General features: G+C 71.6%; 50 protein-coding genes (2 of these 50 running past the window's edge). 30 read left to right on the top strand and 20 right to left on the bottom strand.

All coding sequences use genetic code 11. The annotated features are described in order from the left end of the window. The 3 genes in view from KF837_21460 to KF837_21450 are tightly spaced (at most 10 nt apart) and all read right to left on the bottom strand, a layout consistent with a single transcriptional unit that may run on beyond the window. Positions 1–728, bottom strand: partial view of a transglycosylase SLT domain-containing protein gene (locus KF837_21460; protein MBX3229902.1) — the 5' end (the start) only. 1,453 nt of this gene lie to the left of the window's left edge; only the first 728 of its 2,181 coding nucleotides appear in the window; it begins with the start codon at positions 726–728; its stop codon lies beyond the left edge, outside the window. A 10-nt stretch (positions 729–738) separates the two neighbouring features. Then, positions 739–1,905, bottom strand: a complete 1,167-nt coding sequence (locus tag KF837_21455) for a site-specific DNA-methyltransferase (protein ID MBX3229901.1) — start codon at positions 1,903–1,905, stop codon at positions 739–741. 8 nt (positions 1,906–1,913) lie between these two features. Beyond that, complete coding sequence (locus KF837_21450; protein MBX3229900.1) at positions 1,914–3,314, bottom strand: AarF/ABC1/UbiB kinase family protein; 1,401 nt, start codon at positions 3,312–3,314, stop codon at positions 1,914–1,916. Between the two features lie 134 nt (positions 3,315–3,448). On the opposite strand from KF837_21450, the gene KF837_21445 reads away from it, so the two are divergent. Genes KF837_21445 through KF837_21435 form a run of 3 tightly spaced genes read left to right on the top strand, consistent with a single transcriptional unit; the run spans position 3,449 to position 5,214 of the window. Next, positions 3,449–3,985 (top strand): hypothetical protein, encoded by a 537-nt coding sequence (locus KF837_21445; protein ID MBX3229899.1) that lies wholly within the window; start codon positions 3,449–3,451, stop codon positions 3,983–3,985. A gap of 2 nt (positions 3,986–3,987) precedes the next feature. After that, entirely contained in the window at positions 3,988–4,779 is a 792-nt protein-coding gene (locus KF837_21440) for a ferritin-like domain-containing protein (protein MBX3229898.1), read from the top strand. Positions 4,780–4,800: 21 nt separating this feature from the next. Further along, the gene (locus tag KF837_21435; GenBank protein ID MBX3229897.1) at positions 4,801–5,214 is read left to right on the top strand and encodes a hypothetical protein; all 414 of its coding nucleotides are present in this window, start codon (positions 4,801–4,803) and stop codon (positions 5,212–5,214) included. Between the two features lie 9 nt (positions 5,215–5,223). Here KF837_21435 and KF837_21430 read toward each other — a convergent pair whose 3' ends face one another. The 3 genes from KF837_21430 to KF837_21420 all read right to left on the bottom strand — a co-directional run bounded on the left by KF837_21430 (position 5,224) and on the right by KF837_21420 (position 7,761). After that, on the bottom strand, positions 5,224–6,858 hold the full coding sequence (locus tag KF837_21430) for a hypothetical protein (GenBank protein ID MBX3229896.1): 1,635 nt from the start codon (positions 6,856–6,858) through the stop codon (positions 5,224–5,226). A gap of 3 nt (positions 6,859–6,861) precedes the next feature. Continuing rightward, complete coding sequence (locus KF837_21425; GenBank protein ID MBX3229895.1) at positions 6,862–7,131, bottom strand: hypothetical protein; 270 nt, start codon at positions 7,129–7,131, stop codon at positions 6,862–6,864. Between the two features lie 138 nt (positions 7,132–7,269). Continuing rightward, complete coding sequence (locus KF837_21420) at positions 7,270–7,761, bottom strand: hypothetical protein (protein MBX3229894.1); 492 nt, start codon at positions 7,759–7,761, stop codon at positions 7,270–7,272. 173 nt (positions 7,762–7,934) lie between these two features. Here KF837_21420 and KF837_21415 point away from each other — a divergent pair, with 173 nt between their 5' ends. The 9 genes from KF837_21415 to KF837_21375 are packed head-to-tail and all read left to right on the top strand — an operon-like array spanning position 7,935 to position 17,738. Continuing rightward, positions 7,935–9,080, top strand: coding sequence for a serine/threonine protein kinase (locus tag KF837_21415; protein MBX3229893.1), 1,146 nt, complete (start codon positions 7,935–7,937; stop codon positions 9,078–9,080). Then, positions 9,061–9,204, top strand: a complete 144-nt coding sequence (locus KF837_21410; protein ID MBX3229892.1) for a hypothetical protein — start codon at positions 9,061–9,063, stop codon at positions 9,202–9,204. Before KF837_21415 ends, KF837_21410 begins: the two co-directional genes overlap by 20 nt. Next, positions 9,204–11,447, top strand: coding sequence for a primosomal protein N' (gene priA / locus KF837_21405; protein MBX3229891.1), 2,244 nt, complete (start codon positions 9,204–9,206; stop codon positions 11,445–11,447). Before KF837_21410 ends, priA begins: the two co-directional genes overlap by 1 nt. A 23-nt stretch (positions 11,448–11,470) precedes the next feature. Continuing rightward, complete coding sequence (locus KF837_21400; GenBank protein ID MBX3229890.1) at positions 11,471–12,226, top strand: hypothetical protein; 756 nt, start codon at positions 11,471–11,473, stop codon at positions 12,224–12,226. Continuing rightward, the gene (locus KF837_21395) at positions 12,223–13,668 is read left to right on the top strand and encodes a serine/threonine protein kinase (GenBank protein MBX3229889.1); all 1,446 of its coding nucleotides are present in this window, start codon (positions 12,223–12,225) and stop codon (positions 13,666–13,668) included. The genes KF837_21400 and KF837_21395 overlap by 4 nt, the downstream gene beginning before the upstream one ends. Before the next feature lie 20 nt (positions 13,669–13,688). After that, on the top strand, positions 13,689–14,267 hold the full coding sequence (locus tag KF837_21390; protein MBX3229888.1) for a GNAT family N-acetyltransferase: 579 nt from the start codon (positions 13,689–13,691) through the stop codon (positions 14,265–14,267). Between the two features lie 49 nt (positions 14,268–14,316). After that, the gene (locus KF837_21385) at positions 14,317–14,919 is read left to right on the top strand and encodes a ComF family protein (protein MBX3229887.1); all 603 of its coding nucleotides are present in this window, start codon (positions 14,317–14,319) and stop codon (positions 14,917–14,919) included. 15 nt (positions 14,920–14,934) lie between these two features. Beyond that, complete coding sequence (locus KF837_21380) at positions 14,935–16,959, top strand: DUF4339 domain-containing protein (protein MBX3229886.1); 2,025 nt, start codon at positions 14,935–14,937, stop codon at positions 16,957–16,959. Further along, positions 16,956–17,738, top strand: a complete 783-nt coding sequence (locus KF837_21375) for a hypothetical protein (protein MBX3229885.1) — start codon at positions 16,956–16,958, stop codon at positions 17,736–17,738. The genes KF837_21380 and KF837_21375 overlap by 4 nt, the downstream gene beginning before the upstream one ends. A gap of 107 nt (positions 17,739–17,845) precedes the next feature. Here the strand turns inward: KF837_21375 and KF837_21370 are convergent, their stop codons facing one another. From KF837_21370 to KF837_21340, 7 genes are all read right to left on the bottom strand, one after another. Continuing rightward, the gene (locus KF837_21370; GenBank protein MBX3229884.1) at positions 17,846–18,826 is read right to left on the bottom strand and encodes a helix-turn-helix transcriptional regulator; all 981 of its coding nucleotides are present in this window, start codon (positions 18,824–18,826) and stop codon (positions 17,846–17,848) included. A gap of 85 nt (positions 18,827–18,911) precedes the next feature. Next, complete coding sequence (locus KF837_21365) at positions 18,912–21,692, bottom strand: tetratricopeptide repeat protein (GenBank protein MBX3229883.1); 2,781 nt, start codon at positions 21,690–21,692, stop codon at positions 18,912–18,914. A gap of 6 nt (positions 21,693–21,698) precedes the next feature. Continuing rightward, positions 21,699–22,118 carry a ribosomal protein S18-alanine N-acetyltransferase gene (rimI, locus tag KF837_21360; GenBank protein MBX3229882.1) on the bottom strand — a complete coding sequence of 140 codons (420 nt, stop codon included), beginning with the start codon at positions 22,116–22,118 and terminating at the stop codon, positions 21,699–21,701. Between the two features lie 220 nt (positions 22,119–22,338). Beyond that, a complete protein-coding gene (locus KF837_21355; protein ID MBX3229881.1) occupies positions 22,339–24,336 on the bottom strand; it encodes an Hpt domain-containing protein in 1,998 nt (665 codons plus the stop codon). A 2-nt stretch (positions 24,337–24,338) separates the two neighbouring features. Then, entirely contained in the window at positions 24,339–25,121 is a 783-nt protein-coding gene (locus KF837_21350; protein MBX3229880.1) for a hypothetical protein, read from the bottom strand. Then, the gene (locus KF837_21345) at positions 25,118–25,495 is read right to left on the bottom strand and encodes a chemotaxis protein CheW (GenBank protein MBX3229879.1); all 378 of its coding nucleotides are present in this window, start codon (positions 25,493–25,495) and stop codon (positions 25,118–25,120) included. Before KF837_21345 ends, KF837_21350 begins: the two co-directional genes overlap by 4 nt. Before the next feature lie 4 nt (positions 25,496–25,499). Further along, on the bottom strand, positions 25,500–26,960 hold the full coding sequence (locus tag KF837_21340) for a response regulator (protein ID MBX3229878.1): 1,461 nt from the start codon (positions 26,958–26,960) through the stop codon (positions 25,500–25,502). A 63-nt stretch (positions 26,961–27,023) separates the two neighbouring features. Between KF837_21340 and KF837_21335 the strand changes: the two genes are divergently transcribed. Together KF837_21335 and KF837_21330 are read left to right on the top strand one after the other, a co-directional pair. Further along, positions 27,024–28,373: an amidohydrolase family protein gene (locus KF837_21335; protein ID MBX3229877.1), complete on the top strand. Its 1,350-nt coding sequence runs from the start codon at positions 27,024–27,026 to the stop codon at positions 28,371–28,373. A gap of 73 nt (positions 28,374–28,446) precedes the next feature. Next, positions 28,447–31,194, top strand: a complete 2,748-nt coding sequence (locus KF837_21330; protein ID MBX3229876.1) for a hypothetical protein — start codon at positions 28,447–28,449, stop codon at positions 31,192–31,194. 280 nt (positions 31,195–31,474) lie between these two features. Here the strand turns inward: KF837_21330 and KF837_21325 are convergent, their stop codons facing one another. After that, positions 31,475–33,985, bottom strand: coding sequence for a response regulator (locus KF837_21325; GenBank protein MBX3229875.1), 2,511 nt, complete (start codon positions 33,983–33,985; stop codon positions 31,475–31,477). A 16-nt stretch (positions 33,986–34,001) separates the two neighbouring features. Then, positions 34,002–34,706, bottom strand: a complete 705-nt coding sequence (locus KF837_21320; protein ID MBX3229874.1) for a bifunctional phosphoribosyl-AMP cyclohydrolase/phosphoribosyl-ATP diphosphatase HisIE — start codon at positions 34,704–34,706, stop codon at positions 34,002–34,004. A gap of 22 nt (positions 34,707–34,728) precedes the next feature. Here KF837_21320 and KF837_21315 point away from each other — a divergent pair, with 22 nt between their 5' ends. Together KF837_21315 and KF837_21310 are read left to right on the top strand one after the other, a co-directional pair. Continuing rightward, entirely contained in the window at positions 34,729–35,667 is a 939-nt protein-coding gene (locus tag KF837_21315; GenBank protein MBX3229873.1) for a hypothetical protein, read from the top strand. Positions 35,668–35,853: 186 nt separating this feature from the next. Next, the gene (locus tag KF837_21310; GenBank protein MBX3229872.1) at positions 35,854–36,834 is read left to right on the top strand and encodes a hypothetical protein; all 981 of its coding nucleotides are present in this window, start codon (positions 35,854–35,856) and stop codon (positions 36,832–36,834) included. Between the two features lie 121 nt (positions 36,835–36,955). Here the strand turns inward: KF837_21310 and pdxH are convergent, their stop codons facing one another. Beyond that, positions 36,956–37,594, bottom strand: coding sequence for a pyridoxamine 5'-phosphate oxidase (pdxH, locus tag KF837_21305; GenBank protein MBX3229871.1), 639 nt, complete (start codon positions 37,592–37,594; stop codon positions 36,956–36,958). Positions 37,595–37,642: 48 nt separating this feature from the next. Here pdxH and KF837_21300 point away from each other — a divergent pair, with 48 nt between their 5' ends. Both KF837_21300 and KF837_21295 read left to right on the top strand, forming a co-directional pair. Beyond that, positions 37,643–39,664: a GAF domain-containing protein gene (locus KF837_21300; protein ID MBX3229870.1), complete on the top strand. Its 2,022-nt coding sequence runs from the start codon at positions 37,643–37,645 to the stop codon at positions 39,662–39,664. A gap of 17 nt (positions 39,665–39,681) precedes the next feature. After that, positions 39,682–39,906 carry a hypothetical protein gene (locus KF837_21295; GenBank protein MBX3229869.1) on the top strand — a complete coding sequence of 75 codons (225 nt, stop codon included), beginning with the start codon at positions 39,682–39,684 and terminating at the stop codon, positions 39,904–39,906. Here the strand turns inward: KF837_21295 and KF837_21290 are convergent. Both KF837_21290 and KF837_21285 read right to left on the bottom strand, forming a co-directional pair. Next, the gene (locus KF837_21290) at positions 39,887–40,717 is read right to left on the bottom strand and encodes a hypothetical protein (GenBank protein MBX3229868.1); all 831 of its coding nucleotides are present in this window, start codon (positions 40,715–40,717) and stop codon (positions 39,887–39,889) included. The two genes, KF837_21295 and KF837_21290, sit on opposite strands and share 20 nt — an antisense overlap. Next, positions 40,714–41,844: a hypothetical protein gene (locus KF837_21285; protein ID MBX3229867.1), complete on the bottom strand. Its 1,131-nt coding sequence runs from the start codon at positions 41,842–41,844 to the stop codon at positions 40,714–40,716. The genes KF837_21290 and KF837_21285 overlap by 4 nt, the downstream gene beginning before the upstream one ends. Before the next feature lie 45 nt (positions 41,845–41,889). On the opposite strand from KF837_21285, the gene KF837_21280 reads away from it, so the two are divergent. From KF837_21280 to KF837_21245, 8 genes are all read left to right on the top strand, one after another. Continuing rightward, positions 41,890–43,248, top strand: a complete 1,359-nt coding sequence (locus KF837_21280) for a M20/M25/M40 family metallo-hydrolase (protein MBX3229866.1) — start codon at positions 41,890–41,892, stop codon at positions 43,246–43,248. A gap of 116 nt (positions 43,249–43,364) precedes the next feature. Then, complete coding sequence (locus KF837_21275; protein ID MBX3229865.1) at positions 43,365–43,847, top strand: roadblock/LC7 domain-containing protein; 483 nt, start codon at positions 43,365–43,367, stop codon at positions 43,845–43,847. A gap of 73 nt (positions 43,848–43,920) precedes the next feature. Then, a complete protein-coding gene (locus KF837_21270) occupies positions 43,921–44,508 on the top strand; it encodes a gliding-motility protein MglA (protein ID MBX3229864.1) in 588 nt (195 codons plus the stop codon). A 17-nt stretch (positions 44,509–44,525) separates the two neighbouring features. Further along, on the top strand, positions 44,526–45,875 hold the full coding sequence (locus KF837_21265) for a sigma-54-dependent Fis family transcriptional regulator (protein ID MBX3229863.1): 1,350 nt from the start codon (positions 44,526–44,528) through the stop codon (positions 45,873–45,875). Further along, a complete protein-coding gene (locus tag KF837_21260; protein ID MBX3229862.1) occupies positions 45,859–47,208 on the top strand; it encodes a hypothetical protein in 1,350 nt (449 codons plus the stop codon). The genes KF837_21265 and KF837_21260 overlap by 17 nt, the downstream gene beginning before the upstream one ends. A 120-nt stretch (positions 47,209–47,328) precedes the next feature. Next, entirely contained in the window at positions 47,329–48,741 is a 1,413-nt protein-coding gene (locus KF837_21255; protein MBX3229861.1) for a TolC family protein, read from the top strand. An 11-nt stretch (positions 48,742–48,752) separates the two neighbouring features. Next, on the top strand, positions 48,753–49,886 hold the full coding sequence (locus KF837_21250) for an efflux RND transporter periplasmic adaptor subunit (GenBank protein ID MBX3229860.1): 1,134 nt from the start codon (positions 48,753–48,755) through the stop codon (positions 49,884–49,886). Beyond that, complete coding sequence (locus KF837_21245; protein MBX3229859.1) at positions 49,883–53,017, top strand: efflux RND transporter permease subunit; 3,135 nt, start codon at positions 49,883–49,885, stop codon at positions 53,015–53,017. Before KF837_21250 ends, KF837_21245 begins: the two co-directional genes overlap by 4 nt. A 303-nt stretch (positions 53,018–53,320) precedes the next feature. Here the strand turns inward: KF837_21245 and KF837_21240 are convergent, their stop codons facing one another. Continuing rightward, positions 53,321–54,295 carry a sigma-70 family RNA polymerase sigma factor gene (locus KF837_21240; GenBank protein ID MBX3229858.1) on the bottom strand — a complete coding sequence of 325 codons (975 nt, stop codon included), beginning with the start codon at positions 54,293–54,295 and terminating at the stop codon, positions 53,321–53,323. Between the two features lie 171 nt (positions 54,296–54,466). Between KF837_21240 and KF837_21235 the strand changes: the two genes are divergently transcribed. Genes KF837_21235 through KF837_21220 form a run of 4 tightly spaced genes read left to right on the top strand, consistent with a single transcriptional unit; the run spans position 54,467 to position 56,293 of the window. Beyond that, positions 54,467–54,787, top strand: a complete 321-nt coding sequence (locus tag KF837_21235) for a hypothetical protein (GenBank protein ID MBX3229857.1) — start codon at positions 54,467–54,469, stop codon at positions 54,785–54,787. A gap of 12 nt (positions 54,788–54,799) precedes the next feature. Beyond that, positions 54,800–55,165, top strand: coding sequence for a 6-carboxytetrahydropterin synthase QueD (queD, locus tag KF837_21230; GenBank protein ID MBX3229856.1), 366 nt, complete (start codon positions 54,800–54,802; stop codon positions 55,163–55,165). A 9-nt stretch (positions 55,166–55,174) separates the two neighbouring features. Next, positions 55,175–55,471, top strand: coding sequence for a (2Fe-2S)-binding protein (locus KF837_21225; protein MBX3229855.1), 297 nt, complete (start codon positions 55,175–55,177; stop codon positions 55,469–55,471). A 24-nt stretch (positions 55,472–55,495) separates the two neighbouring features. Next, a complete protein-coding gene (locus KF837_21220) occupies positions 55,496–56,293 on the top strand; it encodes an SDR family oxidoreductase (GenBank protein MBX3229854.1) in 798 nt (265 codons plus the stop codon). 242 nt (positions 56,294–56,535) lie between these two features. Here the strand turns inward: KF837_21220 and KF837_21215 are convergent, their stop codons facing one another. Further along, positions 56,536–57,186: the 3' portion of a COX15/CtaA family protein gene (locus tag KF837_21215; GenBank protein MBX3229853.1), read on the bottom strand. The gene runs 369 nt beyond the window's last position; the window shows 651 of its 1,020 coding nt (coding positions 370–1,020); its start codon lies beyond the right edge, outside the window; the stop codon is at positions 56,536–56,538.

Genomic DNA, 57,186 nt, shown 5'->3' with positions numbered 1-57,186 from the left:
CGCATCGCGTCCGCGAGCGCCTTCGCGCGCGCGAGCAGCTCCGCTGCCTTCAGCGGCTGCGTCGCCTTGTCGAGGACCTCCACCGCCTCCGCGTGCGCCGCCTCGTCGAGCGCGTTCACGGCGAGCCAGCGCGCGTCGGCGACCGCGGCGGGCTCGCCGTCCTTCAAGCGCGTGAGCTGCATGCGGCGGAGGCGCGCCTGCTCTTCTTGCGCGCGCGTGCGCCCCGACGCGCTCGCGACGCGGTCCCAGGCGGCGCGCGCCTTCGTCCCGTCGCTCGCCTTGTCCCACGCCTGCGCGGCGAGGACCCACATCGAGACCTCGCGCCGCTGGGAGAGGAGATCGGCCGCCTTGTCGAACGGCCCCGCCTCGAACATCGCGAGCGCGCGCGTCTTGCCGATCAGATCGCGCAGGAGCGGGAGCTCGTCCTCGAGCTTCGTGAGCGCGGCGACGGCGTCGGCGGCCTTGCCGGTCATGAGCGCGACCCGCGCGCGCGCGAGCCGCACCTCGGGCTTCGCCTGCTCCTCGGGCGAGAGCTTCGCGAGCCCGTCCGCCGCCTCGCGAAAGCGCCCCACGCGGATCGCGTCCGGCCACGCGAGCGGTCCGCCGGCGTCGAGCTCGTCCTTCGCTTCCGGCGCCGCGGCCTCCGGCGCTGCGTCCTCCGCCGCCGCGTCGACCGCGCTCGTCACCGGCTTCGCCGGCGTGTCGCGGTTGCACGCGAAGAGCGCCACGAGAGCGACGCTACGCCACAGTCTCGACACGGAAGCCGCCTCCACCCGCGAAGCTGTACACCGAAGTGACGCCGGTGGGATCCGTTCCTTCGATCACGCGACGGAGCCGCGGCTCCGCGAGCGTGCGGAGGTGATCGCCCGACTCGATCCCGATCCAGCGCCGCCCCATCTTGTGCGCCACCGCCGCGGTGGTGCCGCTGCCGAGGAACGGGTCGAGGACCCAGTCGCCGGGATCGGTGCTCATCGCGAGCACGCGCGCGACGAGCCGCTCCGGCTTCTTGTTCCGCGAGAACACGACGCCGCCTTCGCGCGCGATGCCCTGGAACGGCACGTCGTCCCACACGTTCGTGAGCGGCTCGACGATCCGTGGCTCACCTTCGATCTCGCGCACCTTGTCGTGGAGGAACAGGATGCGGTTGCCGCCGCGCACGATGAACGGGGGCCGCCCCGGGCGCTCGTGGACGAACACGCGGTCCGGCTGCGCGCGCGAGCGATCGACGATCGCCTGCGCCGCCTGCGCGATCGCCTCGTAGCGCGGCTGCGCGAAGCGGACGACGTGACGCGATCGACGGAGCGCGATCGACTCGACCCGCGCGCGGAACGCGTCGGCGCCGAGCGCCTTCGTCGCCGCCCGCGTCGAGTCGTGGCCCAAGAGCGCGGCGACGGCGACGCGGAGCGGGCGGAAGGACCAGCGCTTCGGCGGCGCCTCCGGATCGTCGAGCCACGTCGAGTACGCGTGGTCGAAGCCGGCGCGGACCTTCACCTGCGGGCGGTAGCGCCACGCCTTTTTGTCCTTCGCGTAGACGAGGAGGAAGTCGCTCACGTGGACGGGGCCGCGGTTCTGCGCCTTGTGCCCCGTCGGCGCGCTCCGCACGACCGTGATCGTGCTCACGCGGTTCTTCGCCCCGAACACGTCGTCGAGGATCGTCGTGAGCGACGCGAGCGACGTGTCGTCGATCTCCACGAAGACGGCGCCGTCGGCGGCGAGGAGTGGACGCAGCGCCTCGATCCGGGGGCGCATGAACGCGGACCACTCGTCCGCGGACTTCGCGTCCTTGTATTCTACAAACGATCGGCCGGAGTTGAACGGCGGATCGAGGTACGCGCACCGGACCTTCCCCTCGAACCGGCGCGCGAGCCTCCGCATCGCGGGGAGGTTGTCCCCGTGAACGAGCAAGTTTTCTCTCAAGCTTGCTCGTGCGGTCCGCGGATCCAAGGCTCGACGATCCTGCGCCAGTTGCCCTCGGCGTTGAGGCCGGCCATCACGCTCGCGAGGCCCCACTGGAGGCGGTTCATGAAGGTGTGGTCCTGCGGCATGTGCACCGGCTTCGGGAGGTTCGGCAAGACCTCGCCCTCCTTCGGCTTCCAGATCTTCTTTCCGCCGCGGACGAGGTACGCGATCGCCTCGCGCGCGACCTCGTGCGTGTGCTGGAAGTCGCCGTCGCGGACGAACGGCTCGAGGATCATCTTCGAGTAGTCGACGAAGAGCCGGAACGACGCCTCGTCGGTCGGGTCGTAGCCGAGCTCCTCGATGCAGGCGCGCTCGAACTCCTCCCAGTCGTGATCCATCGCGGCGGTGATGTAGCGCTTCGTCCCCGCGAGCAGCTTCGGCGGGAGCCACTTCACGCAGCCGTAGTCGAGGAAGGCGACGTCGCCGCCGCCGAGGAAGCGGTAGTTGCCGGGGTGCGGATCGGCGTAGAGCGCGCCGTACTTGAAGAGCGACCGGAACATGAAGCGCCAGATCGTCTTGCTCGCGGCGGTGCGGTCCTCCACCGAGGCCTCCGCGCAGAACGTCGCGTAGTCGACGCCGCCGATCATCTCGAGCGTGAGCACGCGCTTGGTCGAGAGCGCGCTCCACACCTTCGGGATGACGATCTCCGGATCGTCATCGTGCATGCGCCGGAACTTGGCCGCGTTGTCGGCCTCGAGCTGGTAGTCGAGCTCCGCGAGGAAGACGGCGCGGATCTCGTCGAGCGCCTCCTTCGAGTGGTACTTGCGGCCGACCGGCGCGATCATCGACTCGAGCATCGAGATGCTCTTCAGGTCGTTGACGATCGCCTTGTCGATGTCCGGGTACTGGACCTTCACCGCGACCTTCGCGCCCGTCCGCGTCGTCGCGCGATGGACCTGGCCGATGCTCGCGGCGGCGAAGGGATCGGGATCGAACTCGGCGTAGACCTCCTCCGGCGGGCCGAGCTCCTTCGTGATCACGGTCACCGCCGCTTCGCGCGAGAGCGGCGGCGCCTTCGCCTGGAGCTTCTTCAGGACCTCCTGGAACTTCTCCTCGTAGCCGGGCGGCGCGAGGCCGTCGATGTACGAGGCCATCTGCCCGAGCTTCAGCGGCAGGCCCTTCATCTCGCCGAGCGTCTTCAGCATCGCCTCGGCGGTCTTCTTCGCGTTCTGGAGCACGCGCTTCTGCGCCTCGCGCTCGGCCTCCTCGTCCCTCCGCTTCCCGAACGCGGCGCGGCGCATGGCTTCGGTCGCGAGGGGGATCGCGCGCGTCGACAACGCGCCGAGACGCGCGAGCCGGCCGATCCGCGAGGCGGGCGGGGCATCCGGCCGTTTTTCTTCGTCGTCCTGAGACATTGCGGAACGCGGGGTCATCCTACGCCGTTCCCGATTGTATCGCTGCACGTTACGCCGCGCTTTGGATCATACGAATGGTCTCTACGCCGGGACGAGCTACACCGAGGCCTGTCCAAGGAAGGAACACGAAACCGATGAGCCCCGAAGTCCACGCCGCCGCCCTCCGCTCCGCCGCCAAGCTCGTGCTCGGCATGGCGTCGATCGCCACCTTCACCGCCGGCTGCTCGAGCGAGACCGAAGAGACGACCGCGTCGAGCGACTCGGCGGTGATCACCGGCGACACGAAGAAGGCCGACTGCGACGAAGGCGAGCCCGCGAAGCCGGAGCCCGCTCCCGCGTGCGGCGCGGTCCTCCACGCCGCCTTCCCGAGCCCGGACGGCTTCACGTTCGCGCCGCACGCCGAGTCGGCGGAGGTCGTCGCGTGCTGCCGCCAGGAGCTCCTCGCGAGCGACGGCATGACCGCGTTCCGCTGGGACTGCTGCTCCGCGTTCGACGTGGCGGAGCAGGAAGACCCCGACACGACGTGGCCGTCGACCGTCGCGCACACGCCGGGCATCGGCTTCGCGTGCACGCCGTGGGGGCCGCCGGTCCCGCCGTCGATGAACCGCAAGGCCCGCCGCTCGCCGGCGCGCCGCGACATGGCCATGTTCCTCGCCGCGGCGGTGGCTTAGTCATGGCCCTCCTCGATCTCCGCGCAGAGGCGCAGGCGCACAAGCCGGTCCTTCGCGAGATGCCCCACCTCAAGGAGGCCGCGATCGGCACCTGGCGCGGCCGCATGATCAACGAGTTCTCGTCCGCGCGCGTCTTCGACGGCCTCGCGCGTCAGTTCGCGGCCGCGGGCGTGCACGACGTGGTCGACGAGGTGAAGGGCTTCGCGGCGGAGGAGCGCCGGCACGGCGTCCTCTGCGGCGCGGTGGTCGAGGCGCTCGGCGGCGAGGCGCTCGCCGCGGTCCCCGACGGCGACGAATACCCCGAGCACGACGACGCGACGCCGCTCGAGGCCGCGCTCCGCAACATGCTCAGCATCTGCTGCCTCTCCGAGACGGTCGCGGTCTCGCTCATCGGCGCGGAGCGGATCGAGATGCCGGAGGGCGAGCTCCGCGAGCTCCTCACGAAGATCTTCTCCGACGAGGTCGGTCACTCGCGGTTCGGATGGCGCACGCTCGGCCGCCTCGCGCCGGCGCTCGATCCCGCGCTCAAGGATCGCCTCGGCGACTACCTCGAGGTCGCGTTCGACCACCTCGTCGAGCACGAGCTCGCGCACCTCCCCGCGTCGTCGCGGCCACCGGCCGACGGCGTCGTGCTCGGCCTCTGCAGCGGCTCGGACGCGCGGAAGCTCTTCTTCGACACGGTCGAGAGCGTGATCGTGCCGGGCCTCGAGGCGCACGGGATCCCCGCGTCGCGCGCGTGGTCCCGCGTCGTCGCCGCAGCTGCCTCCGAGGCTTGGGCCGAGCGCTCGAACTGACTTACTCTCGGCGCACTCCCCATGCGCCGTTACCTCCCCGCTCTCCTCGTCACGCTTGCTTCGCTTACGCCCGTCCTCGGGTGCGATCTCTTCAAAGAGAAAGGTGTGGACGCCGGTGACGACGGCGCCGTCGTCGAGTCGACCCCCGCCGCGACGACGGCCGCCGTCGCCGATCCGGCGGCCACGCCCACCGACACGCCGCCGGCGGCTCCGCTCGGAGCGACCACGACTGCACCGGTCGCGCCGAACGGACAGCCCGCGGTGAAGCCGGCCGACGGCGGCGCCGCGCCGAAGACCGACGGCGGGACCACGGACGGTGGGGCCGCGCCGACGCCGCCGCCGCTGTTTCCGGCCTTCGACGCGAGCGCGTTCAAGGGCTTCGACTCCGGCGGCCTCTTCCAGGGCTTCGACGGCGGGTTCAAGCCTCCGTTCTGATTCGACGCTTCAGGGCGGCGGCGGCGGACCGATGCGCGCGCAGATCGACGCGTCGGGGACGCCGGGGCTCTGGTCTTCCGGCGCGAGCTTCTCGAACAGGATGAACGCGCCGCTCCGCCCGACCTCACGAAACGCGGGGCCGGGCGCTCCTTCGTGGAACGGATCACGGCGGCCCTGGACGAGCACGTAGTCGTAGTAGCTGCCGTCGCGGCGAAGCTCGAACTGACACGGCCAGTAGTGCCAGAAGCCTCGGTGCTTCGGCGGCGTCTCGACGCCGGGCGCGTACGCGAGCGACCAGTGCTCGATCTCGGTGAACGAGTAGGACGCGATCGTGCCGGGCGCGAGCCGGTGGTAGCTGCCGGCGAAGACGTAGGGCCAGAAGTACATCCGCGGTGAGCGCTGCTCGAAGTTCAGCATCGCGAGCCGCGTCCGCGGACGCATCTTCGTGAGGAGCGCGTCGAAGTCGCCGAGCACCTCGTGCTCGACGCGGCGCATCTCGTGGAGCGCGGTGACGGCGGTGCCGAGCGCGGCGACGGCGGCGAGCGCGATCGGGCCCTGCGTCTGCCAGCGCGGCGCACGCTCGTCGAGCGCGAGCGCGGGGAGGAGGAGGAGCGCGAGCATCGGCGCGAGCCGCACGTCGAGGTAGCCCGCGGGCCCGACGTGGAACGGCGTCAGCAGGTAGACCGCGAGCGCGCAGAACAGCGGCGCGAGCGCGAGGGCCGTCCCGCGCAGGTCGGGCCGCCGCTTCAAGCCCGCGATCGCGAAGAGGCCGAACGTGATCCACCAGAGCGCGGCCCAGACCTCGTCGAGGTGCGAGCGCCACACGTCGAAGGCCCAGAGCGGTACCGCGTCGAGCGCGCCGTGCCCGGGCAGTCGTCCCGCCTCCACGCGCGCGCCGAGGCTGCCGCCCAGCCCCCACACGAACGCCGCGAGCACACTCGGGACGAGTGGAACGAGCGCAAAGACGCGACGCCGCAAGAGCGCGAGGACGAGCGCGGTCGCGGCAAAGACGACGAAGGAGCTGACATGCGTGTAAAATACACAAATCGCGAGGACGCCAGCGAGGACCTGACGGCGCCGCTGCGCAGGGCCGCCGGCGTCGGCCTGACCGCGCTGCGCAGGGCCGCCGGTGTGGGCACGACCGGGCTGCGTCGGAGCGGGGAGCTGGGGGCGACGGGTCGGGGCGTCGAGGGTGCGTACGAAGGTGGCGAGCGCGAAGAGGGCGAGGGGTACGGATGCGACGAAGGGGAGGAAGCCGATGACGAGGGCGCGGTTCCAGAAGGTCGCGGGGGCGAGGATCGCGACGCGCTCGTCGCGGCCTACCGCGCGGAGGAGCGCGCGCAGCGCGAACGGCCATGCGATCGCGATCGCGGCGAGCAGGACGCGGTTCGCGAGGACGGCGTCGCCGAGCAGGCGCGCGAGCAAGGCGCCGGCGAAGTGATAGAGGAGGTACTGGCTCGAGCCGAACGCGACGGTGTACTCGGGCGCGCCGCCGCCGCCGGGGAGGAGCCGCGCCATCGTCGCGATCGCCGCGACGTGCTCGGGGAGATCCGTGAACGGCAAATAGCGGACGAAGAGGAGCGGCGCGGCGGTCGCGGCCGCGACGACGGTGAAGAGGCTCGGGGCTCTTGGCCCTCGTCGCACGATCTACTCGTTCGCTCCGTACCAGCCGCCGCCGTATCCGCCGCCGCCGCCACCACCGTATCCGCCGTACCAGCCGCCGCCGTATCCGCCATAACCGCCATATCCGTCGTATTCTTCGTCATCCAGATCGGGGCGGCCGCGGTTCACCTCGCTCGCGCTCTCGCCCGGATCGTCCGTGGCGATCTGCGCGCAGCCGACGGCGAGAGCGAGCGAGAGACCGAGGAGGGCGAGGACGACGAGGAGGTAGCGACCCGAGCGGAGCCAGGAGGTCATGATGAAGGTCCGTTCTTCACTACGCGTGCCAGCGGGTTCGACCCGACGAGCAGCGGGATCTACGTACGTTTCGGCTGGATCGCCGGCGCTCCTGGTCTGACCGGAATGCCATGGCGGCGAAGCGCCAGTGGCACATGATCAATAACCGGAGGACGACGAGGTCGAGCCCCACGACCCGCTCGAAGAGCCACCGCTCGTCCCGCCGCTGCTCGACGACCACCCCGACGACCCGCCGCTGCTCGACCCACCACTGCTCGTCGACGACCACCCCGACGACCCGCCGCCGCTCGACCCACCACTGCTCGTCGACGACCACCCCGACGACCCGCCGCTCGTCCCACCGCTGCTCGTCGACGACCAACCCGACGAGCCGCCGCTCGTCCCACCGCTGCTCGTCGACGACCAACCCGACGTCGACGACGTGCTGCCGCTCGTTCCGCCGCTGCTCGTCGACGACGTGCTGCCGACCGAGCCGCTCGAAGATGCGCCCGGGCGGCCGCGCGAGAGCTCGCTCTCGGTCGTGCCCTGCTCCTCGCCGTCGTCCTCGTCCTGCGGCGCGCAGGCCTGGAGGGCGGCGAGGAGGCCGAGGGCGGGGAGGAAAGCGGCGAAGCGGTTCGAGAGGAGGTTCATGATGATTCGGGCTAATGCAGCGCTTGGGCCAGCGCACAAGTACTCAGAATTACTCAGCTCTGCCCCTCCGAATGCTGCTTCGACTCCATAGGGTGTGGGGTCGAAGCAACAAGGAAGTTGGCCGTTCCTCGCGCTCCTTGGAAAAGCTGCTAGTCGAACCTCTCCGCTTCGCGATGACCTGCCTCGCCCTCGTGCCCGATGAGATGCCGAAGCTCGGGAGCTACACGCTCTTCGAGAAGATCGGCCGCGGTGGAATGGCCGAGCTGTTCCTCGCGCGACAGGAGACGGAGCTCGGCGCGACGCGGCTCGTCGTCGTGAAGGTCATCCTCCCCGCGTTCGCGAGCGACAAGCGCTTCGCCGAGATGCTCATCCACGAGGCGAAGCTCGCCGCGCGCCTCGGCCACCGCCACATCGCGCAGGTCATCGACCTCGGTCGCGCGGACGGCCGCCTCTTCATCGCGATGGAGTACGTGGAGGGCGTCGACCTCACCGCGCTCCTCCGCCATTGCAGCGAGCGCGGCGAAGGGCTCCCGCCGGAGCACGCCGTCGGCATCGCGTGCGACGTGCTCGCGGGCCTCGACTACGCCCATCGCCGCACGACCGACGCCGGCGTCCCGCTCGGCATCGTCCATCGCGACGTCTCCCCCTCGAACGTCCTCGTATCGTTCGACGGCGACGTGAAGCTCTGCGACTTCGGCATCGCGCACGCCAACGACCTCGTCGCGGAGGACGCGGCCGACGCGCTGAAGGGCAAGGCCGGCTACATGAGCCCGGAGCACGCGCGCGGCCACGTCGTCGACGCGCGCTCCGACGTGTTCGCCGCCGGCGTCGTCCTCTGGGAGCTCCTCGCCGGCCAGCGCCTCTATCGCCCGCGCGGACCGATCCCGCTGATCGAGCAGGCGCGCATGGCGGAGATCCCGCCGCTGCCGGAGCGTGGCTTCCCCCAGCACGATCTCCTCTCCCGCATCGTGAGCCGCGCGCTGAAGGTCGATCGCGCGGAGCGGTACTCGTCGGCCGCGATCTTCCAGCTCGAGCTCGAGGAGTACCTCGTCCGCACCGGCCTCCTCGCGCGCCGCCTCCACCTCGGCGATTGGATCGCGCAGACGCTGGGCACGCAAATCGTCGAGCAGCGCCGCGCGAGCGAGCGCCGCCTCCCGCCCAGCACCACGCCTCCCGCGCTCCGCTCGGGCGTCGTGAAAGCAGGGACGTCGACCGCGCGCGTGTCGATCCCGGCCGCGCCCAAGGTCCCGCTCGAGCTCGTCCTCGACGAAGAGAGCTCGCCGTTCCTCCCGCCCGCCGATGTCGCCGCCCGAAGGTGACGAAAAGAAAGAGCTCAGCGACGCGGAGCTGCTCGCTTGGGCGCGCAAGCGGGGCGTCGTCACGTTCTTCTTCTTCTTCTCCATCGCGGCGGCGGTCGCGGCCTGGTGGTATCTGACTCGCTGATGCGCGAGCTCGCCGATGTCGCCGTACCGGCGCCGCTGCCGCGGGCTCTGACCTACCTCGTGCCGGAGAAGCTCGCCTCGCGGGTCGTCGTCGGAACGCGTGTACTCTGCACGCTCGGCGGCCGCCGCGTCGTCGGCGTCGTCGTCGAGCGCCGGAGCGGCGAGCCGCCCGAGAAATGCAAGCCGCTCCTCGACGTGCTCGACAGCGTCTCCCTCCCCGACGACCTCGTGCGGTTCCTCGTGCGGCTCTCCCACTACTACCTCGCGCCGATCGGCGAGGTCGTGCGGCTCGCGCTGCCGCCGATGGACAAGGAGGCGAGCGCCGCGATCGAGGAGCCCACGCTCTTCTCGACCGCGAAGGGCGTCTCGACGCGCAAGGTCCCGTGGGCGGTCGCGACCGACGCGACGGAGCGCGAGCTGAACGAAGAGCCCGCGCCGGACCGAACGCGCCCGGAGCACCGGGCGCTCCTCCTCGCCCAGATCCGGGCGCACGGCGCGCTCCCGGTCTCGCGCATCGGCGCGAAGAAGGCGCTCGAGAAGCTCGTCGCGGCCGGGGTCGTCCGGATCGAGGAGCGAGAGCCGCTCCGCGATCCGTTCTTCAGCGACTCGCTCGAGCGCGACAGCGCGCCGGTGCTGACCGGACCGCAACGCGAGGCGGTCGACGCGATCAACGGCGCGATCGACGCCCGCGCGCCGGTCACCTTCCTCCTCCACGGGGTCACCGGCTCGGGCAAGACCGAGGTCTACCTCCACGCGATCGCGCGCGCGAAGGAGCAGCGGCGCTGCTCGATCATGCTCGTCCCCGAGATCGCGCTCACGCCGCAGCTCGTCGGGCGGTTCCGCGCCCGCTTCGGCGACGACGTCGCGGTGCTGCACTCCGCGCTCACGCAGCGCGAGCGCTTCGACATGTGGAACCGCCTCCGCCGCGGCGACGTCGACGTCGCGATCGGCGCCCGGAGCGCGCTCTTCGCGCCGGTCGCCGACCTCGGGCTCGTCATCGTCGACGAGGAGCACGATCCGTCGTTCAAGCAAGAGGAGGGCGTCCGCTACAACGCGCGCGACATGGCGATCCTGCGCGCGCATCAGGCGAACGCGGCGTGCGTCCTCGGCAGCGCGACGCCGTCGCTCGAGACGGAGCACCTCGCGCGGACGGGGAAGGCGAAGAAGATCGTCCTCCCCGATCGCGCCCGCGCGCAAGAGATGCCGAGCGTCGAGGTCGTCGACCTGCGCCGCATCGGCGCGGGCCCGACCGGCGATCGTCGCATCTCGATCGTCCTCCACCGCGCGATCGAGCAGACGCTCGCGGCGAAGGAGCAGACGATCCTCTTCTTGAACCGCCGCGGCTTCGCGCCGAGCGTGCGCTGCGAGTCCTGCGGCGAGCTCGCGTCGTGCCCGCACTGCACCGTCGCCCTCACCTTCCACCGCCGCGGCGGGATGCGCTGTCACTGGTGCGACCACGCCGCGACGATGCCGGAGCGCTGCAAGAAGTGCGGCTCCGATCGGATCGCGCTCGAGGGCCTCGGCACGGAGAAGCTCGAGGAGACGCTCGCGCAGGCGTTCCCGGAGGCGCGCGTCGCGCGGCTCGACCGCGACGTCGCGAGCGGCAAGGACGTCGAGAAGATCCTCGCGCGCGTGCGGAGCCGCGAGGTCGACATCCTCGTCGGCACGCAGATGGTGACGAAGGGCCACGACCTCCCCCACGTCACGCTCGTCGGCGTCATCAACGCCGACGCCGCCCTCTCGATCCCCGATTTTCGCGCGCCGGAGCGCTCGTTCCAGCTCTTCGTCCAGGTCGCGGGCCGCGCCGGCCGCGGCGACTCGCCGGGCCGCGTGCTGATCCAGACCTACGATCCGGAGCACCACGCCATCCGCCACGCCGTGCAGCACGACGTCGGCAGGTTCTTCGAGGAGGAGCTGAAGAACCGGCGCGAGCTCGACTACCCGCCGTTCTCGCGCATGGTCCTCGTCCGCATCGACTCCCTCGACGAAGCCGAGGCGCAGCGCGCGGGCGCCGTCCTCGCGCGCGCGGCGCGCAGCGTGGTCGCGGAGAACGAGGTCATGGTGCTCGGGCCGGCGGTCGCGCCGATCGCGAAGGTCAAGAACCGCTTCCGCTTCCGCGTCACGTTGCGGAGCGCGTCGCGCGAGCACCTCCGCAAGGGCGCGCTCGCGGTCCACGCCGCGATCCAGACGCTGCCGCGCAGCGTGCGCGCGGGCATCGACGTCGATCCGGTCGGCGCGCTGTAGGGCGACGCGATAAGCTCGACGCGATGGACGAGCGCGCGATCGACGCCGGAAACGACGCGTTCCACGCCGCGTTCGACGCGCGTCGCGACGACGCGGAGGGCCGCGGTCCGATCCTCGTCGCGCTCGCCGACGACCTCGTCCTCGCCCGCGACGAGGAGCGGACGCGCTTCCCGTTCACGCCGCGCGCGTTCCACCTCGCGAAGGGCATCGCCCACGTCCCGGTCGCGCTCTGGCTCCTCCGCCGCCGGCCCGAGCCCGATCGCATCGCCTCGCTCCGCGAGGCGGCGGTCGCGGCCGGAGCGGACCTCTCGCCCGACCTCGGCGCGCTCCGCCCGCTCCTCGACGCGACGATCGCGGCGATCGACGCGCCGAGCCCGGACTTCGCCGCCGCCCTCGGCGCGCCGCTCGAGCGCGCGATCGCGCTCGCGACGAAGCTGCAGCTCGCCGCGCTGCACGCGCGCACGGAGGAGGTCTGCGCGCTCCTGTCGCGAGACGAGCGGCGCCTCCTCCGCGTCGCGGTGACGGGCGATCACCAGGCGCGCGTGCGCTCGCTCGGGATGCAGTACTTCACGCGCCGGCTCGGCGCCGATCGCGTCCTCTACGCGGAGGGCATCGACGACGCGGAGCGCGCGATCGCGCTCGTCGCCGCCGATCGGCTCGATCGCGACCTCGCGCGCGCGTTCTTCGGCGACGAGACACGGCTCCAGCGCGATCTCCTCGGCGACGCGGCGAAGGCCGTGCTCGCGACGTTCGACCTCGCACCGATCGACGCGCCATGACCGATCTCCGCGACGGCCGCTACACGCTCGTGCGCCGCCTCGGCGAAGGCTCGCAAGGCGAGACGTGGGAGGCGATCGACCGCGGCGCCGCGCGAGGCCGCACCGGTACGCTCACCGATCAGTGGAGGCGCTACGTCGAGAGGGCGGGCGAGAAGCCGGCGAAGCCGAGCGCCGGCGAGCGCGTCGTCGCGATCAAGGCCTTCCGCCTCGGCAAGGCCAAGGCCTGGAAGGACGTCGAGCTCGCCGAGCGCGAGGCGCGCACGCTCGCGTCGCTCGATCACGAGAAGCTCCCGCACTACGTCGAGCACTTCGAAGAGGACGGCACGCTCTACCTCGTGATGGAGAAGATCGAGGGCGAGAGCCTCGCCTCGCTCCGCAAGGCCGGGCGCACGCTCGGCCCCGGCGACGTCCGCCGCTTGCTCGAGGACGCCGCGGACGCGCTCGGCTACCTCCACGCGCGCGCCCCCGCGATCGTCCATCGCGACATCAAGCCGGGGAACGTCATCCGCCGATCGGACGGCTCGTTCGCGATCGTCGATTTCGGCGCGGTGCGCGATCGGCTCAAGCCGGAGGGCGGGAGCACGGTGGTGGGGACGTTCGGGTACATGGCGCCGGAGCAGTTCCAGGGCCGCGCGTCGCCGAAGTCGGACGTCTACGGCCTCGGCGCGACCGCGCTCTCGATGCTGACCGGCTGCGAGCCGGAGGAGCTGCCGCACGAGGGCCTCGCGATCGTCGTCGCGAAGTCGGTGCCGCCCCATACGCCGGCCGGCCTCGTCGCCGCGCTCGAGGCGATGCTCGAGCCCGATCCCGATCGCCGCGCGAGCTCGGTCGCGGAGGCGCTCGCGCTCTTCGACGAAGAGAAGCCGCGGAAGAAGAAGCGCGCGCGGCCGAGCCGGAAGAACCGCGAGCGGCGCCGGCGCGAGGCGAAGCTCGAGCGGCTCGCGAAGAAGAGCGCCGCGTCGGAGCGACCTGGTCCGCCGCGAGAGCCGCTCCCGCTGTTCCCGCGCATCGTCGCGCGCCTCGGCCTGTTCGTGGCGCTCACGGCGGTGTGGATGTTCGTCGGCGTCCTCGTGCCGCTCGTCCTCACCGTGCTCTCGCTCCTCTTCGGCGAGCCGCTCCGCGCCGCCGCCCGTCGCGCGATCGCGTCGGCGAAGCGCGCCGGCGCCGCGATCGGCCGCACCTCCGCGCGCGTCTCGGGCCGCACCGCGCCTCCGCCGCGCCTCCGCATCCGCACCGACCTCGATCGCGCGCGGGCGGTGACCGAGGAGCAGGCCCAGCGCATCGCGATCGACGAGGCCGAGTCGCACGGCGAAGACGCGGACGAGTGGCTCGAGGAGAAGATCGCGACCGAGACGCGGCGCTGGGAGGAAGAAGAGCGGAAGCGCGCCCGCATGCGCGACCACGCGCGCCCGCCGCCGAAGGGAAAACACTGGGGCCGCTGACCGGATGGTAGGCTGGCGCCGTGATCCCGCCGCTCTCGATCCGGCTCCTCACCGAGCGGCTGATCTTGCGGCCGCCGCGCACCGGCGACGTCGGCGAGCTCCGGCGCGTGCTCCGCTACAACCAGGCGCACTTGAAGCCGTGGAACCCCGCGCCGCGACCGGGCGAGGACCCCACCTCGATCACGGAGGTCTCGAACACGGTGCTCCGCCAGCGGCGCGAGTGGAAGACGGGACGCTCGTTCGCGTTCATGCTCGCGCGGCGCGAGGATCCGTCGCGCTTCGTCGGCAAGATCGCGCTGAGCGGCGTCATGCGCGGGGCGATGCACGGCGCGTACCTCGGCTACTGGATGGACGTCGACAACCAGGGCGGCGGCCTCTGCACCGAGGGGATCCGCGCCGTGCTCGACTTCGCCTTCGGCGCCGCGGCGCTCCACCGCGTGCAAGCGGCGATCATGCCGCGCAACGCGGCGAGCCTCCGCGTCATCGAGAAGCTCGGCTTCCGGCGGGAGGGGTACGCCGAGCGTTACTTGCAGATCGCGGGCCGCTGGGAGGACCACCTCTTGTTCGCGCGCACGGTCGAAGAGCACGCAACCGTCTGAGCAGCCGGTCGATGCGCGGGCGGTGCTCTCGCTCCGCGCGCTCGTCGGCATGTTGGCAGAGGTGGTCGCGCCGAGCGGATGCGCGGCGTGCGACGCGCCGGTCGGGGCGGCGGTCCTCTTCTGCCCGGCCTGCGCGGTCTCCGCCCTGCCCGCCACGTCGCGTGACGGCCCGCTCGCGTACGGCGGCGCGGTGGCGGAGGCGATCGTGCGGATGAAGTTCCAAGGCCGCGCCGATCTCGCCCCGCGGCTCGCGCGCGTGATGATCCCGCTCGCGCGCGCGCTCCCCGTCGACGTGGTGGTGCCGGTGCCGATCCACCGGCAGCGGTTGCTCGAGCGCGGGTACAACCAGGCCGCGCTCCTCGCTCGACCGATCGCGGGCGCGATCGGACGGCCTCTCGCGGCGCGGTCGCTCGAACGTGTGCGTGATACACCGATGCAGTCGTCGCTCGATCGGGCGGCGCGCCTCACCAACCTCGCCGGCGCGTTCCGCGCGCGATCGCCGAAAGACGTGCGCGACCGCGCGGTTCTCCTCGTGGACGACGTACGTACCACCGGGTCGACGTTGACCGCGTGCGCGCGGTCACTTCATGAAGTGGGCGCGCGGCGCGTGTTCTCCCTCGTTCTCGCATGCCGTGATGGACTCGCGTTATGATCCGAGACGGGCGCTATGAGCAACGACGTCTGGCGGTGGGCGGACCCCGATGGTCAGCAGCGCCGAGTGCGGCTGGACGAGCTCCGCGCCGCGCTCGCGGGCGGGCACATCGCGCCGAACACGCCGGTCTGGAAGCCGGGGTGGGCGAGCTGGCAGTCGGCGCACGAGGTGCCGGAGCTCACGTCGGCGTCGCTCGGCGGCGCGCACGGCGTCGTCCTCAACATCCCGCCGCCGCCGCTCGCGATGGTCGCGGTGCAGCAGGACTACGAGAAGCGCTCCGAGTCGATGGCGCCGGTGCCGGCGAGCGTCGCGCCCGCGTCGCCCGAGCCGGAGCCCCCGCCGCCGCCGCGCTACGTGCCGGTGCCGGCGAAGATGCCGTCGATCCATCCGCCGTCGTCGCAGAACATCCCGACGCAGATCGGCGGCTCGCCCGCGTTCGCGGCCGCGCCGGCGCCGATGGCTCCGATGCCCGCGCCGGCGCCGCCGGTGCAGAGCATCCCGACGACGATCGGAATGCCGGCGCCGGCCTTCCCTGCGCCGCACTCCGGGATCGAGGAGCTGAGCGGCTCGCTCCTCGAGTCGGGCTCGTCGCCCGATCTCTCGCACCTCGCCGCGCCGCCGGGCGCGCCGCCGTCGAGCGCGAGGCTGCCGTTCGGGCGCCGCAACGCGCCGACGGAGCGCCGAGCGAGCCCCCCGCTCGACGGACCGCTCTTCCTCCACGATCCTCCGCCGAACGTCGTCGATCGGCTCGTCGCGGACATCAAGGCGCTCCGCGCGGGCGAGGCGCCGAAGAACAAACCGCTCCTCATCGGCGCGGGCGTGCTCTCGCTCCTCGTCGTGCTCGGCCTGTTCGGCACGATCATCGGCCTCGCGAGCGGCGGCTCCGCCTCGGCGAAGACGACGCCGAGCGCGTCGGCGTCCGCTCGTGCGTCGGCGGCCCCGCCGCCCGAGGTCTCGTCGTCGCCGGTCGTGACGACGACGGTGAGCGCGCCGCCGCCGCCTGCCCCACCCCCCTCGTCGCCCGTGCTCGGCGACTGCACCGTCGCCGGCGATCCGAAGCTGATCGCGCCGCGCGCGGTGAGCGGCGCCGCGATCGAGGGACAGGCGCTCGGCAGCGCGCTCGGGATCGGGTTCGCGGCGTCGAGCCACGACGCGGTCGCGACGATGCTCGACGCGGCGTCGCTCGCGCCGATGTCGACCGTCCGCACGAAGCCGCCGGGCGGCGACGTGCGTCGCGTCACGCCGTTCCTCAACGGCACGAAGCTCGCGGCGTTCGCCGACGTCGATCGCAAAGGTGACCGCCTCGCGATGCGCCGGAGCGTGGCGACGAGCCCGCCGGTCGACGTCGGCATCGCCGATGGTCAGGTCGTCTGGGCGCCGCGCGGCAAGGACAGCTCGGCGAGGCTCTTCGCCCTCGACGGCGAGGCGACGCCCGAGGCGCTCCGCGCGATCCCGCTCGCCGATCGCCGCGGCGTCGCGCTGACGTTCCGGCACGGGAGCAACATCCGCGTCGGCGTCGCGCGCGGCGAAGGGGTGCTCGAGCCGGACGGCGATCTCTCCAAGATCGAGGGGCTCGGTCAGGAGAGGGGGACCCTCGGCTCACCGTCGCTCACGTCGACGGGCGATCGCGTCGTCGTCGCGTGGGCCGATCGCGCGAGCACCGGCGAACAATGGTCGATCCGCTGGACGAGCGTGAAGCCGCACGGCGCCGCCGACGAAGCGACGCCGTTCACGGTGCCCGACGGCGGCCAGGGCGACAACGCGATGTCCCCGAGCGTCGCGTCGCTCGGCGGCGGCCGCTTCCTCCTCGCGTGGACGGAGGGCTCCGCGACGAGCCATCAAGTGCGCGCCCTCACCTTCGGGGCCGACGGCTCACCGTCCGGCGCGCCGCTCACGATCTCCGGCGCGAACGACAACGCCGGCCAGCCGGCGATCGCGCTCAACGCCGACGGGCGCGGCGTCGTCGCGTTCCTCTCCGCGAAGGGGAGGAACAGCTTCGAGGTCCACGTCACGCCGATCACCTGTCCGCGCCAGCCATGATGAAGACACCTCTCGCGCTCCTCCTCTCCGCCGCCCTCGCGCTCCCGATCGCAGGCTGCTCGCTCTTCTTCGGCGAGACGAAGACGTCGCAAGGCCAGCTCTATCAATCGGGCGACACGCGGTACGATCCGTACTTCGACACCGTGCACCGCGAGCAGGTCGCGGCCGCGGGCTGGGCCGATCAGGCGAAGGAGTCGCGGAAGCCCATCGTCATGGCGCTCAACCTCCGCCCCGGCGCCTCGAACGCGACGATCCTAACCGCCACGCGCGAGAGCAAGAGCGGCGGCGTCGCGCTCGGGGGTCCGGTCGAGCAGACGAGCGCGGGCGAGGCGGAGCGGGCGCGCAAGCTCACCGCCGAGCTGAAGCGGCTCGAGGAGCTGAAGGAGCAGGGCGAGCAGCTCCGCAAGCAAGCCGCGACGGACAAGGAGAACATGGGCGCGCAGCGCGCTGACGAGAAGGCGGTCGCGAAGAAGGACGACATCAAGCGCGAGCTCGGCGCCTGCGTCGACGTGCTCGACAAGCTGATCACGGACGCGCGCCGCGGCGCGAAGGAAGCGGAGGAGCTCTCGACGAAGCTCACCGCCGCCTGGACGGGCCGCTCCGAAGACGAGAAGACCGCCACGAAGAAGGACGACGACAAGAAGAAGCCGGAGCCGACCGCCGCGAAGAAGCCCGACGCCGCGGCGAAGCCGAAGCCGGCGACGCCGGCGAAGACGGATCCGCCCCCGGCAAAGCCCCCCGCACAGCCGAAGCCGCCCGACGAAGTGTTCAACCCGTAGTTCTCGGGTATTGCCCTCTCGGGGGCCCGGGGCGGCGAGCGCGTCTTCGCGCGAGAGGCCCCGGCGGGAGAGCTCGAGAGGGCAGAGCCCTCTCGAACAAGAAAGCCTCAGCCTGCGCGGAACTTCTCGATCAGGTCGGCGCGGTCGCGGGCGCCCAGCTTCGCGGTGGCGCGGGCGAGGAGGACGCGGACGGTCGAGTGCGAGAGGCCGAGCTCGTAGGCGATGACCTTCGGGCTGTGGCCGAGCGCGAGGCAGCCGACGACCTGACGCTCGCGCGCGCTCAGCACCTGCGGGCCGGTCGCGCTCGCCGCGTTCGCGCGCGCGACGATGTAGCGATCGCCGCCGGCTTCGAAGTCGTGCACGAGCGTCCAGCGCGCGCGGACGAGCGCGCGCCACGAAGCGAGGGCGCGATCGGGTTTGCGCCGGAAGCGGCGCGCGCGGTCCATCGCGAGGACCGCGTCGCGGAGCGCGGCGCCCGCACGCTCCGCTGGCGGCTCGAGGTGCTCGACCTTCCCGCCGCGCGCGAGGACGGCCTCGACGCCGCCCGAGGCGCCCTCCTCCGCCGGCCCCGCGCTCGCCTTGAGCCGGAGCCTCAGGCGCAGCGCGGCCTGCACGTGCGCGCCGACCCGCTCCCAGCGTTCGCGCTCGGCGTCGCGGAGGCGGCGGAGCCGGCGCAGCGGCGCGCCGATGAGGCAGCCCACGCCGAGCGGATCGAGGGCGTTGACGACGAGGACGTCGTGGATGCCGACGGGATGGAAGATCTCGCGCACGCCCGGATGCTCCGCGAAGCCCGGCGTCTCGCTCGCCGTCGCCGCGACCTTCGCGAGCCACGCTCCGCGCACGTACGACTCGTCGGAGCGACCGACGACGGCGGAGAGGCCGGCGCCGTCGAGCGGGCAGTCGAGGATCGGCTCGCGGATCGCGAGCGGCCGCACCGAGGCGTCGTAGATGTACGCCGCCATCCCGAGCCCGTCCTCGAGGCCGGGGCGGAGCGCGTCGACCACGCCCCGCAGCCACGGACCTTCGGGCCGATCGAGCGCGTACACCGCCTCGAGCGCACGGACCAGATCGAACGTCGACGACGCCATCCGCGGGCGTGAAGGTACGTCGCGACGCCGCGCCTCCGCCATGGGAGGTTTCCTTGCGGGGAGCGTACGGAGCGGCGCCGCGGCGTCAGAGCTTCAGCGCCTTCGCTTCCTCGTTCGCCGGATCGAGCTTCAGCGCCTCGTCGCGATGTTTGATCGCCTCCGGCTTCTTGCCCGTCGCGGCGAGCGACGCGGCGAGGAGCGCGTGCGTCGTCGCCTCCTCCGCCTTGTCCTTCGCCTTCGCGAGGAGCGCGGTCTCGAGCTCGTAGATCGCCGCGCCGTGGGCGTTCTGCGCCGCGAGCGCGCGCGCGTAGAGCACGTGGGTGGGGCCGCCGGTGACGTCGACGAACACCGCGCTGTCGCCGACGCGGCGCGCCTCGTCCCACTGCTTCGCGGCGACGAGCTTCTCGAGGAGCAGGCGCCACACCTTCTTGTCGTGCTGCTCGAGCTGCGCGAGCTCGCGGAGGAGCGCGAGCTCGTCGCCGGCGTTCTTCGCCTCGTGCGCGAGGTCGTAGAGGCCCTTGAGCGGCTCCGACTGCGACGGATCGAGGCGGTGCGCGGCCTCGAGGTGGAAGCGCATCTGCGTTTTGTCCTCCTTCGACTCCGCGATGTCGGCGAGGAGCATGTGCACGACGTAGCCGTCGTGGCCCTGGCTCCGCATCGTGTCGAGGTGCTTCTGCGCCGTCGCCGCGTCCTTCTTGCCGAGCGCGAGCCGCGCGGAGACGAAGTGCGCGTCGGCGTTCTTCGGATCGATCGCGAGCGCCGCGTCGAGTTCCTTCTTCGCGTCGTCGGCCTTGCGCGCGCGGAGGAGGGCGAGCGCGAGGTCGACGTGCGCGGATGCGTCGTTCGGCGTGTTCTTCAACGCGCGCTTCGCGTCGTCGACGTCCTGCGGCCTCCGCGCGAAGATGTACTGGTCCTTGTAGCGCGAGAGGCGCGCGAGCTGCCACGCGCGGTAGCCCTTGTCGTAGTCGGCCGGGCTCACGCCGAACGCGCCCTGCAAGACGTCCGGCGTCTTCTTGCCCTGCCCCCACAGCTCGAGCGCCTTCGCCACGCCCTTCATCCCGAAGCGCTCGACCGTCCAGATGAGCATCTGGCTCGCGGCGTAATACGCGGTCGTGACGTCGCTCGCGTCGTTCGCGTGGGTGAAGGCGCGGTTCATGTCGACCGCGCCGGGGAGCTTGTTCTGCGTGATCGCCTGGTAGAGCTCGGGATCGAGCTCGCGCGCCCACTCCGGCCGCCGCGCGATCGTCTCGTACTCGGAGAGGCCCTCCGTGAACCAGCGCGGGACGTGGTTCTTCGAGAGCTGGATCGCGAAGACGTGACCGAGCTCGTGCCAGACGACGTTGCCCCAGTTGAACGGCTCCGCCTTCGGCGAGATCGCGGCGATCATGCCGCCGAAGCAGACGCCCTGGATGCCGATGTTCGGGAGCCCGCTCGTGCGCACGCTGAACTGCTCGCGGTTCGCGTACATCTCGACCTGCACCGGCACCTTCGGGACGAAGCCGTAGCGCGACTTCATCGACGCCCACGCCTCGCCGAGCATGCGCGGGACGTAGCGCTCGAGGATCGGCCGCTCCTCCTTGTGGTAGCGGACCTTGAAGACGCCGTCGTCGACGAGGTCGTACTCGGTCGGGATCTGCTTTTCGTACATGTTCAGCGTGTTGAAGACGCGGACGTTGAAGCGGTCCTTCGACCACGCCTTCTGGATCGCCTGAAGGCCTCCCGTCTCGTCGCCGGAGCGCATCTGGGTGAGCCCGAGCTCCGCCCACGCCTTGCCGTCGTCGGGATCGATCTTCGTCGCCTCCTTCATCATCACGATGATGTCGTCGTAGCGGTGCTCCCACTCCGCGTACTCCCCGACGATGCCGTAGAAGCGCGCGAACTCGCCGTTGCGCGCGAAGACGTCCTTCCGCGCGGTCTCGTAGCCGCTCTTGTCGTCGTCGAGGAAGCGCGACGCCGCCTTCAGGCTGAGGAGCTCGAGGTCGGAGGGATCGCTCGCGAGCCCCTTCGCGATCGCGGCGTCGGTGCTCTTGATGTCCATGTCGCGGAGCGAGAGGCCCGCCTTCACCGCGTAGGCGCCGGCGTGCCGAGGGTTCACCGCGAGCGCCTCGTCGACGAGCTTGTGCGCGTCGTCGAAGTCCATCGTCTGATCGAGCTTCACGCGCGCCATCATCACGAGCGCGTCGGCGCGCTTCGGCGCGATCTCGAGCGCCTCCTTCGTCACCTCCGCGGCGTGGCCCGGATCGTATTTGTCGAGGAAGAGCTCCGCCTCCCAGAGCAGCGTCTCGACGCGCTTCTTGTCCGCCTTCTCGCTCTCCTTGAAGGCAGTGTTCGCGTCCTTCGGCGAGCGGAGGAGGAACGCGGCGCGGCCGACCTGGGCGAGGCCCTCCGCGTCGGTCTGCGTGATCGTGTTGTCGTTGTAGTCCTCGATCACCTTCTTGAGCGGCTCGTCGGCGTCGCCGCGCTTGCCCATCGCGATGAGCGTCTCGCCGAGGAGGAGCTTCGCGCGCCGCGCCTCCACCGTCTTGCCGTTCTTGAGCGTCTCGAGGAGCGCCACCGCCTCCTTCTGCTTGCCGCGCGCGAGGAGGATCTCCGCGCGGAGGACCTTCGCGCGCGCGGTGCCGGAGGCGGTCGCGTGTTTGTCGGCGTCGTCGAACTTGCCTTGCTCGAAGGCCGCGCGGGCGAGGCCGAACGCGGCCTCGGGCTGGCCCTTCACCTTCGCGAGCTCCGCCTCCGCCTTCGCGTATTCGCTCGCGTTCAGCGCGGCGAGGCCCTCCGCGAGCGGGCCGCTCGGCTTGGGCTGCGCCGAGAGCGTGCTCCCGGCGAGGACGACGGCGGAGACGACGAGACCGAGGACCGTGCGGCGCATGCGTCCTCAGCGTATCAGCGCGAGCATCATCTCGATCGCGTCTTCGCCGTCGTCGTAATAGCGCCGCCGCACGTTGATCTCCTCGAAGCCGAGGCTCCGATAGAGCGCGAGCGCGGGCTCGTTCGAGCGCCGCACCTCGAGGAGCACCTTCGCCGCGGCGTTCGCCCGCGCGTAGCCGACGACCTCCTCGACCAGCGCGCGGCCGCGTCCCTGCCGCCGCGCGCGCGGATCGACCGCGACGTTGAGGAGGTGGATCTCGTCGGTGACGTGCCAGAAGAGCACGTAGCCGAGGACGTCGCCGCCGGCGCGATCGACGCGAAGCCGCGCCCACGCGCGGGTCAGCTCTTCGCGGAGCTGACCTTCGCGGACGTCGGGATCGATCGCGAGGACCGCCGCGACGTCCGCCTCGCTCATCGGCAGGATCACCGTGCCGGAGCGTATCAGTATCAGTAGATGCTGACCGTGCCGCCCGACGCCTTGCAGACGCCGCGCTGTCGAGCTTCGTCACGAAGTAACACGGCGTGGTCGGCTCTTTGTGCGCGCCGCCGACGCCGGAGTCGTCGGTGAGGAACAGGTAGCGGCCGCCGGTGAGCTGCGCGGCGACGAGAATTTCGTCTGTGGCCGACAGATGGCACATCGTTGTGGCTCAATCCGGCGCAGCGATGATGCCGACCGCGTCGCTTGGTGGCCCAACGCGACCCAGGGCGCGCGCGCGAGGGGCGAGGGCGTGCACGTCGAGCGCGAGGTGGACGGAGCCGTCGCCGCGGACGAGCGCTCCGGCGTACGGGCCGACGCCGGACAGGAGCGGCGAGAGCGGGCGCACGAGCACCTCCTCCGTGAGCCCCACCGCGTCGACGCCGATCGCGAACGGCTCGCCGCCGGCGTCGAGATCGACCGCGAGGGGCGCGCGCGTGAGGACCCCCGCCTCGAGGCACGCCGCGAGGTGCGGGATCGCCGGATCGTCGTTCGGGCGCACGCGGCGCGCGTTGGCGGCGGGCAGCGCGAGGTGGACGTCGGCGACCACGACCCAGAGGACGGTGACGAGGCCGCTCTCGATCGGGACCTCGACCCGCGCCTCGAAGCCGTGACCGCGCTCGCTCGAGAGGCGGATCGCGCCGCCGAGCCGCTCCACGCTCGCGAGCGTGATGTCGAGGCCGATGCCGCGCCCCGCGAGGAGGTCCGGGCTCTGGCTCCGCGTCGAGAAGCCAGGGAGAAAGAGGATCTCGAGGAGCGTCTGATCGTCCGCCCGCGAGGCGAACGTGTCGGTGACCGCGCCGGCCTCGACCGCGCGCGCGCGCACCGCGGCCACGTCCACCCCCGCGCCGTCGTCGGCGATCGAGATCGCGAGGCGGTTGCCGGTCCGCGTCGCGGAGAGCGTGAGCGTCGCCGCGGGCGGCTTGCCCAGCGCGGCGCGCGCGGCCGGCTCCTCGATGCCGTGCGCGATCGCGTTACGTGCAAGCTGCAAGCATGGCTCGGCCAGCGCCTCGACGAGGCGGCGATCGACGAGCTCGTCGCCGCCCACCGTGCGGACGAGGACGACGCGCCCCGTCCGCCGCGCCTCGGCGCTCACTGCCGCGGCGACGCGCGTGAAGAGGCCGCGGATCGGGGTCTGCCTCATCGCCGAGAGGAGCTTCCGCGACGCGCCCACGTCGTCACGCAGCGCCTGCCCCGTCTCCTGGAGACGCTCCGCGACGACCTCGAGCTCGTCGCTCATCCGCGTGAGCGCGTCGGCCGCTCGTTCGACGCGGCGGAGCGCGGCCGCGGGCGCGCCCCACGGCCGCGGGGGCCCGATGAGCCGCAGCGCCTCCACGAGATCGCCGCGGAGCCGCCGGAGCGTGCGCGCGTGGTCCATCGCGCCGGACGAGCGCGCGGCGACACGCTCGCGCGCGACCGCGATGCCGGCGGCGTGATCGAGGAGCGAGTCGACCGCCTGCGCCGCGACGCGGATCGTCCCGTCGCCCTCCGCCTCCGCGCGCGGTCGCTGCGTCGCGCGCCGCGGCCGGAGCGGGACGCCGCGCAGCGTCGCGAGCGCGGCCTCGGGATCGTCGGCGAGCGCGCCGAGGACCGCGCGCCAGCCGGCGACCTCCTCGATCGCGGCCTCCGGCGCGGCGCCGCGGAGCCGCCCTTCGAGGCCGTGGCAGAACCAGGACATCGGCTCGTCGCCCGCCGCGCTCGCGGCGCCCTTCAGCGTGTGCACGTGGCGGAAGAGCTCCGCCGCCGACTCCTCGGGGTGCGCGCCTTCGCCGGTGAGGACCGCGTCGATCCGCGCGAGGCGATCGGTCACCTCCACCGCGTAGCGAGGCCGGATCTCGGGATCGATCGCGGAGGGCGCGAGCTCCGGCGGCGGCTCCGGCCACTCCGCCGCCGCCCCCGACTCGCCCGCGCGGATGCGCTCGATCGCGCGCGCCACCGTCGCGATGACCTCGCCGAGCGCCGCCGACTCGCCGGCGCGCAGCCGCCGCTCGTGGCTCGCCATCGTGCTCGCGAGCTCCGGCTCGCCGGCGAGGCCGGCGGATCCCTTCAACGCGTGGACGGTGCGGCGCGCGGCGTCGAGGTCGCCGTCGGTCATCCCGCGGAGCGCGACGAGGTGGCGCTCGAGCTCCTGGACGAGGATCTGCGTGAGCTCGGGATCGCGCGCGGACACGGTCAGCGCCGGTCCTCGTCGTCCCCGTCGAGCAAGCGCATGACCGGCTCGAGGACGGGCGCGAGCGCAGACGCGACGAGCGCGCGCGGCGCCTTCGCGGTGACGACCCCGAGCGCGGCGACGAGCGCGCGCGCGTGCTCGAGCGTCTCCGCGATCGCGCGCGCGGTCTCGGGATCGGTGCCGGTGTTGCTCTTCAGCCGATCGCCCATGTCGACGAGCGCGCGCTCCGCGTCGGCCGCGTCGCTCCCGAGCCGCGCCGCGACCTGCGCCGCCTCCGCTGATCCCTCGCGCACGCGCTCGAGGTTCGTGTGCACGTGACCGAGCTCGCCGCCGATCTCGCCGAGCGCGGTGGCGAGCTCGCGGCACGCCTGCGAGCCGCGCGTCGATTGGGCGCGCACCTCCTCCGCGACGAGGCCGAGCGCGTGCCCCGGCCCCTCGCCGAAGCGCGCGCCCTCGAGCCCCGCGTTCAGCGCGACGAGCTCGAGCCGCGCGAACCCCTCCTGCAAGCGCGCGAAGCTCTGCGCGAGATCGCCGGTGCGCGCCGACGCGCCGCGCGCGCGCTCCGCCAGCGCGTCCACGATCGATCGCTGCTTCGCGACGTGCGCCGAGAGCCGCTGCGCCCCTTCGCCCGCCTCGCGCACCGACTGCGACGCGCGCTGATGGGTGGTCCACAGCGCGCTCTCGAGGCCGACCTCGGACGCGCCGCGCTCGGACGGCGCGCGGCGGAACAGCCGGAAGACGCGCCGCTTCGCCTTGTCGCGCGACTTGTCGTCGGGCCCCGTCATTCGGAGAGCGTAGCCCCCCAACGAACGCGTTGCACCTTCGCGATCAGGTTCGCGATGTCGAACGTCCGCGCCGTCTCCGCGCCGTGCCGGACGTCGCCGCCCTCGGTCGCGGCGAACCTCCCCGTCGCGACGACCTCGACGCCGACGAGGCCGACCGCCTCGCCCATCACCGTGCAGACGAGCATCGCGTCGCCCTCGCGCTCGCTCGCGGCGACGATCGGGATCATGTCGCCGTCGACGAACGCGACCCCGCGGAGCTCGGGCGGCCCGCCGGGGACCTTCGCGATCGCGGGCGCGGGCATGACCTTCACCGCGATCGTCGCGGGGAGGAACGCGAGCCTCTCTCCCGCGCGGAAGACGACGCCGCCCGTCATCGGCTCACGCGCGCCGCCGAAGGACGCGCGCCTCGAGGAACTGCACCACGATCCGGCACACGTCGAAGGTCGACATGAAGCCCGCGGCCGCGATCGCGCGCACGGTGCGCTCGCCGTCCACCGCGTCGAGGACCTGCCGCTCGCGCGGCGGGAGCGACGCCTTGTCGAGCCGCCCGAACGCGGCGTCATCGCGGAGGAGCACGGTGTCGAAGCTGCCGAGCGATCGCTCGATCGCGCGCCACTCGTCGACGCGGCGGAAGCCCTCCATCACGACCGACGCGACCGGCATGCCGAGGCGCGCGTTCTGGGCGAGCTCGCTCGGCGCCTCGCGGCGAAGCTCGAAGCGCCCGTACGACCACCGCAGCACCTCGTAGAGCAGCTCGCTCGACTGCCGCGTGAGCGCGCGCTCGAGCTGCTCGGCGTCGACCTTGCCCGCCTTCATCAGCGCCATGCCGAGCGGCACCGGCTTCTGGCTCTCCTTCGGCTGCACCGTCGAGCGCGGCGCCTCGACCTCCTCCGTCGACGTCGGCAAGAGCGGCTCCGCCGGCACGACCGTGCGCGCCGTCATCTCCTCGATCTCGCGCGGCTCGAGGATGCCCTCCTCGACGAAGAAGCGGCCGAGCCGGAACTCGTCCCCCGCGCCGCTCGACTGGACGAGGTCGATCTCGCCCTCGCGGAAGGTCGCCCGCACCTCGAAGGCGTCGCGCTTGCAGACGAGGACGCCGGTCTGGCTCTCGGCCTGGAGGAGCTGCAGCACCGCGCCGATCGGGACGATGCCGAGGTCGCCCGCGAGGAGCGCGCCGCCCGCCTCGTCGCGATCGAGGTCGCCGATCGTCTCGATCATCTCGACGATCGCCTCGTTCGAGAGGCGCTCCACGATCGCGTCGGTGAAGGCGGGCCGACCGACGATCTCCGGCCGATCCATCGCCGCGCGCGCGGCGATCGCGGCGAGCTTCTGGGCGATGACCTGCGCGACGTGCGTCCGCCGCGTCGTCAGCTCCGGCTCGCGTCGAAGCGGACGCTCGTCCGTGCTCGCGAGGTCGTCCGCCTCGAAGTCGGGGAGGCGCTCGACGCTCGATCGCTGGTTGGCGAGCTTACGGAGCGCGTTCTCCACCACCGCGACGAGGGCCTGCGCGTCGAACGGCTTGGTGATCGCGTCGAGCGCGCCGGTCTGCTCGACGAACTGATCGCGGATCTTGTCGCCCTTCGCGCTCATGAGGACGACGGGGGTCTTCGCGAGGCGCTCGTTGGCGCGGAGGGCGCGGCAGAACTGGAAGCCGTTCATCCGCGGCATCACGAAATCGAGGAGGACGAGGTCGGCCTCGACCTCGCCGCTCGCGAGCGCCTCGTAGGCGTCCTCGCCGTCGGACGCGACCTGCGGCTCGTAGCCGTTGCGCTCGAGGAGCGTCGACACGATGTGCCGGATCGTGGGGCTATCGTCGACGACGAGGATCCGCGTGGCCATCCGAAGGCGCGAAAAGTAGAGCACGGCCGAGGCACCGCGTAGAGTGGCGAGGAGGTCTCACGTTTGGCGCTGCTCATCCGCGGGGGAACGCTGGTTCGTTGCGATGCGGCGGGGACGGTCGGCACCGGCGACCTCCTCGTCCTCGGCTCGCGCATCGCCGCGCTGGGCGCGGTCGGCGACGCCGCGCTCGCGGCGGCCCGGAAAAAAGGGCCGATCCGCGTCATCGACGCGCGCGGCTGCGCGGTGGTGCCCGGCTTCGTCCAGGCGCACGTGCACCTCTGTCAGGTCCTCTTCCGCGGGATGGCCGACGATCTCCCGCTCCTCGAGTGGCTCGAGAAGCGGATCTGGCCGTTCGAGGCGGCGCACGACGACGCGTCGCTCGCGGCGAGCGCGGAGCTCGGGCTCCTCGAGATGATGCTCGCGGGGACGACGACGATCCTCGATATGGGCACGGTCCACGGCTACGACGTGGTCTTCGACGCGTGCGCGCGGTCCGGCATCCGCGTGTTCGGCGGAAAGACGATGATGGACGCCGGCGACCGCGTCCCGAAGGGCCTCCGCGAGACGACGAAGGCGAGCTTGAAGGAGGCCGACCGCCTGCGCGACGCGTGGAGCGGCAAGGCGGACGGCCGTCTCCGTTACGCGTACGCCCCGCGCTTCATCCTCTCCTGCACCGAGAAGCTGTTCCGCGCGACGGCGGAGCGCGCCTACGCGAAGGGCAGCGACGCGCTGCTCCACAGCCACGTCGCGGAGCACCCGGCCGAGCGCAAGGCGGTGAAGAAGGTCCTCGGCGACGAGGACATCGCGATGCTCAGGAAATGGGGCTTCAAGGGCGCGCGCACCGTCCTCGCGCACGGCGTCCAGCTCACGAACGCGGAGATGGACGCGGTCGCGGCCGACGACACGCGGATCACGCACTGCCCGAGCGCGAACCTGAAGCTCGGCTCGGGGATCGCGCGGGTCCACGAGATGAAGCGGCGCGGGATCAAGGTCGCCCTCGGCGGCGATGGCGCGCCGTGCAACAACAACCTCGATCCCTGGATCGAGCTCCGGCACGCGGCGCTCCTCGCGAAGAGCCGCACCGGCGTGACGACGCTCCCGGCGCGAGAGGCCTTCGAGCTCGCGACGATCGACGGCGCGCGCGCGCTGGGGATCGACGCGGAGGTCGGCTCGCTCGAAGAGGGCAAGCGCGCCGACGTCGTCGTCGTGCGCGTCGACGGTCCCCACGTCGAGCCCGGCGGCGACGCGTGGTCGCGCCTCGTCTACGGCTGCACCTCCCGCGACGTCACCCACGTCATCGCCGACGGCGACCTCGTCGTGAACGACCGCACGCACACGCGCCTCGACGCCGAACGCGTCCTGACCCGCGCCCGCTCCGAGGCCAAAAACCTCGTCTCCCGCGCCCGAACGTGACCCTCTTGGCCGCGCGATCGCGCAATGTTATCGGGTAGCAGCACCTTACCGGTCGAAGGGACGGGTCCGTTTCATGAAGTTCCGAGCCATCATCGTCGCCGCGTCGATGACCGCCGCCTTTGCATCGCTGATGCACTGCGGTGGAGACGACGACAACAACGCCATGCCGGACGGCGGATCGACCTCTTCGTCGACGAGCGGGCAGATCATCCCGATCAACGAGGGCGGCTCGACCTCCACGAGCAGCGGCACCGTCGGGATCTGCGTCCCGAAGACCTGCGCCGATCTCGAGGCGAACTGCGGCCCGCAAGGCGACGGCTGCGGCGGCATCATCGAATCGTGTGGAACCTGCACGGAAGGCCAGGAGACCTGCGGCGGCGGCGGCGCCCCGAGCCGCTGCGGCGGCTCCGCGCGGTGCATCCCGCAGAGCTGCGAGGACCTCAAGTTCACGTGTGGCCCCGCGGGCGACGGCTGCGGCGGGAAGATCGACTCGTGCGGGAGCTGCAGCGAGCCGCAGATCTGCGGCGGCGGCGGCACCGGCCGCTGCGGCGGCGGGATCCTCGGCCTCGACGGCGGGCTCTATTACGCCGACGGCGGGCCCTGCCAGCCGCGGACGACGTGCGCCGCCGGCGAGTGCGGCTTCGTCGCGAACGGCTGCGGCGACCTCCTCGAGTGTGGGGGTTGCGGTCCGGGCGAGATCTGCGGCCTCAACGCGCCGAGCATCTGCGCGGCGCCGACGTGCACGAAGACGACCTGCACCGCGCAAGGCGCGAACTGCGGCTACGTCGCCGACGGATGCGGCGGTCTCCTCGACTGCGGCGGCCCCAACGCGTGCGCGGCCGCGGGTCAGATCTGCGGCGGCGGCGGCCCGAACAAGTGCGGTACGGGCGTGGACGGCGGCCCGGACATCGGCTGCGTGAACTTCTGCCTCGACCAGCAGAAGAACGACACGTGCGCGCCGGGCCAGCGGACGAAGCTCACGGGCACGGTCTACGCGCCGAACGGGAAGCTCCCGATCCCCGACGCGATCGTCTTCGTCCCGAACGGCTCGAAGACCTCGCCGTGGGGTCTCCCCACGTTCACCGACGGCGTCGCGAACGCGGTCTGCGAGCAGTGCACGCTGCAGTCGCTCGGGACGCCGCTCGTCGCGACGAAGACGGCGGCGGACGGCACCTTCACCCTCGACAACGTCCCGCCGGAGATCGACTTCCCGCTCGTCATCCAGCTCGGCCGCTGGCGACGCGTCGTCACGATCCCGGCGCGCACTTCCTGCACGAGCACCGCCCTCACGCCCGAGCAGACGCGCTTCCCGAAGAAGCAGAACGAGGGCTCGCCGCGCGACACGCTCCCGCTCCTCGCGGTATCGACCGGCTCCGTCGACGCGCTCGAGTGCGTCCTCTACAAGCTCGGCGTCGACCGGAGCGAGTTCACGAACCCGTCCGCGACGCCCGGCGGCCCGGGCGGACGCATCCGCCTCTACCAGGACAACACCATCGTCAACGGGGCGAAGGGCGGCGCGCGCATCGACATCAACACGCCGCGCACCGACCAGGCGCTCACGAGCTCGGCCGCGAACCTGAACCAGTACGACGCCGTGATCTTCGGCTGCCCGGGCGGCGAGAACAACCGCGACGACGGCACCGACGACCGCGTCCGCGCCTACGCCGACCGCGGAGGTCGCGTCTACGCGACGCACTTCAACTACGTCTACCTGTACGATCGCGCGCCCTGGGACTCGACCACGCCCTGGAACACGACGAACCCGCAGTCGTTCGCCACCGTCGACGCGCTCGTCAACAAGAGCTTCCCGAAGGGCGCGACCTTCGGCGATTGGCTCGGCGTTCCCCTCAACACGACCACCGGCGTCGGCGTCGGCGCGCTCAAGACGGTGACTCCTCCGACGGTGCAGCTCGAAGAGGCCCGCGGCGACGCGCGCCTCTTCGTCTCCGCCGGCGCCCAGGCATGGCTCACCCAGAACGTGCTCTTCCCCGAGTTCGGCACGCCGGTCTTCCACTACACGTTCAACACCCCGCTCGGCGCTCCGCCGGCCAACCAGTGCGGGCGCGTCCTCTTCAGCGACTTCCACGTCACGCTCACGGCCGGCGCGAGCACCGAGAACCAGATCTTCCCGGCGGAGTGCGGCGGCGACAACCCGGCGCCGCTCACGGTCCAGGAGAAGATCCTCGCGTTCTTCCTCTTCGACCTGACCTCGTGCATCACGCCCGACGTCCCGCCGCCGACCCCGACCTGCAAGAAGCTCACGTGCGCGGATCAGGACATCCAGTGCGGCTTCGCCGGCGACGGCTGCGGCGAGCAGCTCAACTGCAACCCGTGCCCGACCGGCCAGCTCTGCGTCGGCACGCCGGCCAGGTGCATCACGCCCGCGTGCTCGCCGTCGACCTGCGAGGCGCAGGGCGCGGAGTGCGGCATGGTCTCGAACGGCTGCGGCCAGTCGGTGACCTGCCCGCCGTGTGACGCCGGCCTCACCTGCGGCGGCAGCGGCCCGAACAAGTGCGGGAAGAACGACTGCACGCCGAAGACCTGCCAGGAGCAGAACATCGGCTGCGGCCACGCCGGCGACGGCTGCGGCGCGCCCCTCTTCTGCGGCGACTGCCCGCCCGGTCAGACCTGCGGCGGCGGCGGCGTACCGAACCAGTGCGGCGCTCCGAGCTGCGTCGCGCGCACCTGCCAGCAGGCCGGCGCGAACTGCGGCCCCGTCGCCGACGGCTGCGGCGGCATCCTCCAGTGCGGCATCTGCCGAAACGACGAAATCTGCGGCATCGAAGCCCCGAGCCGGTGCGGCAAGGCCGGGCCGCAGTGACGATGGGGCTCCGCCCCATACCCCGCCCCAACCCATCGACCGGCGCCCGCGGGCGCCGCTCTTCGGGCATTGGGGCCCCGGGGTTTACTGCTGGCTCGCCAGCGCCCTGCAGCCGCCGTTCTTTCGCTCCCGCCCGCTGGCTCGCCAGCACCGGGGCCCCAGAAGCGGCCGCGCAAGCGGGCGCGTAGCGCCCCGAGCGCGTAGCGCGAGGGCCGTGTCTGGGGCGGGGTATGGGGCGGAGCCCCATCGTTAAGAGCCCCATCGTTAAGAGCCCCATCGTTTAAGCGCGGTTTTCGGCTTCTTCGATGAGGGAGAGGGCGACGGCGAGGGCGTCCTTGGCCTTGTCTAGGGACGTCTTGTCGTCTTCGATCTTCGTGGTGGCGCGGTCGAGGGCGGTCGACTTCGTCGCGAGGGTGGCGGTCGTTTCCTCGAGGGATTGCTTTGTTGCGGTGAGGTCGGCTTCGAGGGCGGCGCGGCGTTCGCGCTCGGCGGTGAGGTCGCGGTCGAGGGTGGCGCGGGACTCTTCGAGCTGGGCCTTGATGTCCTCGAGGCCGGCGACCTGGCTCTCGAACGCGCCGACCTTATCGACGAGCTCGGTGACACGCTCTTCCCGCTCCGCGAGGCTCGCGCGCGCCTCCTCGAGCTGACCCGTGAGCTCGGCGATGCGCGCGTCGGCGGCGGCCTTGTGCGCCTCCGAGCTCGCGCCGATCTCGGCGATGCGGCGCGCGACCTCCTCCTTCGTCGCGGCGAGGGCGGCCTGCGCCTCCTCCTCCGCCGCGGCCTGAGCGGCGGCGGCGGCCTCCTTCACGGCCGCGATCTCCTGATGCGCCTCCTCGCGGAGCGCGGTGAGCTCGGCGTTCGCCTTCGCCTCGAGCTCGGCGAGACGGCCGTCGCGCTCGGCTTCGGCCGCGGCCACCTTCGCGTCGCGGTCGGCCTGCGCCGCCGCGAGCTTCGTGTCGCGGTCCGTCTCGAGCTCCGCGATGCGCGCCTTCTGCTCCTGCTCCGCCGCCGCGAGCTTCGCGTCGCGATCGGCCTCCACCTCGGCGATGCGCGCGGCGCGGTCCTGCTCCGCCGCCGTGACCTTCGCCTCGCGGTCCGCCTCGACCTCGGCCACGCGCGCGTCGCGATCGGCCTCGAGCTCCGCGACGCGAGCCGCGAGCGCCTCGTCCGCGACGCGCTTCGCCTCCGCGAGCGCCGCCGCCTTCTCCTCGCCGAGGCGCTTCGCCTGCTCCTCGATCGCCGCCTCGTGCTCCGCGCGAAGCTGCGACTCGCGCTCCGCGAGCGCCGCCGCCTGCGCGGACTCCGCCTCGGCGCGCGCGGCCTCGAGCGCCTTCGCGTGCGCGGCCGCGGCCTCGGCGACCGCCGCCTCGTGCGCCTCGACGAGCGAGGTCTTCTCGCTCGCGAACGCCGCGTCGCGCTGCGCGAGCTCCGACGCGTGGGTCTCCTTGAGCGCCGCGACCTCGGTCGCGTGGGTCTCCTTGAGCGCCGCGACCTCGGCGGCGTGCGCCTCCTTGAGGCCCGCCGTCTCGGACGCGTGCGTGTCCTTGAGGATGCCGAGCTCGTTCCGCGCCGCCTCGGTGTCGGCCTCCGCGCGCGCGGCGCGGCGCTTGAAGTCCTCGCCCGCCTTCTTCGCCTGCTCCTTGTCCGCGGTGAGCGCGTCGATCTTCGTCTTCGCGCCTTCGATCTCGCGCTCGAGGTCGAGCACCTTGTCGTCGAGGTCCGCCTTCTCGCGCTCGAGCGCGAGCGACTTGTCGCGGACGTCGACGATCTCCTTGTCCTTCTTCGCGAGCCCCTCCTTGAGGGAGAGGATCTCCTTGTCCTTCTTGTTGAGGGCCTCGCGCAGATCGAGGAACTCGCGGCTCGAGACGCCGCCCGCCTTGCCGCCCGCGGGGGGGGCTTGCGAGATGCGCGCCTTCAGGTCCTCGTTCTCGCGAGCGAGGCGCGCGAGCTCCTCCGCGTCGACGGCGCCGTCCGCCGCGCTGTCGCGCGCGGCCTTCGCCTCCGCGCGCGCGCTCTCGGTCTCGTTCTGCGCCGACTCGAGGCGCGACTCGAGCTCGCGGATCCGCGCGTTCAGCTGCGCGAGCTCGGCGCTGTCGGCGGGCGGGCGCACGGCGGGGCGCTCGCTGATGCGCGGCGGCGGCTCCGAGACCACGGGCGGCTCCTCCGTGAGCGCGGCGTCGAGCGATACCTGACCGTTCCCGAGGTGTCCGAGGTGCGGGACCTCGTTCGTCTGAGACGGCGGCCGCTCCGGCGGCTGGCTCGGCGGCACCGTGGCCGGGTGCTGTGGAGGCGGAGGCTTGGACTGGATCTCCTCGATGACGATCTCGTCGTCCTCGATCGACTCGAGATCGAGCGACTGCGGCGGGGCGGATACGTGCGACTCGCTGACGACGACACCGCCGGCGTCCGCGCCGCCGCCGATCGAGACGAGCGGCTGGATGTGCGAGAGGAGCTCGTGGAACGTGATCGGCTTGTGGACGTAGTCCTCGGCGCGCGTCCGCAGCTTGCGATGCTGCTCGAACGTCTCGTCGCTCGACTCGCTCGACATGATGATGAGCGGGACGTCCTTCAGCGCCGGGTCCTTCTTCAGCTTGTTGCACACGCTGAAGCCGTTCATGCGCGGCAGCTCGATCGACAGCAGGATCAGGTCCGGGCGCGACGACGACGCCTGCTGCAGACCAGAGTTCCCGTCGTCGACGACGTTGACGCTGCATCCGAGCTTCTGCAGCTCGGACCTCAGCTCGCCGGCGAACTGCGCGTCGCTCTCGAAGACGAGGACCTTTTGTCCCATGGAGGAGGCGATTATCTTACGGGCGGCGGGGGGTGTCCCCAAGAAAACGCGAAGACTTCTCGTCGTGGCCCGACGTTCCGGCCCGGCGCTCGAGCTCCGCGAGCACGGCTTCGACGCCGAGCCCGCGCGATCGGAGGGCGACCATCGCATGAAAGAGCACGTCCGCGGCCTCGGAGACGACGCGGTCGTCGCTCTCCGCTTCGACCGCCGACGCCAGCTCGTCCGCCTCCTCGCGGAGCTTGGCCCCGATCTTCGCCGCCCCGCCGTCGTAGAGGCTCTTCGTGTAGCTCTTGGCCGCCGTCGCCGCGCGGCGCGCCTCGAGGACGGCGTCGAGGCGGGCCAACGCCGTCGTCGCGGAGACCTCTTCGTCGCTCACGCCTTTCGGGCCGAGCCGCCGAAAGAAACAGGTCGCCGCGCCGGTGTGGCAGGTCGGCCCGGCGGCGCGGACGACGTAGATGAGCGCGTCCTCGTCGCAATCGACGAGCACCGACCGGACCGCGAGGACGTTCCCGCTCGTCTCGCCCTTCGTCCAGAGCTCCCGCCGCGAGCGGCTCCAGAACGTGGCCTTCCCCGTCGCGAGCGTCCGCTCCACCGCCTCCGGGCTCGCCCACGCCAGCATGCGGACCTCGCCGGTGAGGTGGTCCTGCGCGACGACCGGGAGCAGCGAGACGCCGCCGTCGTGCGGCGCGAAGCGGAGAGAGGCGCGGAGATCGAACGTCATCGTCTAGGATGGTCCCACACGAATGGCCCGCGCCGAGCTCGCATTCGCGACGCCGCGAAAGTTACCGAAGGCGAGCTCGCTCACCGGTCGCGTCGTCGTGCTCGACGTCGCGTTCGCGTCGGAGGCGTCCGGCGGCGGCTTCGAGAAGATCACGAAGCCGTTCATCGACGGGCTCGGCGCGCGGCTCGCGGCGTGGGTCGATCACCACGACCACGCGTTGCATGCACAATACAAGCTTGACCCGCGCTTCGTGCTCGCGACGAAGGCCGAGCACGGCGCGTGCCCCGAGATGGTTACGCCCGAGCTCTGCGCGCGCGTCGGCGCGGTCGACACGATCGTCTGTCACACCGACTTCGACGGGCTCTGCAGCGCGGCGAAGTGGATGCGCGAGGGGGTGGAGCCGTACCCGGGCGCGGACGACGACGCGCGCGCGATCGACACGCGGCTCGGCACGCCGAGCGCGACGGCGAAGCGCTTCGATCGCGCGATCCGCGCACGACCGCGCGACGCGGCGCTGCACGGCATCATCGTGCGCCACCTCGCGAACGGCCTCGCCGACGACGCGCTCTGGCACGAGATCGACAAGGCAGGTCGCGAGCTCGAGGCGCTCGAGAAGGCGACCGCGGAGCTCGCGCGCGGCTATCGCCGGATCGACCTCCTGAAGCCGCGCGTGCCCGCCGCGACGTCGATCGCCTTCCTCGACGTGACCGGCAAAGGCGTGCGCTACGACAAGACGATGCTCCTCCTCCTCGGGCAGGAGCGCGCGCGCGTCGCGCTCCTCGTCGACGGCGACAACCTCACGCTCGCGGCCCCCTTCGACAGCGGGATCTCGTTCCTCGACCTGCTCGGCCTCTCGGGCGGGATGCCGACGCTCGTGTCGGTCCCGTCGACCCGCCTCGCCGACGCGCTCGAGCGGCTCGGCGTGGCCCGCCCCGAGATCGACGCACTGCGGCGCTCTTAGCGCATTGCGTCATTCGATTTCGCAAGGGATTTTCGGCGTCACACGGACGTCACCTTGCACATTTGCGAGGTTGATCGTGCAAACCGGAAAGACGATTTCCGGATTCGAGGCGGCGTGGTAATCGGCCCTCCGAATCTGCAATGCGGCGGCCCGTCGAGTCGCCGGGGGTTGGGTGTACCGATGTCGATGAGAGCGTTTTCCGAGCGTCCCGAGGCCAAGCGTCTGCGCCCGAGCGGCGTGGTACCGCGCGCGAACGCGAGCGGCATCGAGGAGATGTTCGTGCAGAACGAGTCCGTCTCGCTCTGCCTCCTCCTCAACCGCCGCACGAAGACGATGCGTGTGATCGACTTCCGCGCCGGCGCGAGCCACGCGAAGCGCCTCTTCGTCCTCAAGCTCGCGAAGCGCGAGGGGATCGAGAAGGTCTACACGCTCGTCGAGCGCGACGAGGTGAACACGTGGATGAAGCTCGGCTTCGCGAAGGAAGCGAACATCCCGGGCTTCTACAAGCGCAGCGACGCGTTCCTCCTCGGCGTGTCGGTCGACGAGGCGCTCGCGACCGAGATCAAGGGCTCGCTCGACTCCACCGCGGACGACGACGACGACGACGACGTGCCGGAGCCGAAGTCCTCGCCCGCGCACGATCGCGCGGAGAAGACGCTCGCGACGGCGAAGAAGCAAGCGAAGGCGCTGCTCGATCGCCCGCTCCCGAAGGCGTTGCTCACGCAGGTGAAGGCCTCGGACGTCCAGAAGACGCTCGACAAGGCGCTGAAGACCGGCGCCGCGCTCACCGCCTTCGAGCCGTTCGGCCGCGACGTCGAGCGCCGTCACTTCCTCCTCACCGCGCGGAGCGGCTTCGAGCTCGTCGCCTCGATCGAGGGCCAGGCCTGCTTCGCGAACGCGTTCCTCGAGCTCCTCACCGCGCCGTCGACGGAGCACGAGAAGCTCGCGACGATCTCGTCGCTCCGAACGATCTGCGACAAGCTCCTCTCCGAGGGCGTGGTCAGCTGCTTCGCCCTCGCCCCGAGCGACGACCTCGCGCTCGCGACCGCCTTCGTCTTCAACGGCTTCCGCCGCACCGGCCTCCTCGTCGGCCACATGCTGATGAAGGGCGAACGCAAAGACGCCATCGTCTGGTCCCGCAAGCTCGCCGATCCCAAGGAGCTCTAGCTTGTTCGAGAGGGCTCTGCCCTCTCGAGCTCTCCCGCCGGGGGCCTTTCCGCACGCGCTGCGCGCGCGCTCCACCGCCCCCGGACCCCCCGAGAGGGGGTTCGCCGGGCGCTTATGGGGCTTATGGGGAGAGGCGGGTGAGGTGCCAGGTGGGGGGGGTGCGTGTATATTGCAGGCGATCGTGGAGGCGGCTGGGGCGGCCTTGCCAGAGCTCGACGCGATCGGGGATGAGGCGGTAGCCGCCCCAGAACGGGGGGAGCGGGACGTCGTCGGGGTACTGCGTCTTCAGCGCGGCGACCTTCTGCTCCAGCGTCGCGCGATCGGCGAGCACCGTGCTCTGCGCCGATGCCCAGGCGCCGATGCGGCTCTCGTAGGGGCGTGATCGGAAGTAGTCCTCCGACTCCGCGCGCGTCACCTTCGTCACGGAGCCGACCACGCGGATCTGGCGCTCGAGCAGCACCCAGAACAGCGTCGCCGCGGCGCGGGGGTTCGCGGCGAGGTCCTTGCCCTTCGCCGACTCGTAGTTCGTGAAGAACACGAGGCCGTCGTCGACGCCCTTCAACAGGACGATGCGGTTCGACGGCTCTCCGCTCGCGCTCACGGTCGCGAGCGCCATCGCGGTCGGCTCCGGATGACCCGCCGCGACCGCGTCCGCCACCCACTTCTTGATCTGAACCGTGGGCGATGGGTCGAGGTCGCTCTCGACCAGGCCCGCGCGCACGTAATCCGTACGGATCGCAGCGATGTCCGGCAGGTTCATCGCGGCGGAGAATAGCTTCTGTTACCTTCCCGCCGGGGACGGAACACCATGCAGCAGCCCGCGCTCGTCGAAAAGATGTCGAAGCTCTTCGCGGAGCTCCAAGCGGACAACCGCGTCGACGACGTCGTGACCCAGCCCCATCCGCTCCTCATCGCCGCGAGCCGCGACGACCTCATGGTCATCCTCGCCCCCGCCGCGGTGTGGGAGCGAGGCAAGGACCTCCTCAAGCCGTTCGCGAAGCGCTTCGCCGAGTCGACCGCGATGATGATCCTCCTCGGCATGCCCGCCGGCGCCGAGCTGCAACAGATGATGAACCGCGGGCTCGCGAGCATCGTCTCCGCCGAGCCCTCCAAGGACGAGCTGTTCCTCGCCGGCATGCGCGCCTTCGAGCTGCTCGAGGCGAAGGGGCGCGCGGAGAGCCGCGGGAAATGGCTGAACCGCTATCGCTACGAGCTCGGCGAGCTCATCAACATCGCGCGCGCGATGACGACCGAGCGCGACGTGAACAAGCTCCTCGGCGTCATCCTCGAGAAGTGCCGCTTCGTCACCGGCGCGGACGCGGGGAGCATCTACGTCGTCGAGGCCGCGCCGGAGGACACGCGCAGCTCGCAGCCGCCGCCGGCCCTCGGCGGCAAGAAGGACAGCGCGCCGCCGCCGAGCATCAGCATGATGGTCCGCGGGCCGATGCTGCGTTTCAAGCTCTCGCAGAACGACTCCGTCGCCTACGACTCGAGCGAGTTCGTGATGCCGATCTCGAACCGCTCCATCGCCGGCAGCGTCGTCCTCGCGAAGAAGCCGATCAACATCGAGGACGCCTACGAGATCCCGGTCGGCACCGGGTACGGCTTCGACCGCCGCTTCGACGAGAAGATAGGGTACCGCACGAAGTCGATGCTCACGGTGCCGCTCGTCTCGCAGCGCGACGAGGTCATCGGCGTCATCCAGCTCATCAACAAGAAGAAGGACCCCGAGAAGCGGCTCTACACGAAGGACGACTTCGACGAGCAGGTCGTCCCGTTCGACGATCGGAGCGAGGAGCTCCTCGGCATGGTCGCCGCCCAGGCCGGCGTCTCGCTCGAGAACACGATCCTCTACGACGAGATCAAGCGCCTCTTCGACGGCTTCGTGAAGGCGAGCGTCGAGGCGATCGAGTCGCGCGACCCGACCACGAGCGGTCACTCCCGCCGCGTCGCCGACCTCACCGTCGCCCTCGCCAAGGTCGTCGACGCGGAGTCGAGCGGCCCCTACAAAGACGCCCATTTCTCGCGCGAGGACCTCCGCGAGCTCGAGTACGCGAGCCTCCTCCACGACTTCGGCAAGATCGGCGTCCGCGAGAAGGTGCTCGTGAAGGCGAAGAAGCTCTACGACGAGAGCCTCTCCCTCATCCGCGCGCGCTTCGACTTCGTCGCCCGCTCGCTCGAGGCCGACATCCTCCGGCGCAAGCTCGCGATCGTGGAGCGCGGCGGCTCGAAGGGCGAGCTCGAGCGGCTCGACAAGGAGCACGCCGAGCGCCGCGCCGAGCTCGACGCGGCGTGGGAGACGATCGAGCACGCGAACGAGCCGACCGTCCTCGCAGCCGGCGATTTCGCCAAGATCGAGCACCTCGCCAAAGAGACGTATTTCGATCTCCGGGGCGAGATGAAGTTCCTCCTCGAGCCGCAGGACGCCGTCGCGCTCAGCGTGAAGCGCGGCTCGCTCACGCCGGCGGAGTACGACGAGATCACGAGCCACGTCGTCCACACCTTCAAGTTCCTCTCCAACATCCCGTGGGGCAAATCGTTCCGCCGCGTGCCGCTCATCGCCGGCGCGCACCACGAGCGCGTGAACGGCACCGGCTACCCGAACCGCCTCCGCGCGGAGGAGATCCCGGTCCAGTCCAAGATGATGAGCATCTCGGACATCTACGACGCCCTCACCGCGAGCGATCGCCCCTACAAAAAGGCCGTCCCCGTCGAGCGTGCGGTCGACATCCTCGAGTACGGCGTGAAGGACCAGCACCTCGATCCCGAGCTCGTGCGCATCTTCAAGGACGCGCGGGTGTGGGAGCTCGCGACGCCGAAGCGGGACTGAGTGCGCCCGAAGAAGCCATGAACCCCCGTCCCTTCGTCCTGCTCGTCCTCGTCATGTGCGGTTGCCAGACCACGTCGTCCGAGCCGCCCAAGCCCGCGCCGTCGGCCGCGCCCGCGCCGGAGCTCCAGATCTCGGCGACCGCGCGCCTCGAGCCCGTCGACGCGGGGCCGGGCGAGAGCTACAGCGTGACCGTGCGCGCACCCGACGCCGCGGCGCCGAAGCCTACGAGCTCGAAGCCCTGACGATCGCGTCGCGGATCGAGGCGAGCGAGCGCACCCCGAAGACGACGCCGGTCGTGAACGCGGCGTCGACCGCGCCGTCGACGTCGTCCCCGCGCGCGAGCGAATCCTCGAGCATGGCGACGGCGTCGCGCGACGCCATCAGCTCGCCGCCGACGCGCATGCGCCCCCCCGCGTCGCGGCCCGCCGCGACGATCCCGATCGCCTCGTCCCGCGTCGCCCCCCACGGCGGCTCCGCCGTCACCGCCGCGCCCGCCGTCGGCCAGTCCTCGCGCGGAGACGCCGTCGGCGCGTACGCCTCGACGACGCGCGCGACGAGCGCGGCGCGATCGATCGCGCCGCCCGCGAGCTCCTCGAGCGTCGCCGGCGCCTTGCCCATGAACGACGCGCGCGGCGCCGCGACGAACGGGGCGCTCACCGCGACGACGGCCTCGAGCAAACAGCGACCGCTCGCGGCCTCGTGCGCGAAGCCGACGAACCCGATCGGCCGCTTTCCCATGCTGATCCAGTCGCGCCCGAACCAATGCGCGGGGACGCTCGTCGCCCGCGTCAACGCGCGGAGGAGCGGGCGCACGTGGCGGTTCACGAGCTTGTCGGCGGGGTGCTCCGAGCGCTCGAGCACGAGCTGCACCCAGAGCGTGCCGGGCCCGACGACGACGGTGTGACCGCCCGAGCCGCGGCGGAGCGACGGCGCCTCCGCGCGCTCGAACGCGCCGAGCACGGTCGCGTCGTCGCCGGGGAACCATGCACCAACCCGCGTCGGTCCCTCCGCCCAGGCGCACGATCGCTCGGCGAGGACGCGCGCGCTCGTCATCCGGCGAAGCGGCGCCGCGCGAGCATCGCGCCCGCGACCGCGAGGAGCACCGCGACGCTCGCCGGCGCGCTCCCGCCGGTCGTCGAGCAGCCTCCGTCGTCGGTGGACGCCGGCGCCGCGGCGACGCCGCCGGACGTGCCCGCGTCCACGTCCACGTCGCCGGACGGCTTCGTCACCGGCGCGCCGCCCGCGTCCGCGGAGATCGGGGCGCCACCGGCGTCGCTCTCGCCGTAGGTGCAGGTCACCGCCTGACCGGTCTCGTCATGCACGCCGCCGCAGACGCCGAAGCACTCGTCGCGTGCCTTCAGCGCGCTGATGCAGGCGTCGCGCGTGTCCTCGCGCAGCGCGACGACGTCGGCGACCGAGATCGGGCCGACCTTGCCCCGCGACGACTGGTTCGGGAACGGATCGCTCGGGACGCTGGCGCCGCACGTCTCGCCGAGCTGTCCGTCCTTCACCGCGGCGAGGACCTCGTAGTCGCCGTCCACCTTCGTGAGCGTGACGAGGACGCTGTCGCCCGTCTTCAGGTCGAGCGAGCGGTAGCGGACGGCGGTGATGTCGTCCCCGACCTTCACGTCCGTCTCGCCGTGCACCGCGGTGACCTTCACGCCAACCTCGTTGCTCGTCGTCGAGAGCGTCGCGATCGTCGCCTCGACGACCGCGGGCGCCGCCCCGCCCCCGGACGCCGCGACGGTGCAGAGGCAGTCCGCCGCCGGCACGCAGCCGTAGCCGGGCTGGATGCGCGCGGCCTCCTCCACCGTGAGGCCGGCCGCGTTCAGCCACGCGAGGAAACGCGGATCGGCGGCGAGCTCGTCGACGTAGGCGTGGTTCGCCTTCGCGGCGACCTCGCTCACGAGCTCGCTCGCGCCGCCGAGATCCATGAGGTGCGCCATCGCGCAGCGCGTCCCGTGATCGTCGACGAACGTGGGCCGGAGCCCCGCCGCGAAGTCGTGGTTGAGAGGAAAGACGCCGCCGGCCTGGTACTCGACGAGCGCCTGCCGCAGCAGCATGCGCGTGAGCTGGGCTGCGCGATCGAGCCCGCTCACGTCGCGTGCGTCGAGGAGCGCGAGCGCGCCGTCGAAGTGTCCCCGGATGCGCGTGATCTCGGAAGCGAGGGTCCTCGTCATTCCCTCATCGTTGCACGCGAGACGCCGTGGCACACTACGAAGTCGATGATCGACTGGAAGGCCGAGAGCGCCACCTGCGTCGAGCTGCTCCGCGACCTGATCCGCGTCCCGACCGTGAACCGCGGGACGAGCGACGCCGGGGACGCGAACGAGCGCGTCGCGTGCGAGCTCCTCGCCGATCACCTCTCGAAGCACGGCGTCGACGCGAAGATCGTCGAGAAGAAGAAGGGGCGCGGGAACCTCATCGCGCGCGTGAAGGGCACCGGCAAGAAGCCGCCGCTCCTCTTGAACGCCCACCTCGACGTGGTGGAGGCGGACGCGGGGGCGTGGAAGCACGACCCGTTCTCGGCCGAGATCCACGACGGCTACGTCTGGGGCCGCGGCGCGATCGACATGAAGCACATGGCGGCGATGAGCACGTGCGCGCTCGCGCTGCTGAAGCGCCGCGAGGAGCCGCTCGATCGCGACGTGATCTTCGCCGCGGTCGCGGACGAGGAGAACGGCTGCGCGCTCGGGAGCAGCTACCTCGTCGACGACCACGCCGACGAGATCCGTGCAGAGTACATGCTCGGGGAGATCGGCGCGTTCTCGCTCCACCTGTTCGGCAAGACCTTCTACCCGGTGCAGGTCGCGGAGAAGGGCGTGTGCTGGGTCCGCGCCGAGTACCGCGGCGCGCCCGGCCACGGCTCGATGCCCGATCCCGAGAGCGCGGTGCTCAAGCTCGCGCGCGCGATCGAGCGGCTCGGCCGCGCGCGCCTGCCGATGCACCCGACCGCGGTCGTGCGCGGCTTCGTCGAGGGCCTCGCGAAGGAGCTGCCGGTCCCGCACAAACACGTGCTGAAGCGGCTGACGACGCCGCAGGTCGCGGCGTTGATCCTCGACTACCTGATCCGCGATCCGTCGCAGCGCCGATCGTTCGGGGCGCTCCTCTCGAACACCGCGTCGCCGACGGTGATGCGCGCCGGATCGAAGGTGAACGTCATCCCGGGACGCGCGTCGATCGAGATCGACGGGCGCACGCTGCCGGGCCAGACGCAGGAGGCCTTCCTCGCCGAGCTGCGCGACGCGCTCGGCGACGCGCCGGCTTCGCTCGAGGTGATCCACTCGCTCCCGGCGGTGGAGGCCTCCCCCGCGACGCCGCTCTTCGAGCACCTCGCCGCCACGCTGCGCCGGAACGATCCGACCGGCACGCCGCTCCCGTACATGATCCCGGGCTTCACCGACGCGAAGGCGTACGCCCGGCTCGGCACGATCTGCTACGGCTTCGCCCCCGTCCGCTTCGACCCCACCCACGAAATCAGCTTCAGCGCGATGTACCACGGGCACGACGAGCGGGTGCCCGTGGAAGGCCTCGGGTGGGGCCTACGTGTCCTTTTCGAGGCGATTTCGGGCTTTCGCGCCTGACGACCACCCCGAAACGGCCCTTGTATGGACCGGCCTCCATCGGATAGAACCGTAAGCCGGCCTCGCTTCAACATTCAGGGGCACCCGCTAGCTGTACGCGAGAGAGAGACGCGAGCATGAGCAATCCCCAGATGGTGATGTACGAGGAGGAGTTCAATCAGATCCAGGTGGTCGTAGACCGTCTGGTTCGCGATGCGAACGCCAAGGTCGTGTTCATCGTCGACAAGAACGGCCAGCTCATCGCGGCCGCCGGCGACATCGACAACGTCGACACGACGAGCCTCGCCTCCCTCACCGCCGGCAACATCGCCGCGACGGGCGGCATGGCCAAGCTCCTCAAGGAGAACGAGTTCGCGACTCAGTTCCACGAGGGCGAGAAGGCCAACATCCACATCCAGCTCGTCGGCAACCGGGTCATCCTGGTCGTCATCTTCGACTCCCGCTCGAGCCTCGGCCTCGTCCGCCTCCGCGTGAAGAAGGCGTCCGAGGAGCTCAACCATATCTTCGAGGCCCTCCTCAAGAAGGTGCAGGAGCCGGGCACCGACAGCCCGTTCGCCGAGATCACCGACGAGGACATCGACAACCTCTTCAACGACTGATTTCCGGAAACTCCCCGCAGAAATTCGCCCGCAGCCAAGAAGTCGTCCACAATCCTGTAGGACCCAAAGAGCGATGAGCTTCATCAACTACATGGCCAGGGAGATCAACTGCAAGTTGGTCTATTACGGGCCTGGTCTCTGCGGGAAGACCACGAACCTGCAGTACATTTACGAGCGCACGAACCCGGACGCGAAGGGCAAGATGATCAGCCTCGCGACGGAGACCGAGCGCACGCTCTTCTTCGACTTCCTCCCGCTCTCGCTCGGCGAGATCCGCGGGTTCAAGACGCGCTTCCACCTGTACACCGTCCCCGGTCAGGTCTTCTACGACGCGTCCCGCAAGCTGATCCTGAAGGGCGTCGACGGCGTCGTCTTCGTCGCGGACTCGCAGATCGAGCGCACCGAGGCGAACCTCGAGTCGGTCGAGAACCTCCGCACGAACCTCGCGGAGCAGGGCTACTCGCTCGACAAGCTCCCGTACGTCGTCCAGTACAACAAGCGCGATCTCCCGAACGTCGCGAGCCTCGACGAGCTCCGTCAGATGCTCAACCCGACCAACGTGCCCGACTTCGAAGCGGTCGCGCGCACCGGCGTCGGCGTGTTCGACACGCTCAAGTCCGTCGCCAAGCTCGTCCTGACCGAGCTCAAGAAGGGCAGCTGACGGCGAAGCGCCCGCGCGTGCTCGTCGCGGACGACGACTCCGCGATGGCGAGCATGCTCGCCGACGGCCTCGGCGATCTCGGCTACGACGTGACGACCGCGACCGACGCGGCGGCGGCGATGAAGCTCGTCGCCGATCCGGCGGTGGACGTCGTCGTGACGGATCTCCGGATGCCGGAGGTCGACGGCATCGAGCTGCTCGCGGCGAGCAAGCGCGCCGCGCCGGAGCGGCCCGTCCTCGTGATGACCGCGTTCGGCGCGATCGACACCGCAGTGGAGTCGCTGCGGAAGGGCGCGCACCACTACCTCCTCAAGCCGTTCAAGGTCGCGGAGCTCGACCTCTTCATCAAGCGCGCGCTCGAGGAGGTCGTCCTCCGGCAGGAGACGCGCACGTGGAAGCGCGCGTTCGGCGATCGCTACGGCAAGGGCGCGCTGATCGCCGCGAGCGACGCGATGCAGGAGGTGCGTGAGCTCACGCTCCGCGTCGCCGACGCCGGCGTCTCGGTGCTGCTCACCGGCGAGACCGGGACCGGCAAGGGCCTCGTCGCGCGCTTCCTCCACGCGCAGAGCCGGCGCGCGAGCGGGCCGTTCGTCCCCGTGAACTGCGCCGCGCTGCCGGACAACCTCCTCGAGAGCGAGCTCTTCGGCCACGTGAAGGGCGCGTTCACCGGCGCGGTCGCGAACCGGAGCGGCCTCTTCGTCGAGGCCGACGGCGGGACGCTGTTCCTCGACGAGATCGGCGACATGGCGCCCTCGCTCCAGGCGAAGCTCCTCGACGTGCTCGAGCGCGGCGCGGTGCGCGCGGTCGGCGCCACGCGCGAGCGCGAGGTCGACGTGCGCATCGTCGCGGCGACCCACCGCGACCTCGCCGAGCGCGTCGCGAGCGGCCAGTTCCGCGAGGACCTCCTCTATCGGCTCGAGGGGATCGCGATCGCGATCCCGCCGCTCCGCCAGCGGAAGGACGACATCCCGCAGCTCATCCTCCGCTTCGTCGAGGAGGCGCGGAGCACGAGCCCGGGCGCCGTCGTCGAGCGGATCGGCCCCGAGGCGATGGCGCGGCTCATCGACCATCCGTGGCCCGGCAACGTCCGCGAGCTCCAGAACGCCGTCGCGCGCATCGTGCTCCTCGGCCGGACGCCGGAGGCGGGCGTGGCCGACCTCCCGAAGTCGATCACCGAGCGACCGATGGCGAAGCGCTCCGCGATCGACTTCGGCGACGAGATCATCCCGGTGCGCGAGCTTCAACGCCGGTACGCGGCGTGGGCGCTGGAGCGGGCGGGCGGCAAGAAGTCGCTCGCGTGCGAGAAGCTCGACATCGACGTGAAGACACTCAACAAGTGGCTCGCGAGCGATGAGCGAGACGACTGACGCGCCGCGGCCGATCCAGGGCCTCTGGCTCACCGCGTGGATGGTCGCGGCGATCGGCGCGATCCTCGGCGGCGCGGTGTGGTTCGGCACGCGCGCGAACGACGCGGCGATCGAGTCCTTCTCTCAGGATCAGGCCGTCCTCGCCGCCGCGGTCGCGATCGACTTCGAGACGAGGCTCGGCGGAAGGGCGGACGACCGCGCGCTCGTCGACGCGGTCGTCGTCGAGCTGCTCGCCGGCGCGAAGCGGCTCGAGAAGCCGGGGGAGCTGCTCGTCCTCATCGCGCGTCCGAACCAGCCCGGGTTTCTCACCACCGACGGGCGCGTCATCTCGTCGACGCGGATCCGCGAAGCGCTCGATCACGACGTGGAGGCGGTCGTCCTTCCGCGCGACGAAGCGGCGACGTTCGGGCTCACCCGCCGCCGCGCCGTCGCCGGCGTCGCGCGGGTCTCGTCGCGCACGAACGAGACGTGGGGCGTCGTCGTGCTCGCCTCCGCGGTCCACATGCGCGAGCGGCAGGAGGCGTCGCGGTGGCGGCTCGCGCTCACGACCGTCTTCGGCGCGGGCGCGGTCGCCGCGATCGGCGCCTACGCCCGCCGCCGCATGCGGCGTGCGCTGGAGCTCGAGCGCGATCGCGAACGCGAGCTCGCGCTGACGAAGGCGGACAAGATGGCCACCGTCGCCGCGCTCTCGACCGGCATCGCGCACGAGGTGGGGACGCCGCTCGCCGTCATCGTCGGCCGCGTCGAGCAGGTGCTCGCCCGCCCGGCGACCGACGAGCGGACCGCGGCCGCGCTGAAGATCGTGCTCGAGCAGGTCGAGCGGATCGAGCGCATCGTGCGCGGCTCGCTCGCCCTCGCGCGCGGCGACGCTCCTCAGCTCGTCCCCACGCCGCCGTCGCTCGTCGCGCGGCGCGCGACCGATCTCGTGCGCCACCGCTTCGAGAAGGCGAACGTCGAGCTCACGACGACGCTCGACGAAGGCAGCGCCGAGATCGCGTGCGATCCTTCCCTCTTCGAGCAGGCGCTCGTGAACCTCCTCCTCAACGCGTGCGAAGCGACCGCGCCCGGCGGCCGCGTGACGCTCGACGTGAAGCAGACGAGCGAGCGCGTCGCGTTCGTGGTCGAGGACGAAGGCGCCGGCATCCCCGACACCGACGCCGAGCGCGCGGCGGAGCCCTTCTTCAGCACGAAGCGCGGCGCCGGCGGCACCGGCCTCGGCCTCACGATCGCGCGCGAGATCGTGAAGCACCACAACGGCGAGCTCACCGTCGCCCGCCGCGAAGCCGGCGGCACGCGCGCCACCATCACCGCCCCCATCGCGCGCAGCGGCTGAGCCGCGCGGCGCGGCGGAAGGATTTCCGTGCGCGATCGGGAAATTTTCCCTGGTGGGGGCCGTGCGTGCGGCGATGGCGCCGAGAAGTAGGGTGGCACGTCGCGTGCGGTGGCAGCGTCGATGGTTCTTCCGGCCGGAGGCCGCTCTTCGCTGCTCGCGCTCACGGTCGTGCTCGCGTCCGGGAGCGCCCAGGCCGCGCCCGAAACGTCGGAGACGTCCGCGCCGAGCGAAGCGGGGCCGCGCGCCGTCACGCTCGAGGAGGCGCTCGCGCTCGCGCGCAAGGATCATCCGAGCATCGCCGCGGCGCGCCTGCGCGTGGTCGCGGCGGCGCGGGACGCCGACGTCCCCGCCGCGAACTGGCTCCCCCGCGCCGGCGCCTTCGCGCAGGTCGTCGGCGCTTCGGTGAACAACAGCACGACGACGCAGATCGGCGTCGCCACCGTCGACATCCCGCGCATCGGCGCGACGCTCCTGCGCGAGGACCCGAGCTTCCACCTCTACCCGTCGACGATGCTCGCGCTCGGCGTCCGCCAGCAGATCTACGACTTCGGTCGCACCGCGGCGGAGCAGGCCGCGGCCGCGCTCGCGACCGAGGTCGAGAAGGCCCGCGCGGCGGGCACCCTCCTCGACGTCGACTTCTTCGTCGCGCAGGCGCACTACGCGGTGCTCGCGGCGCGCGCGGTCGACGACGCCGCGAAGAACGCGTTCGATCGCGCGGCGAGCCAGCGCGACTTCGCGCGGGCGAACGTCACGAGCGGCATGCGCCCGCCGATCGAGCTCACGCGCGCGGAGGCCGACGTCGCGCGCTACGAGGCAGGCATGATGCGCGCTCGCGGCGCGCTCCGCGTCGCGCGCTCCGTCCTCGCCGCCGCGGTCGGCGCCGGCGACATCGAGCTCGACGCCGCCGGCGCGCCGCAACCGGCCGGCCCGCTCCCCGCCCTCGCCGATCTGCTCCGCCGCGCGGAGAAGACGCCCCTCGTCCGCGAGGCGAACGCGCGCGTCGCGGCGCAGCGCGGCGAGACGAAGCGGCTCGAGACCCAGACGCGGCCGACGGTGTTCGGGACCGCGGCCGTGAACGGGCGCGGCGGCGGCGCTCCTCCGAACGCGGGGCCGGAGCTCACCGGCGACGGCTGGGTCCCGCTCGTCCCGAACTACGACCTCGGCGTCGTGCTCGCGTGGCCGATCCTCGAGCCGGCGTGGAGCCGCCGCGCGGACGCATCACGCGAGCGCGAGCTCGCCCTCGACGCCGAGACGCGACGCGTCGTGATCGAGCAACGCGCCGCGATCGCGACCGCGTGGCAAGACGCCGACGTCGCGACCTCGGCGCTCACCGCGCTCGAGCGCGGCGCCGACGCGGCGAAGGCGAACTACGACCAGGCCGACAACCGCTTCCGCGTCGGCCTCGGGACGAGCACGGAGCTCGCCGACGCGCAGGCGCTCCGCACCGAGTCCGAGATCCAGCTCGCGATCGGACGTTTCCAGAGCGACCGCGCGCGCCTCGTCCTCGCCCGCGCGACCGCGGAGGCGAAATGAGCAGCGGTGAAATGAGCAGCGGTGAGGCGAGCGCGCGCCGTCCGATCATCCCCGTCGCGATCGTCGGGCTCGTCCTCGGCGTCGTCGCGTGCGGCGGCTATCTGCTCCATCGCGCCGAGAGCGGCGTGAACCAAATCGCGCTCGCGGACGAGCCGAAGAGCGTCACCGTGATCGAGACGAAACAGGCTCGCTTCCGCGACTCGCGACGGTACATCGGGACGCTCGAGCCGTGGCAAGAGGCGAAGATCGGACCGCAGCTCGCCTCCGGCTTCGTCGACACCGTGCTCGTGCGCCCCGGCTCGATCGTGAAGCGCGGCGACGTCCTCGCGACGCTCGACTGCCGCAACGCCTCCGCCGCGAGCGCCGCGATCGCGCACCAAGCGCGCGCACTGGAGGAGCGGCAGAAGGCGGCCGCGAGCGAGGCCGCGCGCCTGAACCAGCTCCTCGACGGCGGCTACGCGGCGCCGAACGAGGTCGAGCAGAAGGCCGCCCAGGCGGCCGCGAACGCGGCGCAGATCCAGGCGATCCTCGCGCAGGGCTCGGGCAAGGCGCTCGAGGTGAACGACTGCGTCCTCCGCGCGCCCTTCGCCGGAGAGGTCGCGACGCGCCTCGCCGATCCGGGCGCGTTCGTGCGCCCCGGCAGCGCGATCGTCGATCTCGTCGATCGCAGCGTCGTGCGCCTCACCGCGTTCGTGCCGGAGATCGACTTCGAAGCGGTGCCGCCGAAGACGCCGGTGCGGCTCCGCCTCGTCGCGACCGGCAAGACGCTGACCGGCGAGGTCGCGCGCCGCGCCCCCTCCGCCGACCTCTCGACGCGCACCGTTCGCTTCGAGGTCGACCTCCCCAACGCCGAGCGCGACATCCCCACCGGCACCACCGCGGAGATCGAGGTCGACGTCGGCGACACCGTCGACGCGGTCGAGCTCCCGCTCGTCGCGGCGAAGGTGCGCGGCAAGAAGGCCACCGTGTTCGTCGTCGAGGACGGCGTCGCGAAGAAGACGCAGGTCGACGTCCTCGGCGAGCGCGCGAGCAGCCTCTACGTGAAGCCGGAGCTCGGGTCCGGCGCGCGCGTCGTGACGCAGGGCCGCTCCCTCCTCGGCAACAACGACAAGGTCGCGGCGAAGGTTGAGGCGAGCGCGAAGTGACGAAGCTCGCGCTCAAGAACCCGCTCTTCGTCCTGATGCTGAGCGTCGCGCTCCTCGTCTTCGCCGCGGTCGTGACGCCGCGCATGAGCGTCGACACGTTCCCCGAGCTCTCGCCGCCGGTCCTCGTCATCGGCACGAAGGCCTCCGGCATGGGCCCGACCGAGGTCGAGAAGACGCTGACATGGCGCCTCGAAAAAGCAGTGAGCGCGACGCCGGGCGTCGATCACGTCGAGAGCCTCTCGCGGAGCGGCCTCAGCGTCATCTTCGTGTGGCTGAAGTGGGGGACCGACCTCGACGCGGCGCAGACCAACGTCCAGCAGCAGGTCGCGTTCGCGATGTCGTCGGTCCCGAAGACGCTCGGCATCATCCCGCCGTTCGTCCTCCAGTACGATCCGTCGAACGCGCCGGTGATGCAGGTCGCGGTCTACGGCGGCGGCTTCAGCGCGTCGCAGATCTACGACTACGCCGCGAACAACGTCGAGCCGCTGATCGAGGGCATCACCGGCGTCGCGAGCGCGTCGGTCAACGGCGGCAAGGAGCGGCAGATCAACGTCATCGTCGATCCGGCGAAGGCGGCCGCGCGCGGCCTCTCGTCGAGCGACGTCGCGAAGGCGATCGAGCGCTCGAACGCGCTCCTCCCCTCGGGCCGCTTCAACCCGAAGGCGTTCTCCGCGAACGTCTACACGAACGCGGTGCCGGCCCGCGTCGACGACATCGGCGACGCGATCCTCAAGCTGAAGGGCAGCCAGCCGGTGCGCATCCGCGACGTCGCGCGCGTGGTCGACGGCGGCTCGAAGGACGCGCAGGCGGTGACGATCAACGGCGAGGTCGGCGTCTACCTGAACGTCCTCCGCGTGCCCGGCGGGAACGTGGTCGCGATCAACGACCAGATCAAGGAGATCGTCGCCGGCCTCACCGACCTGCCGCCGGGGATGCGGGTCGAGCCGATCTTCGATCAGTCGACGTTCGTGCGGACCACGATCGAGGGCCTCAAGAAGGAGATCCTCCAGGCGCTCGTCCTCATCGCCGTCGTCATCCTGCTCTTCCTCCAGAGCCCGCGCTCGGTGCTCATCGCCGCGATCGCGGTCCCGATCTCGTTCGCGATCATCCTCATCGTCCTCTACGCGACGGGGCAGAGCCTCAACGCGTTCACGCTCGGCGGCTTGACGCTCGCGATGGGCCCGCTCGTCGACATCTCCGTCGTCGTCCTCGAGGCGATCCACCGCGCGGGCCGCGACAAACACGAGGGCCGCGTCGTCGCCGCGCTCGAGGGCACGCGCTCGGTCGCGATCGCGGCGCTCGCGGCGACCCTCGCGACGATCGCGGTGCTGCTCCCGGTCGTCCTCCTCTTCGGCCTCGCGAAGCGCCTCTTCGTCCCGCTCGCGATCACGGTCGCGACCGGCATGCTCGCCGGCTACGTCGTCTCGATGATCGTGACGCCGGTCGCGTGCCGCTACTTCCTCCCCAAGGAGCACCGCGAGCCGGGGCCGATCGCGCGCCGCCTCGAGCGCGGCGTGCAAGCGATCGCGCTCGGCTACTCGAAGCTCCTCCGCGCGGTGCTGGGGTATCGCGCGTGGGTCATCGCGGGCGCGCTCGTGCTCGTGAGCGGCGCGGTCTTCGTCACCGGCCGCCTCCCCGCGACGTTCTTCCCCGAGATCGACGAGTCGATGGAGACCGTCTACGTGCGCTTCACGCCCGGCACCTCGCTCGAGGACGCCGCCGCGATGACGAACGCGATGGCGCAGACGCTGAAGGAGAAGCTCCCGCCCGGCTCGGTGAAGCTCGTCCTCACGAACGTCGGCTCGCCGAGCAAGGCGCGCTCCGCGATGACGAGCCCGAACATGGGCACGCATCAGGGCTTCATCGGCATCGAGCTCGCGGACCCCGCCGCACGCGACCTCGATCAACGCGAGATCGCCGACCGTATGCGCGAGATCCTGGCGCACACCTACCCCGGCGTCGATTTCCTCCAGGCCCCGGGCGCGCTCGTCGCGAGCGTCTTCTTGAACGGGTACATCGCGCCGATGGTGGTGGAGGTCCGCGGCGACGACCTCGCGACCCTGATCGATCAGTCACGCGCGGTCGCGGAGGTCGCGCGCACGGTGCCGGGGATCCGCGACGTGTACGTGCGGCTCGAGGACGACTTCCCGGAGCTCCGCGTCGACACCGATCGCGAGAAGGCAGGCCTCGTCGGCGTGACCGCGCGCGACGCGGCGCAGACCACGCTCGAGGCGGTGTACGGCAACATCAACACGCCGGCGGTGTGGACCGATCCCGGCAACGGCCAGAGCTACTACGTCGTCACGTACTACGACGACGCGATCATCCAGGACACCGCCGCCGTCGGAGAGGTGCCGGTCCGCGTCGGCGCCAACGGCGCGCCGATCCGGCTCGACGCCTACGGCAACATCCGGCGCGAGGTCGGCCCCGTCCTCATCGCGCGCAACCAGCTCACGCGCGCGGGCCACGTCTTCATGCAGACGGAGGGCCGCGACATCGGCAGCGCGGCGAAGGAGCTCGAGGCGAAGCTCGCCCAAGACCCGCGGACGAAGGGCGTGACGACGAGCTTCGTCGGTCAGGTGCAGCTGATGCGCGAGACCTTCGGCGGCCTCGGCCTCGCGCTCGGCCTCGCGGTGATGGTCGTCTTCATGATCATGGCGACGCAGTTCAAGTCGCTGCGCCTCCCGCTCGTGATGCTCTTCACGATCCCGGTCTCGCTCGTCGGCATCGTGGGCGCGCTCATGGCGGCGGGCCAGGGCCTCTCCATCACCGCGCTGATGGGCGTCCTCATGGTCATCGGCATCGCGGTGTCGAACGGCATCTTGTTCGTCGACCACGCGAACCGCCAGCTCCAGAGCGGCCTCACCCCCATCGACGCCGTCGTCGACGCCGCGCGCGTCCGCTTCACCCCGATCGCGATGACGAGCCTCGCGACGGTGTTCGGCCTCCTCCCCACCGCGCTCGCCCTCGACGAGGCCTCCGCCTCGAACCGCCCCCTCGCCCTCGCCGTCGTCGGCGGCCTCCTCTCCTCGACCGCCCTCTCCCTCTTCCTGGTCCCGACGATGTTCACGCTCCTAGCGAAGCGCGCCACCCCCTCGCCAGAAGAGTCCCCTCTCTACGCCCCAGAATAAGCCCACCCGGGCCCCAGAAGCGGCCGCGCAAGCGGGCGCGAAGCGCCCCGAGCGCGCAGCGCGAGGGCCGTGTCTGGGGTGGGGTGTCGGGGCGAAGCCCCGACGTTGAGAGCCCCGACGTTGAGAGCCCCTACGAGCGATGCGCCTGGTACACGCGCGCGCGGCGCCCGCGGTCCTTCGCCTTCAGCTTCGCGCGGTAGCGCTTGGTCTTCGTCCGGTTCGACTTGCGCGGCTTCTTCGAAAGAATGAGGTACATGGCGGAGGAACCGATCTAGTCGAGCCCGCCTTTTCAGGCAAGCTCGCTCAATGGACCGCGCGCCGCAGCGTGACATGTCCGGCGAGCCGCGGATGCCCCGGCAGCCGAACGTCGATGCGCGGCCCCGCCTTGTCGCGCGCGTAGACGAGATCGACGCGGTCCCGCCGCCCATGGTCGTCGACGACGACCAGCGTCGTCCCTTCGACGCGCTCCACCGTCCACGCATCGGCGAACGCGTTGGCGCGAACCGTGATGCGCGCCCCCGCCACCGTCGCGCGCGCCGCCTTCGCGTAGAGGTCGACCATCTTCTGCTCGTTCGCGGTGAGCTCACGCTCCGGCCGCACCGCTTGCACGACCCACTCCCCGGCGATGTCGCCCAGGAGCGGCGGCAACGGCTCCGGCGACGCGCTCGCCGGCACCTCGGGCGCGCGCACGATGACGGGCTTCTCCGGCGCGATCGCGATCTCGGGCCGCCCCAAGAACGCCGCCGCCGCGCCGATCGCGACGAGCACCGCGACCGCCCCCGCCCACCGCGAGCGGAGCACGCGACGGAGCCGCGAGACGCGCTGCCGGACGACGGGCGCGCCGAGCCCGTTCTCCGCCGCGATGTCGGCGAGGCGCTCGCCACCGTGCTCGCGCACGAGCCACTCCATCGTCTCGGCGTCGCGCCGCGTCCGGACGTCGCCGAGCACGCGATGCAGCACCTCGCGCTCCTCGAAGGCGACCGGCGCGGACGAGCACGACGCGAGCGGCGCCTCCCCCGCGCTCCGCTTCCCGACCCGCGTCGCGCGCCGGTGGTAGTCCGCGATCTTGTGGCGCGCGATGCCGACGAGCCAGCGCCGGAGGTCCTCCGGATCGGAGGGGATCGACCCGGCCTGGAGCGCGTCGCAGAGGATGGTCTGCGCGAGGTCGTCGACCTCCTGGCTCGGCACCCGGCGCCGCAGCAGCGCGACCAGCCCTCGTCGCACGTCCTCACGGGCGAGCTCGGGCGGAGGCGGCCGGATGTCGAACGCGACGCTCATGCTGGGTTAGGTCGTCCTTGGACGCATCGGCGTGACAGGTGATACGCGCGAGCCCGGAAATTCCTTTGGATCGCATGCTCCCGAGTGCGACCAAACTCGCGTAGCTCAAGCACTTTTTCGCCACGGCCGCGCTCGCGGGGTTGGGGCGATTTTGCCACCTTCTCCCTCCGCATGTCGCTCGAGCATCTGGAGAACGCGGTCAACGAGGTGTCGGACAAGGACTGGAGCTGGTGGCCCTTCTTGTGGCTCCGCCCGGAGAAGCACGAGCCGATGACGCTCACGCGCCTCGCCACGGTCGCGTTCCTGTTCGGCGCGCCGATCGGCGCGTTCCTCACCGTGGTCGGCGCGATGGTGAACCCCGAGGCCAAGTACGCCGCGCCGGTCCTCCTCGCCATCTTCCCGCTCCTCTTGTTCTTCGTCGCGAGCGTGGTCGTGGGCCCGATGTGGAACCGCCGCGCCGAGCGCCTGCGTGCGCGCGCGAAGATCGAGTAAGCTCACCGCGCTTTGCGCGTCCGACTCGTCCACGAATTCCGCTTCGAGGCGGCCCATCGCCTGCCGATGGTCGCTCCTGGTCACAAGTGCGAGCGCCTCCACGGGCACTCGTTCAAGATCGAGCTCGCGATCAGCGGCCCCGTCGATCCGAAGACGGGTTGGTTCATCGACTACGGCGTCCTCTACGACGCGTGGGCCCCGCTCGGCGAGCGGCTCGATCATCACTACCTGAACGAGATCGAAGGCCTCGAGAACCCCACGAGCGAGAACCTCGCGAAGTGGATCTGGGACCGCATGAAGACGACGATCCCGTCCTTGTCGCGCGTGACCGTCTTCGAGACCTGCGACGCGCGCTGCGAGTACGAGGGCGAGGAGTAGCGCATGGCGTTGGCGAAGGTGCTCGTGTGCCGCTGCGAAGACGTCACGCTCCACGAGCTGGAGGACGCGGTGAAGCGCGGTCACGACGACATCGAGTCGCTCAAGCGCTACACCGGCTTCGGCACGGGATGGTGCCAGGGCAAGAGCTGCGTCGCGCTCTGCGCGCGCCTCCTCGCCGAGCGCGGCGGCGACGCGTCACGCCCCTTCACCCCGCGCCCCCCGTTCCACCCCCTCCGCCTCGCCGATCTCGCGGGCCTCGCCGCCGTCGCGAGCGACGACGCGAAGGCAGGCCGCCCGCCCCATTAGCGCCCACGCGCGCCGAGGAGTCACATGCAATCTACATCCATCTTCGCGCCGAACCTCCTCGCGGGGAAGAGCGCGCTCGTGACCGGCGGCGGCAGCGGCATCGGCGCGGGGATCGCGAAGCTCCTCGCCGCGCACGGCGCGAAGGTCGCGCTCGTCGGCCGCACGCTCGCGAAGCTCGAGGCGGTCGCGAAGGACATCGAGGCCGCCGGCGGCGAGGCGACCTGCCACGCGTGCGACGTCCGCGACTACGCCGCGCTCGAGGCGGCGGTGAACGCGGTCGGCGCGCTCGACGTGCTCGTCAACAGCGCGGCCGGCAACTTCCTCGCGCCGGCGGCGACGCTCTCGGCGAACGGCTTCCGCTCCGTCATCGACATCGATCTCTGCGGCACGTTCAACGCATGCCGCGCGTCGTTCCAGCACCTCGTGAAGCCGGGCGCGAGCATCGTGAGCATCACCGCGACGCAAGCGGAGGTCCCGACCCCGCTCCAGGTCCACGCCGGCGCGGCGAAGGCGGGCATCGAGAAGCTGACGCGCGACCTCGCGCTCGAGTGGGGCCGCTTCGGCGTACGCGTGAACGCGGTCGCGCCGGGCCCGATCGAAGGCACGGAGGGCATGACCCGCCTCGCCCCCGGCGGCGCCGAGGACATGCTGAAGAAGCGCGTCCCCCTCGCCCGCTACGGCACCATCGACGAAGTCGCGAGCGCCGTCCTCTACCTCGTATCCCCCGCCGCCACCTACATCACCGGCACCACCCTCCTCATCGACGGCGGCACCACCCTCATCGGCCCCGGCCCCTTCCTCGACATGATGCTGGGCACGTAGCGAGCCCGTCAGAGACTCAACGCCTCAACCACGGCCCCACCCGGAAGGACACGCGCGACGCGTGGCACGTCGCGCGCCCCGGCACCACAACCCACCACGCGGCGCGGGCTTGGCGCGCAAGGATGCGGGGACCGTTGAGGGTCCTCATTCATTTCTTTTAATGGCCCGCACTACGTCGTCGCTTCGCTTCCACGTCCTCACGTGGGGCGCTGGGAGGTCGTCTTGCTCGTTACGTCGTCCGGCTACACCGCGGCGACGTCCGGCGTCGAGCCCGCTCCCTCGGCTACCGGCGCGAGCGCGGGGGCCGGCGTCGCCGCGCCGCGGAGCGCTTCCCATCCCATGAGCACGAGCATGATCCACGTCGCGTCGGCGAGGAGGAGGTGCACGAGCTGCATCCCGATCGGCGCGAGGAGCGTGAGGTTCAGGATGCCGCACGCGAACTGCGTGACGAACAGGACCGTGACGCCGCGCGAGAGCTTCCACGCGCGCTCCGACGTCGAGAGCGCCCGCACGACCCCCGCCGCCCCCAGCGTGAGGATGCCGGTGCCGAGCGCGATGATGGGATGAAGCATCCGCAGCTTCAGGAACACATGCGAGAGCGGCGAGAGGTCCTGCGCGATCCCCTCCCGCAGCGAAGCCGCCGGGAACAACGTATCGCCGAGCGCCGCCACCGCCCCGCTCGCCCCCAGCAACAACACCCCTCCAAGCGCAAGCACCACCACGGAACGAAGCGCAAACGGCACCTTCGCTCGCCCCTCCACCACCGCGCCCTGCCCCGTCTGCGCCCACCATGCCGTCAGCGCGAGCGCGCCCAGGAGGAGGAACGTGTTGCAGAGGTGAAGCGTCATCGAGAGGCCGCGCTTCATCGAGGCGTCGTGCGCGACGAGCTCGAA

Origin of the sequence: Labilithrix sp., assembly GCA_019637155.1 — a bacterium.
GTDB lineage: Bacteria > Myxococcota_A > Polyangia > Polyangiales > Polyangiaceae > Labilithrix.
This window is presented reverse-complemented; position numbering and strand designations above follow the sequence as displayed.

Excerpts from the sequence above, each read along its gene's own strand:
- KF837_21450 (MBX3229900.1), bottom strand. The coding sequence starts at position 3,314 with ATGTCTCAGGACGACGAAGAAAAACGGCCGGATGCCCCGCCCGCCTCG.
- KF837_21445 (MBX3229899.1), top strand. The coding sequence starts at position 3,449 with ATGAGCCCCGAAGTCCACGCCGCCGCCCTCCGCTCCGCCGCCAAGCTC.
- KF837_21440 (MBX3229898.1), top strand. The coding sequence starts at position 3,988 with ATGGCCCTCCTCGATCTCCGCGCAGAGGCGCAGGCGCACAAGCCGGTC.
- KF837_21435 (MBX3229897.1), top strand. The coding sequence starts at position 4,801 with ATGCGCCGTTACCTCCCCGCTCTCCTCGTCACGCTTGCTTCGCTTACG.
- KF837_21425 (MBX3229895.1), bottom strand. The coding sequence starts at position 7,131 with ATGACCTCCTGGCTCCGCTCGGGTCGCTACCTCCTCGTCGTCCTCGCC.
- KF837_21420 (MBX3229894.1), bottom strand. The coding sequence starts at position 7,761 with ATGAACCTCCTCTCGAACCGCTTCGCCGCTTTCCTCCCCGCCCTCGGC.
- KF837_21415 (MBX3229893.1), top strand. The coding sequence starts at position 7,935 with ATGACCTGCCTCGCCCTCGTGCCCGATGAGATGCCGAAGCTCGGGAGC.
- KF837_21410 (MBX3229892.1), top strand. The coding sequence starts at position 9,061 with ATGTCGCCGCCCGAAGGTGACGAAAAGAAAGAGCTCAGCGACGCGGAG.
- priA (MBX3229891.1), top strand. The coding sequence starts at position 9,204 with ATGCGCGAGCTCGCCGATGTCGCCGTACCGGCGCCGCTGCCGCGGGCT.
- KF837_21400 (MBX3229890.1), top strand. The coding sequence starts at position 11,471 with ATGGACGAGCGCGCGATCGACGCCGGAAACGACGCGTTCCACGCCGCG.
- KF837_21395 (MBX3229889.1), top strand. The coding sequence starts at position 12,223 with ATGACCGATCTCCGCGACGGCCGCTACACGCTCGTGCGCCGCCTCGGC.
- KF837_21385 (MBX3229887.1), top strand. The coding sequence starts at position 14,317 with ATGTTGGCAGAGGTGGTCGCGCCGAGCGGATGCGCGGCGTGCGACGCG.
- KF837_21380 (MBX3229886.1), top strand. The coding sequence starts at position 14,935 with ATGAGCAACGACGTCTGGCGGTGGGCGGACCCCGATGGTCAGCAGCGC.
- KF837_21375 (MBX3229885.1), top strand. The coding sequence starts at position 16,956 with ATGATGAAGACACCTCTCGCGCTCCTCCTCTCCGCCGCCCTCGCGCTC.
- KF837_21370 (MBX3229884.1), bottom strand. The coding sequence starts at position 18,826 with ATGGCGTCGTCGACGTTCGATCTGGTCCGTGCGCTCGAGGCGGTGTAC.
- KF837_21365 (MBX3229883.1), bottom strand. The coding sequence starts at position 21,692 with ATGCGCCGCACGGTCCTCGGTCTCGTCGTCTCCGCCGTCGTCCTCGCC.
- KF837_21350 (MBX3229880.1), bottom strand. The coding sequence starts at position 25,121 with ATGACGGGGCCCGACGACAAGTCGCGCGACAAGGCGAAGCGGCGCGTC.
- KF837_21345 (MBX3229879.1), bottom strand. The coding sequence starts at position 25,495 with ATGACGGGCGGCGTCGTCTTCCGCGCGGGAGAGAGGCTCGCGTTCCTC.
- KF837_21340 (MBX3229878.1), bottom strand. The coding sequence starts at position 26,960 with ATGGCCACGCGGATCCTCGTCGTCGACGATAGCCCCACGATCCGGCAC.
- KF837_21330 (MBX3229876.1), top strand. The coding sequence starts at position 28,447 with ATGAAGTTCCGAGCCATCATCGTCGCCGCGTCGATGACCGCCGCCTTT.
- KF837_21325 (MBX3229875.1), bottom strand. The coding sequence starts at position 33,985 with ATGGGACAAAAGGTCCTCGTCTTCGAGAGCGACGCGCAGTTCGCCGGC.
- KF837_21320 (MBX3229874.1), bottom strand. The coding sequence starts at position 34,706 with ATGACGTTCGATCTCCGCGCCTCTCTCCGCTTCGCGCCGCACGACGGC.
- KF837_21315 (MBX3229873.1), top strand. The coding sequence starts at position 34,729 with ATGGCCCGCGCCGAGCTCGCATTCGCGACGCCGCGAAAGTTACCGAAG.
- KF837_21310 (MBX3229872.1), top strand. The coding sequence starts at position 35,854 with ATGAGAGCGTTTTCCGAGCGTCCCGAGGCCAAGCGTCTGCGCCCGAGC.
- pdxH (MBX3229871.1), bottom strand. The coding sequence starts at position 37,594 with ATGAACCTGCCGGACATCGCTGCGATCCGTACGGATTACGTGCGCGCG.
- KF837_21300 (MBX3229870.1), top strand. The coding sequence starts at position 37,643 with ATGCAGCAGCCCGCGCTCGTCGAAAAGATGTCGAAGCTCTTCGCGGAG.
- KF837_21295 (MBX3229869.1), top strand. The coding sequence starts at position 39,682 with ATGAACCCCCGTCCCTTCGTCCTGCTCGTCCTCGTCATGTGCGGTTGC.
- KF837_21290 (MBX3229868.1), bottom strand. The coding sequence starts at position 40,717 with ATGACGAGCGCGCGCGTCCTCGCCGAGCGATCGTGCGCCTGGGCGGAG.
- KF837_21285 (MBX3229867.1), bottom strand. The coding sequence starts at position 41,844 with ATGACGAGGACCCTCGCTTCCGAGATCACGCGCATCCGGGGACACTTC.
- KF837_21280 (MBX3229866.1), top strand. The coding sequence starts at position 41,890 with ATGATCGACTGGAAGGCCGAGAGCGCCACCTGCGTCGAGCTGCTCCGC.
- KF837_21275 (MBX3229865.1), top strand. The coding sequence starts at position 43,365 with ATGAGCAATCCCCAGATGGTGATGTACGAGGAGGAGTTCAATCAGATC.
- KF837_21270 (MBX3229864.1), top strand. The coding sequence starts at position 43,921 with ATGAGCTTCATCAACTACATGGCCAGGGAGATCAACTGCAAGTTGGTC.
- KF837_21260 (MBX3229862.1), top strand. The coding sequence starts at position 45,859 with ATGAGCGAGACGACTGACGCGCCGCGGCCGATCCAGGGCCTCTGGCTC.
- KF837_21255 (MBX3229861.1), top strand. The coding sequence starts at position 47,329 with ATGGTTCTTCCGGCCGGAGGCCGCTCTTCGCTGCTCGCGCTCACGGTC.
- KF837_21250 (MBX3229860.1), top strand. The coding sequence starts at position 48,753 with ATGAGCAGCGGTGAGGCGAGCGCGCGCCGTCCGATCATCCCCGTCGCG.
- KF837_21240 (MBX3229858.1), bottom strand. The coding sequence starts at position 54,295 with ATGAGCGTCGCGTTCGACATCCGGCCGCCTCCGCCCGAGCTCGCCCGT.
- KF837_21235 (MBX3229857.1), top strand. The coding sequence starts at position 54,467 with ATGTCGCTCGAGCATCTGGAGAACGCGGTCAACGAGGTGTCGGACAAG.
- KF837_21220 (MBX3229854.1), top strand. The coding sequence starts at position 55,496 with ATGCAATCTACATCCATCTTCGCGCCGAACCTCCTCGCGGGGAAGAGC.